Below are 57,671 nucleotides of genomic sequence, written 5' to 3'. Positions count from 1 at the left end.
CAAGTCCTTTGCGTAGCTGATCGTGAGCACAGCCGGAAAGTTGGGGTAGTCGCCGGCATGATGAACGGCATTCGTGAATTGAATCGCATGGGCCAAGCTGACGATCGCATTGCGAGCAAGCGTCACCCCGGGCGGGGTATCCGCGAGCTTCGGTTTCACAGTACGTGTCAGCAGCGATGCCAAGGAATGTTGCGCCTCGACATTGGAGCCCGTGTGGATATCCAGCGCTTCTGCTATGTCGACCGCAAGATTGTGAAGGTCTTTGTGACTGCACTCCCACCATTGGCTGAACAGTCGCGATACAAGATACTCACCACTTGCGCTACCTCCCGGCCGGAAGTCGTCAGGTGCGACACGACGTCTCTTGTCCTCTGACTGGGAGATCAGGTGTATCAAATCGACAGGGCCCTTGCTTCCGCCAAGGCGTGCACGCAACTTCGCAGCGGCTGTCGGGGCGCGCCCATAGACAGAGGCAAGCCTTGCACATAGAGCAGATTCGAGCGCATGCAACGAAGCGTTGATAGAGGCGACAGGGATATCCGGCGATGCGAATGAAATGTCGATAGAGTCCGTAACGTTCTTGATCGTGACCGTCAACAGCTCGCAGGGCCATTGCGGAAACCAGTCTGGCAAGGTAACCGGTGAAGAAAGCTGGGGGACGCCAAGTGACCGTTTTGACACCAGGACCAGCGAGAACTTCTCATCTCGAGTAATGGCTGTTCGCTTTTCCTCGCCGAACCACTCGACGTTGTCCGAAATGGTCTTCGCTAGGTCGTCGATGATCCCATTCGCATCATCGAAGGCTCCTTTCGGGACTGCGGCAATGAGGATGGGTAGGTCCGACAGCAGAGCCGAGAGCTGGGACACGAGTTCTGAGCGCGATGCTGCCTCGTCAAGCCAATACGCGGCCACGGCAACGTCGCGTTGCACGTGAAGGTTCCTGAGGTAGTCTGCGATAACTTGAACGTTCATAATGATTCGTTGTCTATGGGTGCGTCACCTGCGGGTCGCTGAAGCGATCCTGGCCAAGATGGGAATCTTGGCCGCGACCTGATCATCCTCGACCTCCACGAAGTTGCTTCGAGCCGCACTGGCGATGAAGGACTCGCATGTGAAGCTCGACAATCCAGCTAGCTCCAACGTGGCGGTGAGCGATGCCTCGATGTCGGCGCGATTCGCAGCCAGCTTCCCGCCTGCGCCGGAGGTGCCGAGCAAAGTCAAGAGGTGATAAGCAGTATGGACCCAGGGCGCCTCCTTGGCGCCGTCGTCAGAAAGTGCCTCGGCGGCGGCTGACCTGAAATACTCGAAGTGTTTGCTCAACGCAATCGACTTGGGATCGAGTCTCTCACCCATAAACTCGTCGAACATTGCCCTGGTCAGCATGACGTCGCTCGGAACGACGCTTTTGCTGATCAGCCAGTCCACCAGCTCTCGCAAAAGGTTCACCGTCAAGAACGGGTGCCCGCCGGTCTCCTCGAAGGCCCGATTCGCGAACGATGCGTCGTACTTCAGTGTATTTGAAAATACCTTCTCCAGTAGATCCCAGAACTCGCCCTGCGTCGCATCTTTCGAATGAGAGAAGAGCGGATACGACTCCTGCTGCACGTACGCGCTCAACTGGTTCTGATCCATGAAGATAAAATGCGCGTTTGGCTGCTGACCGAGAAAGATCAACAAGTTCTCAGTGGCGAACTCCACAAGCTGGTCGAGAAGTGGCTGCACAACCAAGTGGCGTGCATCCTCGTTCCGCCGCCCAGCGGCACGAAGAAGGCCAAACAGCCGGTCGTACTCATCGAGAATCAGAATGGAGCCTTGGCTCGGAGCAACACCCATTGGAGCGGCCTGAGCGACGAGCTTGCGTACGAAGTCTTTCGGAAGCGGGACCAATTCAGAGAGCGCATCGCGCACAGCCTCAAAGAGCACGCGACTCGCCTGGTCCAGGCCGGTCATCTCACACCGCTGAAAGACGGCGCTCTTCCCTTGGATGGCGTTTGCTAGTTCGGTGACCCCCGTGGTTTTTCCACTGCGCCTGACACTGCACCAAAGAAGAACACCAGTGCGGTTGGAAATGGTCGATTCGAGGGCACGGATGCTCTGACGCTGCACACGGAAGAAGGTGAGAAGGGTGGGGTTCTCTAGAGGGAAGCGCTCTGCGACGTTGGTACGCAGTGGAGCGCCCCTCGGTATCAAGACCTTGGTTTCGTGGAACCGCTGCCGCAATCGAGTAAGCAAAAAACCACTGTTGGCTTCTGCAAGCGGCACGACGAGCTCTGCGATGGTTCCAGGCACAAACTTTCCGCCCCAATAGTCTCGCGCGGGCCTGTTAGTTAAGCACGCAATGTAGCCATGCTTGGCCCGTTGCTCGATCTGCGAGCGTGCGGTGATACCATCTCCACCGATGACCGCCACTTCGAGTGGCTTCGTATCGCTGGAATCTGCCGGTGGACGAAGCGTCACGTCTAGGACTCGATCGTACAAGTTCATCGAGGTGAACAGCACCACTATTGGATCGACACTGCTCATCTGGGACGCTTCATCCAGAGCGCATGTCAAGCGATGCAACGGCTCGCCGAGAATGGGCGATAGCGTATCGAGCCCGAGGCGCTGATCGACTGCCTTGAGATCCTGCCCCTCCAGGAGTGGAAGTACATGCGCCCAGGACTTGACTGTCCGTCGCAGCATCTCAATCGCGGAACTGGATCCCAAAGTGGCTTCAGAGAAGCCAAGCAAGATTGCCGACAGAAGCCGAGAGGTTGCGCGCCTCAGGACTCTGCAGTCTTGCGGGGCACTTAGTCGGGCTGACTGGTCGGCATACAGCTCAACGGGCAAGACTAGAAAGGAACGGAGCCCGCCGAGTGCCTTCCCTTCAGCCGAGTCCGCAACGGCCCAGGGCTGGGACATAACGAAGGTATAGCCCTTCGTGAAGATCTCTCTGGCGTGTTTACGCGCGTGGTCGCGCAGAAGATCAAATGCGGCATCTGCGGCCTTGTCGGCCCGGATCAGATCAACAACGTCGGCAAGGATGCCGCGCAGTTCGTCCCGGTAATACGTTGACCACTGGAAAATGTGCCAGCGGCTCAGCTCATCAAAGCGATCACTGACCGTCGACTCGAACTCTTTGATGCCTCCTTGTGCGGACTTCGTCTTCGCTACCGGGACGGCGTCGCGCGCATCGCTCGTGCCAAGACGTTGCTCCAGCGCTTGGCCGAGGTCGCGCTTCCGTTTCGGGAGAAAGCGCACAATGATTTCGCTCAGCGACGGTTGGAGGCGCTGGATGTCGACCTTGCTTCCATGCTGGATAAGTGCAAGGAGAGTGTCGAATGCTCGACTAACCTCATTGCGTGAGATTAGATCCTCGCATTCCGCCAGAATGGCTTCGATTGGCTTACTCATAGAAGCGCACTAAACACGTAGTGATGATGCTCGTTTAATTTTGACCCAATAATCCACTCGGGTCTGCGCGCTGAATTCTGCCCCACATTTGCGGCAGATTACAGGGAACATCAAAAAGCTTTCGGCCGAACGTCCGCCTCCGTAGATTACGACGGTCCGCTTCGGGTCGGAGGAGTCCGTGGCGCAGTTGGGGCGGTCACTCACAGTGGGAGGCAGCGTCGTGGCATCCCGAGAGTCAGCTGACCGCCCCATGGCTGCCGCCCGTAGCGGTGCCGGCCGTGAGACCAAGTGACCGCTTGATGGCGATTGCCGTGAGTCCACCCGCTGACCGCCCCCGACTCCTCACGCTGCAGAGAAGACCTTCCCGTCACATCTACAGACACCCAACCCAAGCCCCAAGCCCCAACCCCACCGAGCGGCCAAGGCGTCGCCCTTCCGCCTTTAATCCGCCGCGCACTTACAGCCCTAAAGCGGCTTCGCTGTCCAGCCCAACCGGAATGCCTTCCACCCCGATTCGCCAAGGCATGTCGATCACGCCGCACATGCCGTGGCACCGTCACACGATGAGGTTGGTTGCCAAGATTGCTTCGAGCAGCCTTGTGCCATCAGACCGCCGCTGACGCCCCTTCCCCCTCCTGATGCAAGCTCCCCCGCGCCGCCGCCTTGACCGACTCGGTCAGCCGGCGGGCGGGGTCGGATTCGCGGGCCCAGTGGTGCCAGTAGAGGTGGACGTCGACCGTTGCATCGGGCAGGACCTCGACCAGGCTGGGGCGGTCGGTCAGGTGCTGTTCGGGGACCATGCCCCAGCCCAGGCCGAGTTCGATGGCGCGTTCGAAGGCGTCGACCGCTGGGGCGTGGTGGCGTGGGTAGTGCGGCTGGCGCAGGCCCAGGTGCTGGGCCAGGAAGGTGTCCTGCAGGGCGTCCTTGCGGTTGAAGATGACGGCCGGCTCGGCCAGCAGGCGGTGGGGTGACAGGCGGCCGGTTGGCGTGCGGCAGCGCGCGGCCACCTCGGGCGAGGCGACGCAGCGGTAGCGCAAGGCGCCCAGGGGCTCGGCCACGCAGCCGCGGATGGCGCGGGCCAGCGTTGTCACGCAGCCGACCACGTCGCCGCTCTTGAGGGCATCGTGGGTGTGGTCCTGGTCGTCGATGACGATCTCCATCAGCAGCCGGTGACGCTGCAGCAGCGGTGCCACGCCGGGCAGGAACCAACTGGCGACGGAGTCGGCGTTGATCGCCACGCCCAGGCTCTGCCAGGCGGCTGCGCCGCGTGCCCGTCCACCGGGCAGGCCGGCCAGCAGGTCGGCTTCCATCAGCCGGACCTGCTTGACGTGGGCCAGCAGTGCCTGCCCGGCCGCTGTCGCCCTGACCGTCTTGCCACGCACGACCAGGCGCTGGCCGAGGCCGGATTCCAGCGACTTGATGCGCAGCGAGACGGCGGCCAGCGTCAGGTCAAGCGCCTGCGCGGCCGGGCCGAAGCCGCCGTGTTCCAGGACCGCGACAAAGGCTTGCAGCTGGCGGGCGTCGAGCATGGTTGTTCAAGGAAATATTGAGTGAATGCATTTTGATTGAACTTCCTTCAAACAAGGCCCTGCCCTGGCCACACTCGCGCTCACAGCGACCGCTGTTGCCACCGTTGCCCGGAGCCCTGCCGCCATGCCCCCGATCCGCCCTGCCGATGCGCCGCTGACCGTCTTCGGTCCCGACTTCCCGTTTGCCTACGACGACTGGCTGCGTCACCCGGCCGGGCTGGCGTCCTTGCCGCCAGCGGCCTATGGCACGGAGGTCGGCATCGTCGGTGCCGGCATCGCCGGGCTGGTGGCCGCGCATGAGCTGATGAAGCTCGGGCTCAAGCCGGTCGTCTACGAGGCCTCGCGCATGGGCGGCCGGCTGCGCTCGCAAGCCTTTGAAGGCGGCGGCGGGGTCGTCGCCGAGCTGGGGGGCATGCGCTTCCCGGCGTCCAGCACGGCCTTCTTCCACTACGTCGACCAGCTCGGCCTGCAGCGCCGGCCCTTCCCCAACCCGCTGACGCCGGCCGCCGGGAGCACCGTCATCGACCTGGCCGGGCAGAGCCACTACGCCCGTGGCCTGGACGATCTGCCGCCGCTGTTCCAGGAGGTGGCGCACGCCTGGGACGAGGCCTTGTCCGAACTCGGCTTCGGCGAGCTGCAGACCGCTCTGCGCCAGCGCGACGTGGCGCAGCTCAAGGCGCTGTGGAACCGGCTCGTGCCGTTGTGGGACGACCGCACCTTCTACGACTTCGTGGCGCAGTCGCGCGCGTTCTCGCGGCTGTCCTTCCGGCACCGCGAGGTCTTCGGCCAGGTCGGCTTTGGCACCGGCGGCTGGGACTCGGACTTCCCGAACACGATGCTGGAGATCCTGCGGGTCGTGCTGACCGGCTGCGACGAGAACCAGCACCTGATCGAGGGCGGCGTGCAGCAGGTGCCGATGGGCCTGTGGCAGCACGCGCCGGAGGACATCGCGCACTGGCCGCGCGGCACCTCGCTGGCCAGCCTGCATGGCGGCGCGAGCCGGCCGGGCGTGACGGCGATCGCGCGTGCGGCCGATGGCCGTCTGGCCGTGACCGACACCTGGGGCACCCGGCGCGAGCATGCCGCCGTGCTGGTCACCTGCCAGAGCTGGCTGCTGACGACCCAGATCGAGGTCGAGGAAAACCTGTTCTCGCAGGCCCTGTGGATGGCGCTGGACCGCACCCGCTACATGCAGTCGAGCAAGACCTTTGTGATGGTCGACCGGCCGTTCTGGAAGGACCGCGACCCGCGCACCGGCCGCGACGTGATGAGCATGACGCTGACCGACCGCCTGACGCGCGGCACCTACCTGTTCGACCACGGCCCCGACCGGCCGGCCGTGATCTGCCTGTCCTACGCCTGGATGAGCGACGCGCTGAAGATGCTGCCGCACGGGCCGGAAAAGCGCGTGCAGCTGGCGCTGGCGGCGCTCGCCAAGATCTACCCGGATGTGGACATCGCCAGCCACATCGTCGGCGACCCGATCACCGTGTCCTGGGAGGCCGACCCCTACTTCCTGGGCGCCTTCAAGGGCGCGCTGCCGGGCCACTACCGCTACAACCACCGCATGCACGGGCACTTCATGCAGGACGGCCTGCCGGCGGCCGAACGCGGCATCTTCATCGCGGGCGACGACGTGTCCTTCACGCCGGCCTGGGTCGAAGGCGCGGTGCAGACCTCGCTCAACGCGGTCTGGGGCATCGTGCATCAGCTGGGCGGGCATTGCCCGGCCGACAACCCGGGGCCGGGCGATCTCTACCCAACGCTGGGCCCGGTCGCCCTGCCCGATTGAGGAAGCGGCCATGAACGATCTGAACCTCGCCATCTGGCAGACGGCCTATGCCGCGACACCCGCCGCAGCCCTGCAAGGTCTGGACGCCACCGCCGCCCAGGCCCGTGCGGCGGGTGCGGACCTGCTGCTGTGCCCGGAGATGAGCCTGACCGGCTATGCCATCGGCGCGGACGCGGTGCGCCGCGTCGCCGAAGCGGTCGACGGGCCCTTGGCGCAGGCGGCAGCCGCCGTGGCGCGGCGACATGGCCTGGCGCTGGTCGTCGGCATGGCCGAGACCCATCCGGACGGGCAAAAGCCTTACAACACCGCGCTCGCCTTCGGCCCGGACGGCGCGCGGCTGGGCCACTACCGCAAGACCCATCTGTTTGGTGAACGGGACCGCGCCCAGTTCAGCGCCGGGGATGTCGCCTCGCAGGTGTTCGACTGGCGCGGCTGGCGGCTCGGGCTGCTGATCTGCTACGACGTCGAGTTCCCGGAGACGGTGCGCCTGCTGGCGCTGCAGGGCGTCGACGCGGTGCTGGTGCCGACCGCCAACATGACGGGCTTTGACGAGGTCCCGCACCGGTTGGTGTCGGCGCGCGCCTGCGAGAACCGCGTCATGCTGGCCTATGCCAACGCCTGCGGCGTCGAAGGCCCGCTGTCCTACGGCGGCCTGTCCACCGTGGCCGATGCCAGCGGCGCGGTGCTGCGGCAGGCGCATCGAGGCGAAGACCTGTTCACGGTCGGGCTGTCGCGCACGAGCCTGGAACAGGCGCGACGGCACGATCCGCTGGCCGACCGCCGGCCCGATCTCTATCAGCCGCTGTCGCTGCGGCCGGGCATCACCAGCCGGTAGCTGACGCTGCGCCCGCCGCCGTCGCGCGCGATGACGCCACGCGCCAGCAGGTCATTCAGGTCGCGCAAGGCGGTGTCGGGCGAGCAGCGGGCCAGCGCAGCCCACTTGCGGTTGTTCAAGGCCCCTTCGAAGCCGTCCAGCAGGCGGGCCAGCACCCGCAACTGGCGCTCGTTGAAGGCCACATGTGACCAGCCCTGCCAGAAGCGGCTGCGGGCCAGCACCTCGTCGAGCGTGCGATCGGCCTCGTCGACCGCCTGGCGCAAGGCCTGCAGGAACCAGTGCAGCCAAGCGGTCACGTCGAGGTCGCCGCGCTGGGTGCGTTCCAGGATGGCGTAGTAGCCAGCGCGCTGCTGCTGGATCTGCGCCGACAGGCTGTAGACCCGCTGGGCCATGCCGTCGGCCCGCGACAACAGCAAATCGCCGATGGCCCGCGCGATGCGGCCGTTGCCGTCGTCATAGGGGTGCAAGGTGACGAACCACAGGTGGGCGATGCCGGCACGCAGCAGCGCGGGCAGGTCGTGCAGGGCGCTCGACGTCACCGGCGCGTCGACCCAGTCGAGCAGGCGGGCGATCTCAGCCGGCAGGCGCTCGGCGCTCGGCGCCTCGAAGTGCACCCGTGGCGCGTGCAGCGGGCCCGACACCACCTGCATCGGGCCGTTGGCGTCATCCCGGAAGTCGCCCACCCGGGTGCGCCCGAAGCCGCTGCGCCCAGTGGGGAACAAGGCCGCATGCCAGCCGTGCAGGCGATCGAGCGTGAGCGGCTGATCGGCGTGCGTCGTGGCGTCCAGCACCATGTCAACGACCCCGTCGACGTGGCGGTCGGCCGGGGCCAGCGCGCCGATGTCCACGCCCAGGCGACGGGCGATCGACGAACGCACCGACTCGGGCGGCAGGTCCTCGCCCTCGATGGCGCTGGTCTGGATGACGTCGTCGGTCAGGGCACCCAGGCTGACCCGCTGGCGCAGGTCCAGCCCGACGCCGTCAAGCCGGCCCTGAAGCCGGCCGTGGGCGCTGCTGACCGCCAGCAAAGGTTCGATCAAGGGCGCGTAGTCAAGGCGCCACGCCGGCCAGTCGGGCCGTTGCCAGATGAAGGTGCCGTTTTCGCCGCGCCGCATGCAGCGATTGTGGCTGAGAAGACCGGAGAGTCCTGGCAATCACCGCATGATTAGCGGTGAATGGCGGGCGGAATCGCCGCAGGCTCCGCAGACGCCGCAGACGCCTCAGTCGTCGTTGGCCGCGTCGTCCATGCCGCCGACCAGACCGCCGCGGCGTGGGTTGCGCGACTGCACCGCGCCGGCATAGGCCAGGCGCAGCAGTTCCTCGGCCTGACGGCCGTGGTCGGGGTAGAGGCTGACGCCGGTGCCGATGCCCAGCACGGCCTGCTGGCCGGTGACGACGTAGGGCTCGCTCATGCTCTGGGCCAGCTTGGCGGCGACCCGTTCGCCGTCCTGCGGACGTTCCATGCTGGGCAGGACCGCCGCGAAGGCGTCGCTGCCGACGACGGCGACGACGTCGCTCGAACGCAGTCCCGCACGCAAGCGCACGGCGGCCTTGCGCTTGAGCAGCTGTGCGGCCTGCGGGCCCAGCCGGGCCTGGACCGCGTCCAGCCCATCGAGGCGGAAGACCAGCAGCGCCATGGGCACCGGTTCGCGCTCGCGCAGCGCGCAGAGCTGGTTCAGGAGTTCGACCAGCAAGGCCCGGTTGGGCAGGCCGGTGCCCAGGTCGATCGACCAGGCACGGCGCACTTCGAGGTCCTGAGCCTTGCGGTCGATGGCCTGGTAGACGGCACGCTTCAGGCGCGGACCTTGTGCATCGTCGAGCGACAGCACGTCCTGCACACCCATCTGGATCAGGCGCCGAGCTAGGTCACGGTCGGGCGCGGGCCAGGCCACCAGCACGGCCGAGGCCGCAGCGGCCTGCGACAGGCCGCTCCAGGCCAGCAAGGCCTGCGCCTGCTGGCGGTTCGGGCATCCCAGCACGATGGCCGGCGGCGTGTGCAGCTGAAGCTGGGCGCTCAGGGCGTCCAGGCTGTCGATGGCTTCCCAGGTCAATCCGTCGGACGGATCTCCAGGCAGGACGCCACCCAAGCCCAGGTGGCAGACGGAGACCCGTTCGGTACGCGAGTTGGACATGACGAAAAAAAGACCACCTGGAAAAACAAGGTTCTTCGATGTTACTGAGGCCACACGCGCCCACCGAGACCCACAGGCCTGAGTCGTGCCCGACTACACGAACATGTCGGTCAATCCCCCAAATCAATGCACCAACGCTGTGCAGCGAGGGTCGAGAACGGGAAATCTTGAGGTTTGACAAGCCATTCGGACGCTGAAGATCAGGAACTTCATCACTATGGGGGAATCCCCTTCTGCCGAATCCACTTTAACCTGCGGTTCAGCCACTCAAACAAGTAGTTGCCATGAAAGCCCTGCTGCTCAGCCACACCAGCGACCTGCAAGTGCTTCTCCAGCATGAGTTGCGTCGCCGCCGGACCGATGCCGAGATCGCCCGGACCCACACACTCGCCAGTGCCCTGCCCTATCTGCGGCAGGAACCCGAGATCGACCATGTCGTGCTGGATCTGGGCCTGTGCGGCTGGTCCCGCATGAGCACACTGGTCACGACCTTGCGGCCCTGCCTCGGGCATCGGCGCCTGGTCTTGCTGGTCGACACCGTCGAGGACGTCATGCGCGTGCGCGCCCAGGGCGTGACGGTGGATGCCTGCCTGCCGCGCTCGGCCGGTCTGGGTCCGCTGGCCGATCTGCTGCTGCAGACCGATGCGACCCTGCCCACGCTGACGGCCACGCGCTGGGCCTACCGCGACCGCGAGGCGGTCGAGCAGGCCCTGACCGGCGCCGCTCCGGTCGGCCGCACCGGCGTGCGGGTTGCGGGTGATGGCGCGAGTTCGGCCAAGGTCTATTCGGGCATGTTCAACCGGCAGGCCTGGTAGTAGGTACGCGGGTAGGCGGGTCAGCGGGTAAGCAGCTAGAGCGGCTGCGGGCCGACACGCTCAGGCCCGCCGCACCACCACGAATCTCCGCGGGAAGCGGAACAGCCGTTGCCCGTCGACGCGCGCTGGGTAGGCCGCGTCGATGCGTTCGCGGTAGGCCGCCAGGTAGGCCGCGCGCTCGCCGTCATCGGCCAGCGCATCCAGGAAAGGCCGCAAGCCGGTCGCACGTACCCAATCGACGATGGCATCCGCATCGGCCATGACCTGTTCGTAACGGGTCTCCCAGATGTCGACCTCGGCGGCGAGCGGCGCCAGCAGGTCGTAATAGTCGGCGGGCTCCAGCACATGGTTCATGGCTTGGGCCGCCACGCCCAGCCGGCCGGCCCAGGGACCGGGCAGCTCGCGCATCCAGCGGTGGCTGGGCTCGTCGCGGTTGGCGGGCATCTGCAGGGCCAGCACGCCGCCCGGTCGGACCTGTGCCAGCAGCTGCGGCAGCAAGCGGCGGTGGTCCGGCACCCACTGGAAGACCGCATTGGCGAACAGCACATCGACCGGTCGCCCGGCCGGCGCGCGCCAGGTCGACACGTCGGCCTCGACCCAGTCCAGCGCCGGCAAGGCCTGCCGAGCCGCCTTGAGCATCGCCGCTGAGTTGTCGACGCCGGTGATGCGGGCGCCGGGCCAGCGCGCGGCCAGCAGCGCGGTCGAATTGCCGGGGCCGCAGCCGAGGTCGACCACCTCGGCGACGGCGACCGCCGGGTCAGGCCGGACCCGCGCCAGCAGGTCCACGGCCGCGCGTGTGCGCTGGTCGCCAAAGCGCAGGTAGAGGGTGTCGTTCCAGTCCGTCATGGGCCGGGATTCTGACGGGCGCTCCCTAGAATCCGCCGCCATGCAGCTGCCCACCCTCGTCCCCGGAAAACGCTACACGCTCCCGCGCACCATCGGCTCGTCCGACGCGCTGCTGCTGGCGCGTCATGCACAGGCCCGCAAGGCGGCCGGCGAGCTGGTCGCCATCGTCGTGGCCGAACCCGCCGACGCGCAGCGCCTGCCCGACGAGCTGGCCTTCTTCGCACCCGAGCTGGTGGTGGCCGTCTTCCCCGACTGGGAGACCCTGCCCTACGACAGCTTCAGCCCCCACCAGGACCTGATCTCCGAGCGCCTGGCCACCCTCTGGCGGGTGCTGCAGCGGCGCAAGGCGGCCGATCCGCTGGACGTCGTGATCCTGCCGGCGACGACCGCGCTGACGCGGCTGGCGCCACCGTCCTTCCTGGCCGCCTACACCTTCCACTTCAAGCAGAAGCAGAAGCTCGACGAACAGGGCCTGCGCTCGCAACTGACGCTGGCGGGCTACCAGCATGTCAGCCAGGTCGTCTCGCCCGGCGAATACGCCGTGCGCGGCGGGCTGATCGACCTCTACCCGATGGGCTCGCTGGTGCCCTACCGGGTCGACCTGTTCGACAACGAGGTCGACTCGATCCGCGTCTTCGACCCGGACAGCCAGCGCAGCCTCTACCCCGTGCCGGAGGTGCGCCTGTTGCCCGGCCGTGAGTTCCCGATGGACGACGCGGCGCGCACCGCCTTCCGCTCGCGCTGGCGCGAGAAGATGGACGGCGACCCAAGCCGCGCCCGCATCTACAAGGACATGGCCCAGGGCATCACCACCTCGGGCATCGAGTACTACCTGCCGCTGTTCTTCGACGAGCCGGCGACCTTCTTCGACTACCTCGGCGAGCAGGCCTCGCTGGTGCTGCACGGCGAGGTCGACGAGGCCCTGGAGCGCTTCTGGACCGAGACCCGCGAGCGCCACCGCTTCCTACAGCACGACCCGGAACGGCCGGTGCTGCCGCCCGAGGAGCTGTTCCTGCGCGGCGAAGGTTTCTTCACCCGCTGCAACGACTTCGCCCAACTGGCGGTGCGCGGCCTGGGCCCTGTCGACTGGGCCCGGCCGCTGCCCGACCTGAGCGTGCAGCGCGGCGCGCCCGACCCGCTGCGCCGGCTCGAAGACCAGCTGGCCCGGCTGCGCGAGACCGGCCAGCGCCTGCTGGTGGTGGCCGAGAGCGCCGGCCGGCGCGAGAGCCTGCTGGAGCTGCTGCGTGACCACCGGTTGGAGCCGCCCCCGGTCGACACGCTGGCCGCCTTCATCGCCAGCGACCACGCCTATGCGATCACCACGGCGGCGATGGCCTCGGGCTTTTTCTGGACCGATGCGACGGCCGACTTCGGCATCCAGTTGGTCACCGAGACCGAGCTGTTCGACACCACACCAACGGTGCGCCGGCGCCGCAAGCAGGAGGCCACCAGCGACGTCGACGCGCTGATCAAGGACCTCTCCGAGCTGAAGGTCGGCGACCCGGTGGTGCACGCCAACCACGGCATCGGCCGCTACCGAGGGCTGGTCAACATCGACCTGGCGGGCGACGGCGCGAGCAACGAGTTCCTGTTCCTCGAATACGCCGACCAGGCGACCTTGTATGTGCCGGTGGCGCAGCTGCAGCTGATCAGCCGCTACACGGGCGTCAGCGCGGACGAGGCGCCGCTGCACCGGCTCGGCTCGGGCCAATGGGAGAAGGCCCGCCGCAAGGCCGCCGAACAGGTCCGCGACGCGGCGGCCGAGCTGCTCAACCTCTACGCCCGCCGGGCCGCGCGCGAGGGCCATCCTTTCCGCTACAGCCCGCAGGACTACGAGGCCTTCGCGACCAGCTTCGGCTTCGAGGAGACGCCAGACCAGGCCGCCGCGATCCATGCCGTCATCCAGGACATGATCAGCCCGCGCCCGATGGACCGGCTGGTCTGCGGCGACGTCGGCTTTGGCAAGACCGAGGTGGCCTTGCGCGCCGCCTTCGTGGCGGTCACCGGCGGCAAGCAGGTGGCCTTGCTGGCACCCACCACGCTGCTGGCCGAGCAGCACTTCCAGACGATTGCCGACCGCTTTGCGCCCTGGCCGGTCAAGGTCGCCGAGATGAGCCGCTTCCGCTCGCCCAAGGAGGTCAAGGCGGCGATGGAGGGCCTGGCCGCCGGCACCATCGACATCGTGGTCGGCACGCACAAGCTGCTGAGCCCGGAGACGAAGTTCAAGAACCTGGGCCTGCTGATCATCGACGAGGAGCACCGTTTCGGCGTGCGCCACAAGGAGCAGATGAAGGCCATGCGCGCCGAGGTCGACGTGCTGACGCTGACCGCCACGCCGATCCCGCGCACACTGGGCATGGCGCTCGAAGGGTTGCGTGACCTGAGCGTGATCGCCACCGCGCCGCAGCGCCGCCTGGCCATCAAGACCTTTGTGCGCAACGAGACCACCGGCACGATCCGCGAGGCCGTGCTGCGCGAATTGAAGCGCGGCGGGCAGGTCTACTTCCTGCACAACGAGGTCGACACGATCGAGAACCGGCGCCAGAAGCTGGAGGAACTGCTGCCCGAAGCCCGCATCGGCGTGGCCCACGGCCAGATGCCCGAACGCGAGCTGGAACGGGTGATGCGCGACTTCGTCGCCCAGCGCCACAACCTGCTGCTGTGCTCGACCATCATCGAGACCGGCATCGACGTGCCCAGCGCCAACACCATCGTCATCAGCCGGGCCGACAAGTTCGGCCTGGCGCAGCTGCACCAGCTGCGCGGCCGGGTGGGCCGCAGCCACCACCAGGCCTATGCCTACCTGATGGTCCCGGACATCGAGGGCCTGACCAAGCAGGCCCAGCAGCGGCTGGACGCGATCCAGAGCATGGAAGAACTGGGCTCGGGCTTCTACCTGGCGATGCACGACCTGGAGATCCGCGGCGCCGGCGAGGTGCTGGGCGACAACCAGAGCGGCAACATGATGGAGGTCGGCTTCCAGCTCTACAACGAGATGCTGGCCGAGGCGGTGCGCGCACTGAAGAACGGGCAAGAGCCGGATCTGCTGTCGCCGACCGGCTTCTTCGGCGGCACGACCGAGGTCAACCTGCACGCACCCGCGCTGCTGCCCGAGGCCTATTGCCCGGACGTGCAGATGCGCCTGAGCCTGTACAAGCGCCTGGCCAGCACCGACCGCGCCGACAAGATCGACGCGATGCTCGAAGAGCTGGTCGACCGCTTCGGCAAGCTGCCGGCGCAGGCCCAGACCCTGTTCGACCTGCACCGGCTGCGCATCCAGGCCAAGGTCTGGGGCGTGCAGAAGATCGAGGCCGGCCCCGGCGTGATCGCCATCCACTTCCGCCCCAACCCGCCGATCGACCCGATGAAGATCATCGAGCTGGTGCAGAAGAACCGCCACATCAAGCTGGCCGGCAACGACAAGCTGCGCATCGAACGCGCCTGGCCCGACCCGAAGGACAGGGCACAGGCGGTGCGCGAGGTCTTCCGGCTGCTCGGCACGCCGCTGGCCGCATCGCCTGCACGACCCGCGCCGACGGCGCCCCGCACCGTGCGCTGACGGGCGCGGCACCGCAGGAGCCCAGATGCCGGGCATTTCCGGCCTTCATCGGCGCATGGTGCGGCCTCGTCTGCAAGCAACATGCGCGTCAGCGTCGGCCCAGCAGTACCCCCCCGGAAACCGGCGCTTCCGTGGAGACATCTCGATGATCGAACTGCTGCGCCGCTACAGCCAGGCCAACCGTGTCCTGGCCGGCTTTGCCCTGATGACCCTGATGCTGGTCGGCCTCGCGCTCGCCGCTGCCGTGCCCTTGCGAGAACGAGGCGCCGACGATGCCGCGCTGGCCCTGGTCGTCGCTGCCGTCCTGCTCGGCGGCATCGGCATGACGCTCGGCTGGTTCATCCGCGCCAGCATCAAGGCACCGGTCGAGGACACCGCGATGGCCGTCATGCGCATCGCCAAGGGCGACCTGGTCAGCCGCATCGACTCGCCCGGGCGCGACGAGCTGTCGTGGCTGCGTGCCGAACTCAACAACATGCGCAAGCGCCTGTCGGAGACGGTCGGCGGCGTGCGCATGTCGGTCGACAGCGTGGCCTCGGCGTCCGAGCAGATCGCGCTGGGCAACAACGACCTGTCGACCCGCACCGAGAACCAGGCCGCCGCGCTGCAGCAGACCGCCAGCACGATGGACGAGCTGGCCTCGACCGTGCGCAGCCATGCCCAGAGCGCCCAGGACGCCCGCCGCGAGATGGACGGCGCCCGCGATGTCGCCACCAAGGGTGGCGAACTGGTCGGGCAGGTGGTGCAGCGCATGCAGGACATCCACCAGAGCGCCAACCGGATCAACGAGATCATCGGCGTGATCGACGGCATCGCCTTCCAGACCAACATCCTCGCGCTCAATGCCGCCGTCGAAGCGGCCCGGGCGGGCGAACAGGGTCGCGGGTTTGCGGTCGTTGCCGGCGAGGTCCGCGCGCTGGCCCAGCGCAGCGCCACCGCCGCCCGCGAGATCAAGACGCTGATCGGCGATTCGACCGAAAAGGTCGACGCCGGCCAGCGCCTGGTGCAGCAAGCCGGTGACAACATGCAGGACCTGCTCGACCGGGTCGGGCGTGTCGGCGGCCTGATCAGCTCGATGGCCGACGCCGGCAGCGAACAGAGCCGCGCCATCGATCAGGTCCACCAGGCCATTTCGCAGATCGACAGCGTGACGCAGCAGAACGCCGCGCTGGTCGAAGAGGTGTCGGCCGCCGCCCAGTCCCTCAAGGGCCAGTCCGGCCAGCTGCTCGAAGCTGTGGGTGTGTTCAAGACCCAGGGTTGACCCGCATCGGGGAGAATCCCGGGTTTGCCGGGGACACGCGCCCCGCGCCATGTCTCCCGCCTTGCCTGCCCTCCCCGACCATGCCCGAACCGACGTTCCCGATCGCCCCCGGCCTCACCGTGCGCGGCTTCACCCCACCGCTGCGCCTGGCCGACTTCAAGCTGATCGCGTTCGACATGGACTCGACGCTGATCAACATCGAATGCATCGACGAGATCGCCGATGCCGCCGGCCGCAAGCCGGAGGTCGCCGCCATCACCGCCGCTGCGATGCGCGGTGAGATCGCCGACTACAAGGACAGCCTGCGCCAGCGTGTCGCCCTGCTCAAGGGCGTACCGGCCCGTGCGCTGGACGAGGTCTACGAGCAACGCCTGCAGCTCAACCCTGGCGCCGAGGCGCTGGTGCGGGCCTGCCAGGCTGCCGGGCTGAAGACGCTGCTGGTCTCCGGCGGCTTCACCTATTTCACCGATCGCCTGCAGCAGCGCCTGGGCCTGGACTGGACCCGCAGCAACCTGCTCGAAATCGTCGACGGCCAGCTGACCGGCCGGCTGGTCGACCAGGCCTGGGGCGACATCTGCGACGGCGAGGAAAAGCGCCGCACGGTGCTGGCCACCTGCGCCGCGATGGGCATCGAGCCGCATCAGGCGATCGCGATGGGCGACGGTGCCAACGACCTGCCGATGATGTCGGTGGTCGGTCTGTCGGTTGCCCACCATGCCAAGCCGGCCGTGCGCGAGCAGGCCATGGTGGCGATTGAGGACGGCGGCCTGGACCGGCTGCTGGACGTCGTCCGGCCCTGAGACGGCGCCCGGACGCCCTGGCGGCTCAGACCATCAGTTCGAGCTGGCTGCCCAGCTCGTCGCACCAGACGTCGAAATCGGCCTCGCGCGCACCCAGGGCGATCAGCGCCTGTTGACCGCCGCGCTGCCACTCACCGTGCCGGTTGCGCCCCTCGCGGCGCTGCAGGTAGCGGTCGGCCACCAAGGCCAGGGCGACCAGATGGGCGACCCGGCTGCGCCCGGGCTGCGTGAAGACCCGGTAGTCGTGGTGCCAGGCAACGGCCTCGACGATCTCGTCGCTGACGCCCCAGCTCTGCGCCAGCGCGGCGCCCACGGCCGCGTGATCGGTGCTGTGGCGGGCGCGTTCGACGTCGGTGAACGGCCGATGACCCAGGTTGGCCTCGGCCAGCGTGACGCGGTAGCTCGGGTTGAAGAAACGCTGCAGCAGCACCGGGATGCCGACGTCGCAGAACAGCCCGAAGGTGTGTGCCAGATCGGCCTCGACCACACCGAGCTGGCGCGCCAGCCAGGCCATGGCGAGGCTGCGGCGGTGGGCCACGTCCCAGAACCGTTCGAAGGTGCTGGACGGCACCGGCAGGACCTTGCGCAGCACCAGCGCGCTCAGGATGGCAATGCAGCGCTTGCTGCCCAGTTGCTCGAAGGCACGCCGCAAGGTGCCGGCTCCGGCGCGGGTGCCCGGTCCGCGCGCGTTGGCCACCTTGAGCAGCGCGGCGGCGATGGCCACGTCGAAGGAGGCCAGCTGCACCAGCATGTCCAGCCGCGGCTGGTCATGCGTCAGCTCGTCGTGCAGGCGTTCGAGCAGCTGCGGACGCGGCGGAATGCCGATGTCGCGCACCAGCGTGGCGAGTTGCTGCGTGTCTATCAGGGGATCGGCAAGGACGAAGGGGGACATGCGCGGCCAGGTTGGACCGGCCCCCGAAACGTCCGCTGGCCGGTCTCCCTGTTGTCGGCCGATCAGCCCCGGACTTGAGCGCCGGCTGCTTTCAGGCCGGCGCCCGGGGCATCACGACGACGCCATCGACATCGGCGCACAACCACTCGCCCGGACGCACCGTGACGCCCTGCACCTGCACGGGCACATCGACCTCGCCGGCGACGCGGCGCTCGGTCGGCAGGGGCATGCGCGCCAGCGCCAGGATGCCGACATCGCAGGCGGCCAGCTCGGCGACATCGCGCACACAGCCGTCGACCAGCACGCCGGCCCAGCCATTGCGGGCCGCCGCCGCGCCGATGTTGCCGCCCACCAGCGCCCGGCGCAGCGAGCCACCCCCGTCGACCACCAGCACGCGCCCCAGGCCGGGGCCTTCGAGCAGTTGCTTGACGGTGGTGTTGTCCTCGAAGCACTTCACCGTCACCACAAGCCCGGCAAACGCGGTCCGCCCACCAAAGCTGCGCCAGACCGGCGGCAGCACGCGGAAGTCGCCGCTGCGATCGGCCTTGTGGACGTCGCAGAGGTCGCAGGTTGCCGGCATGGCGGGGATGGACGGGCTGGCAGAGGTCATGGCGGGCAAGGGCCGGAGCGGCCGGGCAAGGTCGATCGCGCCAGCTTAGAAGCCCCGCGCGACGCGTGCCTTACAGCCCGGCGCTGGTCAGGCTCTGCAGGAACTGCGGGACGTTCTGGTAGCCGATCACCCGGGCGGCGCTGCGTTCCTGACCCTGGGCGTCGAAGAACAGGATGCCGGGCGGGCCGAACAGGGAAAAGCGCTTGAGCAGTTCGCGGTCGGCCGCGTCATTGGCCGTCACATCGGCCTGCAGCAGCAGCGCACCTGCCAGCTTGGCCTGCACCTGCGGGTCGGGGAAGGTGAACTGCTCGAACTCCTTGCAGGACACGCACCAGTCGGCATAGAAGTCCAGCATCACCGGCTGGCCAGCGGTCTTCAGGATCTGGTCGAGTTCTGCCGAGGTCTTGACCCGGCGGTAGGCCGCCAGCCCGGCGTCGTGGGGCACCTTGGCCGTCACGCCGCTGGCACCCGCGGCCGAGGCCGGCCCCGCGCCGCCGGCCAGATGGCCCAGCGGCTGCAAGACCGAACGGCCACCCGACAGCAGGCCGATCCACTGCGCCGCGCCGACCAGCGCGAGCACGAGGGCCAGGCCCTTGGCGCTGCGAGCGAGCATCGAGGCGGAGTCCGACAGCCGGTCCAGCAGGCCCAGCAGCACCGCCGAGACGATCAGCAGCAGGCCCCAGGCGGCCATCGCGACCCAGGTCGGGATCACAGGCGTGAGCATCCAGATCGCCACGGCCAGCATGGTGATGCCGAAGAAGCGCTTGACGCCGTCCATCCAGGCACCGGCGCGCGGCAACAGCGAACCGGCCGACGCTCCCACCAGCAGCAGCGGCACGCTCATGCCGCAGGCCAGCGCGAACAGCGCGACCGCGCCGATCAGCACGTCGCGGGTCTGCGAGATGTAGAGCAGCGCGCCGGCCAGCGGTGCGGCCACGCAGGGGCCGACGATCAGCGCGGAGATGCCGCCCATCACGAACACACCCAGGTGATGGCCGCCGCCGCCCAGGTTGCCGGACCAGGCGGTCAGGCGGGTCTGCAAGGACGCCGGCATCTGCAGCTCATAGGCACCGAACATCGACAGCGACAGGATCACCAGCAGCGCGGCGAAGGCGCCCAGCACCGCCGGCGTCTGCAGCGTCGCGGCCAGACCCTCGCCCGCCAGCCCGGCCAGCACGCCAAACAGCGTGTAGACCAGTGCCAAGCCCAGCGCATAGCTGATCGACAGCATCAGCCCCCGCGAGCGCGAGGTGGCAGCACCCTGCCCCACGATGATGGACGAGAGGATCGGCACCATCGGCAGCACACACGGCGTGAAGGACAGCAGCAGGCCCGCCAGCGCGAACACCGCGACGACGCTCCACAGGCTGCCCGAGCGCAGCGCGCGCGAGACCGCATCGTCCGAGCCGGCGGCAGGCGCCGGCTGCACGGCCGCCACGGCGGTGATCGCCTGCGCGGTCGCGGCCACAGGCGTCCAGGCCGCACCAGCCTCGTCGCCCAGGACCTCGACCGAGCGGATCGCACCGCCGTCGGTCTTGACCTTCAGCACCTGCTCGCGCGGCGGATAACACAGGCCCGCATCGGCGCAGCCCTGGCTGGTCACCGTCAGCTTGAACTCGGCCGGTGCCGAGGTGACCGGCACCCGGTAGACCAGCTCGCGGCGGTAGGTCTCGACGTCCTTCTGGAAGGTCTCGTCGAACTTGACCTTGCCCGGCGGGATGACCGGCGCGCCCAGCTGCACGCCGTCGGGCGCGGCAACGACCGCCAGCCGCTCGCGGTACATGTAGTAGTCGTCGACGATCTCGTAGCGCACCTCGATCTGGGCGCCGTCCGGGCTGCGCGCCGACAGCTTGAAGGCCTGGTCGGGTTCGAGGAACTCAGCCGCGCGCAGCGGCGCGACGGCGCACAAGAGGACAAACGCCGTGAACAGCCCGCCGACCAGGCGGACCAGCGACGTCCAACGGTGCGCCGACGGGCGACGCAGCGAGACGGAAAGGGACTTGGATGACATCCGGAAATTGTCGCCCGCTTCAGATCCGAATGCTTTGACTCAGGCTGATGCCGGTGCGCGGGATGCGGCCCCGCGTGCGGTATGTCGCCCGACCAGCGCCGAGGCGACCACCGCCGCGACCAGGGCCAGTGCCGAACCGAGCAGCACGCCAGCCGGCTGACCGCGGTCGAGCAGCCAGCCGAAGATCGGCGCGGCGACCGAAAACCCCAGGTCCAGGCCGGAATACACCAGGCCGTAGACACGACCGGACGCGCCCGGTGGCGCGGCGCGCCGGATCAGCATGTCGCGCGACGGTCCGGCCAGCCCTGTGCCGATGCCCGCTGCGGCCACCAGCGCCAGCGCCAGCCAGCCCGGCACCCAGGGCATCGCAGCCAGCACCAGAAAGCTGCCGGCCAGCATCAGCGCCCGGGCGATCAACGGCTCCAGGCGTTCGGCGCGGGCCAGCAGGAAGCCACCGGCGACCATGCCCAGCGCGCCGCAGACCATGTAGGCGCTGACGACCCAGGCCGACCAGCGCAGCGGCACGCCATGCAGCAGTTGCAGAGCAGGACTGGCGAAGCTCTGGATCGCCGCCAGCGCGCTGGTCGTGAAAAACAGGAAGGAGAAACACAGCCAGACCGAGGGCAGGCGCAAAAAGCCGAAGGTGGACGCGCTGGCCCCTTCCGCCTGGGCACTCGCATGGGCACTCGCCTGGGCACCCGCCTGGCCACCCGCCGGGACAGCGCCCTGCGCCGGCTCGACCGAGCGGCGCAGGGCGGCGCGGTCGTCCAGGTCATCGCGCCGCCACCAGACGATGGCCAGCACCAGCAGCGCCACCATGGCCACCGCCGCGTAGGTCCAGCGCAGCGAGCCGGTCAGCGCGAACAACTCGGTCGAGAAGATCGGCGACAGCGCCCAGCCCAGGTTGCCGCTGATGCCGTGGACCGAATAGGCGTGTCCCAGACGGGGCGTCGACACCCGCCGATTCAGGATCGTGAAATCGACCGGGTGGAACGGCGCATTGCCCAGTCCGGCCATGGCCGAGGCGAGCAGCAACCCGCCATAACCCTCGGCACCGGCCGCCAGCAGCGCGGCGGCGACAAAACAGGCGAGTGCGCCCATCAGTGCCGGCCGGGCACCGATGCGGTCGACCAGGAAACCCGACAAGGCCTGACCCACGCCGGATATCACGAAAAACACCGTGACGAGCAGGCCGAGCTGGGAATAACTCAAGCCGAATTCGCGCATGAAATGCGGAAACAGCGGCGGCAGCAGCAGGTGGAAGAAGTGCGAGGTGCCGTGCACCAGGCCGACCAGGCCGATCGTCCGGGCGTCCCGGCGCAGGATGGCAGCGGGGTTGCCAAGGGCGTCGGCGGCAGCGATGGAAGTCATCCCAGCATGATAAAGAGCATGGTCCCTGGCACGCCCCGCCGGCCCGTGACACAGCGCCGCGTGTGCGCCCTTGTGGCGAGGCCCCGACCTGTTGCCAACTGTTTCTCACCGCCGTTTGCGGCCGTAACCCATCCGACTAAAGTAGGGGCTGGCCGACGCGTCGATGATGCGTTTGCACCGATCCAGAACACGATACCCCGCCGGTTTACCGACCGGCAGCGCAGCCGCGACGACGAGGAATTCATGCTGAAAAGCCTGTTTGGAGATTTGACCCCGCTGCGCGAGCCGGCCGAGCGGCGTGAGTCGCCACCCGACTTTGTGGCCACCGCGATACTCGAATCGGTGGCGGGCGAGGTCAATGACCGCGGCCAGATCGTCGACCGCAACCTGCGCGACCTCTTCGTCACCGGCTCGCCGGCCCAGGCGATGCGGGCCCACTTCGCGGGCAGCCGCGAGGAACATGGCGCCGACCAGCGCATCATCAGCCTGCACGACCCGGCCCAGATGTGGGCGGCGGCGGTCATCAAGGCCCTGGCCGACGCCAGCGGCCAGCCGGTCGAACGCCTGCACCTGCGCGACCAGACGACGCTGGGCACGCTGGCCATGATCGAGCGCACGACCCTGCCGCGCCGGGCTGGCGACACGCTCAAGGTCTACCACGCCGATGTGCGCGGTCAGGGCGCCGATGTCAGCGCCATCCCCTATGCGCTGATGGAACGCTCGGACCTGACCGCTGTGATCGTCGGCCCGCTGCCGCCGTCGGCGATCGACGAGATGCTCACGCAGCTGCGCACCGCCATCGCCAGCGACACCTGGCATTGCCCGCACCTGCTGTTCTTGCTGCCGGTCGGTGCGTCCTGGATCGCCAACAAGATCGAGGCCTTGAGCTGGCCGGCCGGCATGCAGGTGCAGACGCTGGCCGAGCCGCTGACCAGCGCCAGCGCGGTCTGGAACAAGCTGCTGGCGCACTGGAACCAGATCAAGGGCAGCCACGGCGCAGCGGCGGGTCCTGCCACCCAGGCCCGCGTGGCGCCGGGCGGACCGGGGTCCAGCCATGCGGCCATGGCGCGTGCCGAAGCGGGTCCGAGCGGCTTTGGCCTGGCCTCGGCCTTTGCGCCGACCTATCCGCCTTCGCTGAGCCCGGCACCGCACAACGAGAGCGTGCACACCAACAACACGACGACGGTGCTGGTGGCCTCGCCGGCCTATCCGTCGGCCGCGTCGGCCTATCCCAGCACAGGCGCCGGCGACGCCGCCGGCGGCCATGAAGCCACACGCCGCGCCCCCGATGCGCAGCGCGCGGCCAGCGTGCTCCATGAGCTGATGCTGTTGGATGGCCTGATCTTCGCGGCGCTGGTCGACATCAATTCCGGTCAGGTCGTCGCCAGCGAAGGTCGCGGCCCGGACATCGACCGCGCCGCCGTCGCCGCCAGCGAGGTGCTGCGGGTCCACCGCCGCACGCTGCGCCAGCTTGGCCATGCGCGGGTCAACGATCCGGTCGACGAGGTGCTGGTGACAGCCGGCAGCCGCTACCACATCCTGCGCACGCTGCAGGCGCATCCGGACTTCTTCATCCTCGCCGTGCTCGACAAGCTGCGCAGCAACCTGGCCATGACCCGCTTCCGCATCATGGAAGCGCAACAGGTGCTGAACTGAGCGTGAGCCGCCCCGGTCCGGGCCTGCTGGCCCAACCCACGACACCATCGACGCCCCCGACCGGCGAGCTCCCGCGCGTGCGCCTGCTCAAGCGCGAGCTGCGCACCACTGAAAAGGCGCCCGACGCGCCGGCGCTGGCGCGGATCTTTGGCAAGACGGCGGCCACCGCTCTGAGCTGGCTGGTGATCTGGGACGCCTCACGCAGCTGGCCGGCGTTGGCCATGGTGGATCTGGCCGAGGCCGGCACCGGCGCGATCACCGAGCTGTCGATGCGCCGCGAAGGCCAGTTGGCCCCTTTGCTGCACGCCGAACACGTCGAACTGACGCTCGACGGCCAGGCGCTGGGCGTGCTGCTGCTGCGCACCCTGCCGCACCACACGGCGTCTCTCAAGCTGGCCCTGTCGCTGATGCGCCAGGCCGACCGGCTGGTGGTGATGGCCGGGGGCAGCGCCGACCACGACTGGCTGCGCGTGCTCGAACACGCCTTGCCGGCGTCCGGTTGGCAGGGCCCGGTCTGGCAAGTGGCCGTGCCGGTGGAGGCGTCGACCCGGGCGGCCCGGCTGCGTCGCCACACCTGGCCGGCGGGCGTGCGGGTGCAGGCCTTCGACTGGCCCCGGGCCGGTCGCAAGCACTGGAACCTGGACCTGCTGCGACGTGTCTTGCTGGAGCCGATCGGCGTGACCTTCCCCAACACCCCGACCGGCGCCCCTGCCGGTCCCGACCTGGAGTCCCGCGTGGCCCGACCGAAACCCCTGCGCACGGCCCCGCATGCCGAGTCGAGCAAGGTACAGCCCCGCGTCGACCTGCCGCCGCTGGGTCCGCCCGACCGGCTGCACAAGTCGGCCTGCGAACAGCTGATCGCCGTGCCCGGTGTGCGGGCTTGCGCCGTGTTGCGGCTGGCCGACGCGGCCTTGCTGGCGCAGCAGGGTGATGCGGACTGGCTGGCCGCCGGTGCGGCCGAGACCGGGCGTGTCGCCCGTGGCTGGCGTCAGAGCAACGCGGCCACCGAGACATCGCCCGACACCCTCAGCTGGACCCATGCCCAGCGCCAGCACCTGCTGCTGCGCCTGCCTGAGGATGGCCGCGACCTGGCCTTGCTCGCCCTCAGCGACCCGGCCACGACCGACACCGCCGAGCTGCGCTGGATGGCCACCGTCGCCCGCAACGCCCTGGCCTGAGAGCCCAAGGGGCTCGGGGGCTGGGCTAGCATCCCCGCCCGTTCTTCAGCCCTGCACCTGCGGCCCCTGCGCCGCCCCGCCATGACCACCGCCACCCCGCAGCAGTCCGCCCAGTACGACTATGACCAGCAGGACGCCAGCGGCGCCACCTGCACCGCCCACGCCTGGGCCAAGGTGCCCGCGCCGCTGACGCCCGCGCAGCGGCGGGATCTGAAGGCCCGCGCCGCCGAGCTGATCAAGGCCCGTGGCGCCGTGCTGGTCGCCCACTACTACGTCGACGGTGACCTGCAGGACCTGGCGGTGGAGACCGGCGGCTGCGTCTCCGACTCGCTGGAGATGGCCCGCTTCGGCCGCGACCATGCGGCGCAGACGCTGGTCGTCGCGGGCGTGCGCTTCATGGGCGAGAGCGCCAAGATCCTGTCGCCTGCCAAGCGGGTGCTGATGCCCGACCTGGACGCCACCTGCTCGCTCGACCTGGGTTGCCCGAGCGACGCCTTCAACGCTTTCTGCGATGCCCACCCGGACCGCACCGTGGTGGTCTACGCCAACACCAGCGCGGCCGTGAAGGCCCGCGCCGACTGGATGGTCACCAGCAGCTGCGCCCTGCCCATCGTGCGCCACCTGCATGCCCAGGGCCGCAAGATCCTGTGGGCGCCGGATCGCCACCTGGGCGGCTACATCCAGCGCGAGACCGGCGCCGACATGCTGATGTGGAACGGCGCCTGCATCGTGCACGACGAGTTCAAGGGCCTGGAGCTGGAGCTGCTGCGCCGCGAACACCCGGGCGCGAAGATCCTGGTGCACCCCGAGTCGCCGCAGCACGTGGTCGAACAGGCCGACGTGGTCGGCTCGACCGCGCAGCTGCTCAAGGCGGTGATCGAGCTGGACGCGCGCGAGTTCATCGTCGCCACCGACAACGGCATGTTCCACCGCATGCGCCAGGCCGCGCCGGGCAAGGTGCTGATTGAGGCGCCGACCGCCGGCAATGGCGCGACGTGCAAGAGCTGCGCACACTGCCCGTGGATGGCGATGAACGCCCTGCAGGGTGTGATCGACTGCCTCGAACACGGCCACGGCGAGATCCAGGTCGACGAGCCGGTGCGCACGCAGGCCGAAGGCTGCATCCGCCGCATGCTCGACTTCGTCGCCGCGCAACCGTCGGCCGTCGCCGCGCCGATGTCGACCCGCATGGGCGCAGCCTGAGCAGGCTGTCACGGCGCCACGGCCGACCTTGCGGGTTTGTTCAAGTTCGGTGAGCGCTGGCCGATAAGGCCGTCAGACCGACCTCAGCGGAACCGCCTGCCATGACGCCCGACTTCAGCTCCGTGCACAACCACTACGAACGCCCGGTGTTCGACGCCGTCGCGCGCATGGCATCGAACTACCCCTACCTGAGCGCCGAACAGCTGCCCGACGTGGCCTGCGTGGCGCTCAACCGGCTGGGGGCGCGCTACATCCGCCACACCGTCGACCTGGCCTTCTACCTGACCGAGAAGGAGCGCCTGTCGATGGAACAGACCATCAGCGACGCGGTCAGCTTTGCTTTCGAATTTGTGCAGGCCCGCATCGCGATGCGGGCGCGGCGCTGAGCGAAGGCCAGCGATCCGCTGGGCGCCATCGCGCCGGAATCAACCGGCGTCGATCGTGCGCCGGCGCGCCTCGCGCACCAGGATGGTGGGGAAGCTGACCGGCAGCGTGTCCGGGAAGTCGCGGCTGAAGTGCAGGCCGCGGCTCTCGTGGCGCATCAGCGCCGACCGCACGATCAGCTCGGCACAGTCGACCAGGTTGCGCAGCTCCAGCAGGTCGCGGTTGACGCGGAAGTTCTTGTAGTAGTCGTCGATCTCGCTGCGCAGGAACTCGATGCGGTGCAATGCCCGCTCCAGCCGGCGGGTGGTGCGCACGATGCCGACGTAGTTCCACATCAGCAGGCGCAGTTCGTCCCAGTTGTGCGAGATGACGACCTGCTCGTCGGCGTCCTCGACCTTGCTTTCGTCCCAGGCCGGCACCGACGGGTGCCGCTCGGAGGGCCGCGCCAGGATGGACTCGGCACAGGTCCGCCCCAGCACCACACATTCCAGCAGCGAGTTGCTGGCCAGCCGGTTGGCACCGTGCAGGCCGGTGTAGGTCGTCTCGCCAACGGCGTAGAGGCCCGGCAGGTCGGTGCGGCCGAACAGGTCGGTGACGACGCCGCCGCAGGTGTAGTGGGCCGCCGGCACCACCGGGATGGGCTGCACGGCGATGTCGATGCCCAGCGCCAGGCAACGGGCGTGGATGGTCGGGAAGTGCTCGCGCAGGAAGGCTTCGCCGAGGTGGGTCGCGTCCAGCCAGACATGGTCCAGGCCGTGGCGCTTCATCTCGAAGTCGATCGCCCGGGCCACCACGTCGCGCGGCGCGAGTTCGGCGCGTTCGTCGTGCTGTGGCATGAAGCGGGTGCCGTCGGGCAGGCGCAGCAGGCCGCCCTCGCCGCGCAGCGCCTCGGTGATCAGGAAGCTGCGGTCCTGCGGGTGGTAGAGGCAGGTCGGGTGGAACTGGATGAATTCCATGTTGCCGACCCGGCAGCCGGCCCGCCACGCCATGGCGATGCCGTCGCCGGTGGAGGTGTCCGGGTTGGTCGTGTAGCGGTAGACCTTGCCGGCGCCGCCACTGGCCAGCACGACCGCCTCGGCCGGCAGGGTCTCGACCCGGCGGGTGTCGATGTCCAGCGCGTAGACGCCGTAGCAGCGCGGCGCCTCGTTGCGGCGCACATGGCGCGAGGTGATCAGGTCGACCGCCATCCACCGTGCCCGCAGCGAAATGCGTGGATGCTGGCGGACCTCGGCGAGCAGCGCCTCGTGGATGGCCTTGCCGGTCGCGTCCGCCGCGTGGGCGATCCGGCGCACGGCATGGCCGCCCTCGCGCGTCAGGTGCAGGCCCAGCGGGCCTTCCGGGTCGGCCGAGAACGGCACGCCCCGGTCGACCAGCCAGCTCACCGCCTCGGCGCTGCGCTCGGCGATGAAGCGGGCGGTGTGCTCGTCGACCAGACCGGCGCCGGCCTCCTGGGTGTCGCGCACATGGCTGTCGACGCTGTCGTCGTCGCCCAGCACGCCGACGATGCCACCCTGCGCCCAGGCGGTGGCCGATTCCTCCAGGCTGCGTTTGGCCAGCACGACCACGTCGCGGCCCTCCTGGGCCAGGTGCAGGGCGACGGTCAGGCCGGCCAGACCGGCGCCGATGATGACAACGGGCAGGCCTGCGGAAACGGTGTTGGAGCTCATGAAGCGGCTTTTGCGCGACACCTGCGGGCGGCTCGGAGCTGGCCGCTTGGGTTCATCGCTGTCGGTGGGGGCTGGATGATAGGATGACCGAATGTAAACAAATGCTGCAGCGATGGTCGCCTCAGACGACCGTTGCGCGCCCTGCGGCAGTTCCCAGCGCAAGGTCCGACTGGACCGGAGGCCCGGCATGAATCGTCCGCTCGAACTGCCCTCGCGTCGCCGCGCTGATCCCGGCATGGATTCCCGTCCGATGGGCCTGTCGACCTTCGACACCGTGCGCGACAACGGTCCCGAAAGCCAGATCCACACGCTGATCGCGCCCAACCCAGGCGACTACCTCGGCGAACGGCCGGACATCGGTCGCGCGGTCGGCAACCAGACCCGCGAGCTGTTCGTGTCCTGCGAGGTCGGTGACGCGCTGCAGCAGCAGTTTGACCACCTGCAGCCGTCCTACATCGCCCTGCACGACCTCGCCTGCCACGCCGCCAGCCACCTGCTGCAGGCGGTCGCGGCGGCGGCCGGTCGACCGGTTCAACGCCTCGTGATCCGCCGTCAGGGTTACGGCACGACGCTGGCGAGCCTGGAATTTGTCGACTGCCCCGCCAGCCAGCAGGGCGTCGTGCGCATCTACAGCACCGACGCCGACACCGACACCCAATCGCGCACGGCCTTGACCCGCGTGCTGCTGAGCCGCGCCACCTTGGCGGTGGTGATGATGGGCGACCTGCCCAGCCACGCCGTGCCGGAACAGTTGCAGCCGCTGCGTGAGCTGCTGTTCAGCCCGGCCTGGGAGTGCCCGCACCTGCAGCTGATGCCGCTGGCGCCGGCAACGGCCATCGCGCTGAAGTCGGTCGCTGGTGGCCTGACCGCCGGTGCCGGCGTGCAGACCCGGCTGGCGCCCATGGTCAGCCGCCCGGCCGAAGCCTGGGCCTACCTGAGCGCGACCTGGAACCACATCCAGTCGCAGCAACACCCGGACGGTCAGGGCCTGGCCCTGCTGGACACGCTGGCGCCGTCGCGCGAGGTCCGCCTGGCGATGCCCGACACCCGCAGCGGCAGCGCCCGGCCCAAGCCGATGGAGCGCTTCGTGCACGAGGTCAGCGCCCTACCCGGCGTGCGTGACATCTGCCTGTTCGAGGTCTCGACCAGCCGCGTGCTGGCCCATGCCGGCCTGCATCCCAAGTCGACCGAGCTGGCGCGCCGCGGCACCTTGCTGCTGGCGGCCGCCGCCAGCAACCGCAAGCAGCTCGACATCGACGGCCCCACCGACGAACTGCTGCTGATGGGTGGCCTGCACGCCCAGGGCCTGCGCATGCTGCACAGCCACCCGGGCATCGCGATGCACGTGATCTTCACGCCCACCCAGACCGACTGGCCGCAGCTGCGCCCGAAACTCATGGCGCTGGATGCCGCGCTGCCCCGGGGACCAGTGATCTAGTGCCCCTCGCCCGGCGGGTACGCCGGGCGATCCCCCAAGGGGATGGCCGGCCGGCTTGGGGCGGCCCGGCGCTCGGCCGGCTGGGATGGTGCCCCTCGCCCGGCGGGTACGCCGGGCGATCCCCCGAGGGGATGGCCGGCCGGCTTGGGGCGGCCCGGCGCTCGGCCGGCTGGGTCAATGCACGGTGCGCCCGAACTCGAAGCTGCCGTCGGCGGCCAGGTTGACTGGCACGACGTCCTTCGGGCCGAAGCGGCCTTCGAGGATCAGTCGGGCGACCGGGTTCTCGATGCGCTGCTGGATGGCGCGCTTGAGCGGGCGGGCGCCAAACAGCGGATCGAAGCCGACCTTGGCGAGTTCGGCCAGCGCCTCGGGCGTGACCTCCAGCGCCATGTCCATCTTGGCCAGACGGCCTTCGAGCGCCTTGAGCTGGATCTTGGCGATCGCCTCGATGTGGGTCTGGTCGAGCGCGTGGAAGACCACCGTCTCGTCGATCCGGTTGAGGAACTCGGGTCGGAAGTGCAGCTTGACCTCATCCCAGACCGCCTCGCGGATCAGCTCGGTGTCCTGACCGGCCATCTGCATGATCAGCTGCGAGCCCAGGTTGCTGGTCATCACGATCACCGCGTTCTTGAAGTCGACCGTGCGGCCCTGGCCGTCCGTCAGCCGGCCATCGTCAAGCACCTGCAGCAGCACGTTGAAGACGTCCGGGTGGGCCTTTTCGACCTCGTCGAGCAGGATGACGCTGTAGGGCTTGCGCCGCACCGCTTCGGTCAGGTAGCCGCCCTCGTCGTAGCCGACGTAGCCGGGCGGCGCGCCGATCAGGCGCGAGACCGAGTGCTTCTCCATGAACTCGCTCATGTCGATGCGGATCATGTGCTCCTCGCTGTCGAACAGGAATCCCGCCAGCGCCTTGCACAGCTCGGTCTTGCCCACGCCAGTCGGGCCCAGGAAGAGGAAGCTGCCGAGCGGCCGGTTCGGGTCCGACAGGCCAGCGCGCGAGCGCCGGATCGCGTTGGCGACCGCGACGATGGCCTCTTCCTGCCCGACCACGCGCTCGTGCAGCCGGCCCTCCATCTTCAGCAGCTTGTCGCGCTCGCCCTGCATCAGCTTGGACACCGGGATGCCGGTGGCGCGCGAGACCACCTCGGCGATCTCCTCGGCGCCGACCATGGTGCGCAGCAGCTGCGGCCGGCCGGTGCCCTTCTTGTTGGCCTCGGCGTCCTGCGACGCCTTCAGGCGCTTCTCGATCTCGGGCAGGCGGCCGTACTGCAGCTCGGCGACCTGGTTGAACAGGCCCTTGCGGGTCAGGTCCTCGATCTGCGAGCGGATGCGGTCACGCTCGGCCAGCAGGTCCTCGCTGCCCAGCGCGGCGGCCTTCTCGGCCTTCCAGATCTCGTCGAGGTCGTTGAGCTCGCGCTGCAGCTTGAGCATCTCGTCCTCGATCAGGTCGAAGCGCTTGACCGAGGCCTCGTCCTTTTCCTTGCGCACCGCCTCGCGCTCGATCTTCAGCTGGATCAGCCGACGGTCGAGCTTGTCCATCGCCTCGGGCTTGCTGTCCTTCTCGATCTTGATCTTGGCCGCTGCCTCGTCGATCAGGTCGATCGCCTTGTCGGGCAGGAAGCGGTCGGTGATGTAGCGGTGGCTCAGCTCGGCGGCGGCAACGATGGCCGGGTCGGTGATCTCCACGCCATGGTGGACCTCGTACTTCTCCTGCAAGCCGCGCAGGATGGCCACCGTCGCTTCAACGCTGGGCTCGTCGACCAGCACCTTCTGGAAGCGGCGCTCCAACGCGGCGTCCTTCTCGACATGCTTGCGGTACTCGTCGAGCGTGGTCGCGCCGATGCAGTGCAGCTCGCCGCGCGCCAGGGCCGGCTTGAGCATGTTGCCGGCGTCGATCGCGCCCTCGGCCTTGCCCGCGCCGACCATGGTGTGAAGCTCGTCGATGAACAGGATGATGCGGCCCTCGTCGAGCGCGACTTCCTTGAGCACCGCCTTGAGCCTTTCCTCGAACTCGCCGCGGTACTTGGCACCGGCCAGCAAGCCGGCCATGTCCAGCACCAGCACGCGCTTGTTCTTCAGCGACTCGGGCACCTCGCCGTTGACGATGCGCTGGGCCAGCCCTTCGACGATGGCGGTCTTGCCCACGCCCGGCTCGCCGATCAGCACGGGGTTGTTCTTGCTGCGCCGCTGCAGCACCTGGATGGCGCGGCGGATCTCGTCGTCGCGGCCGATGACCGGGTCGAGCTTGCCCATGCGGGCCCGCTCGGTCAGGTCGAGCGTGTACTTCTTGAGCGCCTCGCGCTGACCTTCGGCATCGGCCGTGTCGACCTTCTGCCCGCCCCGCACGGCGTCGATGGCCGCTTCCAGCGATTTGCGCGTCAGGCCATGGCCACGCACCACGCCGCCGATGTCGTTGCGGGCGTCCGCCAGCGCGAGCAGGAACATCTCGCTGGCGATGAAGGGATCGCCGCGCTGGCCGGCTTCCTTGTCGGTCGCCTGCAGCAGCTGCATCAGGTCACGGCCGGGCTGGATCGGGCCGCCGCCCTGCACGCTGGGCAGGCCCTTGACGAGGGTGTCCATCGCGGTCTTGAGCGCGGCCACGTCGGCACCGGCCCGTTCGAGCAGGGCACGCGGGCCGTCCGGCTGGGCCAGCATCGCGGCCAGCAGGTGGGCGGGTTCGATGTAGGGGTTGTCGCGGGCAACGGCCAGGCTCTGGGCGTCGGCGAGCGACTGCTGAAAGGCGGTGGTGAGCTTGTCGAGACGCATGGGTTGGTCCTCCGGATGCAGGACGACATGAGGCGAGCCCGGTCCATTTCAAGCCTGCCCGCCAGCCCACTGATCCCCGGATCGCCGGCATCGACGGGCGCTTGCGCTGCGTCAAGCCGGTGCGGATCAACCCCGCAGCGCCAGGAACTTCAGGCCGCCGGCCAGATCGCCCGCGCCAGCGCGAAGCCGCCCGCCGCCGCCGCCAGCGAGGCCACGACATGCGCCAGCGTGTGCGCCAGCGCCCAGCCATATCGACCGGCCTGCAGCAGCGCCAGCGACTCGGACGAGAAACTCGAGAAGGTCGTGAAGCCGCCCAGCAGGCCAGTCACCAGCAGCAGGCGCAAGAGCGGATCGGGCCAGCGCTGCAACGCCACCATGGCCACGCCGATCAGCAAGCCGCCAACCACGTTGACCAGCCAGGTGCCCAGCGGAAAGCCCTTGAAGACCGGGTTGAACAAGACACCCACCTGCCAGCGCGCCAGCGCGCCCAGCGCCGAGCCGGCCGCAACCGCGCCGGCTTGCAGCAGCATCGAGGCGCTCAAGCGCCCTCGCCCGCCACCGCGTTGCGGGTCGACAGGCCCCAGCGCTGCGCCGCCGCGTCGTCACTGACGCGGGCGTCGACCCAGCGGGCGCCTTCGGGTGTCGTTTCCTTCTTCCAAAACGGCGCCTCGGACTTGAGGTAGTCCATCAGGAATTCGCAGGCCTGGAAGGACTGGCCGCGGTGCGCCGAGCTGACGGCCACCAGCACGATCTGGTCGAGCGCCTGCAGGAGGCCGACGCGGTGGATGACCCGCGCGGCGCGGATGTCGAAGCGGCGCAGGGCCTCGTCGATCATGGCCTCGATGGCGCGCTCGGTCATGCCGGGGTAGTGCTCCAGCTCCATCGTGCTGATGCCGCGCACGCCAGCGCCGTCGTCGCGGTCGCGAACGGTGCCGACAAAGGACGTGACCGCGCCGACGCCACCGTCACCGGCGCGCAGCGCGGCAACCTCGGCAGCCAGGTCGAAGTCGGCGGTCTGGATCGAGACGCGGGGCATCGTGGCCATGGCGGGCTCCGGGGCAGTGGGTCAGCCGCCAGTGACGGGCGGGAAGAAGGCCAGTTCGGCGCCATCGGCCAGCGCGGCGCTCTCGGCCACCATGGCCTGGTTCAGCGCCGCGCGCACGGCCCGGCCGCGGGCCAGCGCGCTGGCGTGGGCGCCGCCGCGTGCGATCAGCAGGTCACGCACCTCGGCGACGGTGGCCGGGCCGGCCAGTTCGAGCGTCTCGCCGGGGCCGAGGGCCTCGCGCAGGGCGGCAAAGTAGCGCAGCTGGATCTTCATGGTCTGCAGGCGACTCATTCGGTGAAGGGGATGAAGCGCACGGTGTCGCCGGCGGCGATGGTCTGGCCACCCGGGTTGTCAACCAGGCCGTCGGCCCAGTGGGCCGAGGTCAGCACGCCGGAGCTCTGGTTGGGGAACAGGTCCAGCCCACCCCGATCGTTGACGCGCACACGCAGGAACTCGCGCCGCTTGTCGGCACGCGGCCAGTCGAAGTCGGCACGCAACGGAAGGGCCTTGGGCGCGAGGTCGGTCGCGCCCTGCAGGCGCCGGATCACCGGTCGCACCATCAGCAAACAGGTGACGAAGCTGGACACCGGATTGCCCGGCAGGCCGATGAACCAGGCCCCGAGGTGGCGCTCCGGATCCGGCGCATCGATGGCGCGGCGCACGCTGCCAAAGGCCAGCGGCTTGCCGGGCTTCATCGCGATCTGCCACAGGTGCAGCCGGCCTTCGGCTTCCACGGCCGGCCGGATGTGGTCTTCCTCGCCGACCGAGACGCCGCCGGAGGTGAGGATCAGGTCGTGCGACTGCGCGGCTTCCCGCAGGGCGGCACGCGTGTCGGCCAGCCGGTCCGGCACGATGCCGAGGTCGGTGACCTCGCAGCCCAGGCCTTCGAGCAAGGCCCGCAGCGTGTAGCGGTTGGAGTTGTAGATGGCACCGGGCCGCAGCGGCTCGCCGGGCATGACGAGCTCGTCGCCGGTCGAGAACAGCGCGACACGCGGGCGCGGCGCGACGCCCAGGCTGGCCGCGCCAACGGACGCCGCCAGGCCCAGCGCCGCCGCGTTCAGCCGCGTGCCCGCGTGCAGCACGGTGCTGCCCACGCGCACGTCCTCGCCCTGACGGCGGATCCACTGACCGGCTTCGGGACGGGCCTGGATCACCACATGGCCGAGCCCGCCGGCCGCATCCGGTTCGTGGCGGGTCTGTTCCTGCATCACCACCGCATCGGCGCCGGGCGGGATCTGCGCGCCGGTGAAGATGCGCGCGGCGGTGCCCGGCTTCAGGGGCTGGCCCACCACGCCAGCGGGGATGCGCTGATCAACTCGCAGGCGCGTCTCGTCACCCACGATGTCGGCGACACGCAGCGCGTAGCCGTCCATCGAGGTGTTGTCGGCCGGCGGCACGTCAAGCAAGGAGATGACGTCCTCGGCCAGGATGCGGTCGCGGGCCTGGAAGGTGGAGACCCGCTCCCCGCGTGTCGCGGGCAAGGGCGACACGGTGCTCAGCAGTCGTTCAAGCGCGTCGTCCAGCGGCAGCAGGGGCGAGGCGGGGCGGCGGGCAGGTTCAGTCGACATGGGGGACGTGGACGGTGGCGTCGTAGGCGTGGCGTCGCGGATCTTGCAACAGGAAGTCGACGATCTGCGCGGGGCTGTCCAGATCCAGCACCGGCAGCCCGGTCGGCTCGGGCAGCGCCGCGCCGGCCTTGACCGCCAGCGCGATGACATGCGGATCGCCCTGCGCATACAGCGCGACAGCGCCGGGCGTCGCGCGCCAGACCTCGATCTTGGGCAGGCTGGCGTGCTTGAAGCCTTCGACCAGCACCCAGTGCCCGGGCCCGAGGTCGACCAGCTCGGCCAGCATCTGGTGGACATCCAGCGCCTCGGGCGACGCGAACTCGCGCACCTTGGCCAGCCGGTGGTCGTTGGCGATGACGACCTCGAAGGCACCGGCCTGGCGATGCCGCCAGCTGTCCTTGCCCGGCACGTCGATGTCGAACCGCTTGTGCGCGTGTTTGACCACCGAGACACGCAGGCCGCGGGCGCGGAACGCAGCGATCAGGCCTTCGGCCAGGGTCGTCTTGCCCGAGCCGGACACACCACAGAGACCGACAACGTGCATGAGACGAATCCGGGAAGCGAAGCAGGATCGGGCGCAGGTCGACACCCGCGCCCGGGGGTCACAAGCTGACGTGCGCCTCGATGTAGCGCTGCACCGTGGCCGTGTCGGCCGGCACGATCTGAAAGCGCTTGGGACGCGACTCCAGATCCGCCAGATGGGCCGGCCGAGGCGCGTGCACGTCCTCGCCCAGCGCCTCGGTGATCGTGGCTTCGAACTTGGCCGGCAAGGCCGTCTCCAGCACGATCATCGGGATGCCGTCCTGGCGACGCTCGCGCGCCACCTTCAGGCCGTCGGCCGTGTGGGTGTCGACCAGCACGCCATGACCCTGCCAGGTCGCCTGGATGGTCGCCAGCCGGTCGGCATGGGTGCTGCGCCCGGCCACGAAGCCGTAGCTGGCCACCCGCGCGAACTCGTCGGCCGACAGCGTGAATGCGCCCTCGGTCGACAAGGCCGCCCCGAACAGCGCCTGCGTGCGCGCACCGTCACGACCCAGCAGGTCGAAGACAAAACGCTCGAAGTTGCTGGCCTTGGAGATGTCCATCGACGGGCTCGACGTCTCCCAGGTCTCGGCGCTGGCGCGCACCCGGTAGGTGCCGGTGCGGAAGAACTCCTCCAGCACGTTGTTCTCGTTGGTCGCGACCACCAGCTGCGCGATCGGCAGGCCCATCATCCGGGCGACATGGCCGGCGCAGACGTTGCCGAAGTTGCCCGAAGGCACCGTGAAGCTGACCACCTGGTCGTTCGTCGAGGTGGCCTGGAAGTAGCCGGCAAAGTAGTACACGACCTGGGCCAGCAGGCGGGCCCAGTTGATCGAGTTGACCGTGCCGATGCGGTACTTGCGCTTGAAGGCCAGGTCGTTGGAGACCGCCTTGACGATGTCCTGACAGTCGTCGAACACGCCCTCGACCGCGAGGTTGTGGATGTTGGCGTCCTGCAGGCTGAACATCTGCGCCTGCTGGAAGGGGCTCATGCGGCCGTGCGGGCTGAGCATGAAGACGTTGACGCCCTTCTTGCCGCGCATCGCATGTTCGGCCGCGCTGCCGGTGTCGCCCGAGGTGGCGCCCAGGATGTTGAGGCTCTCGCCGCGTCGGGCCAGTTCGTACTCGAACAGGTGGCCCAGCAACTGCATGGCCATGTCCTTGAAGGCCAGCGTCGGGCCGTTGGACAGGGCTTCGAGCATCAACCCGGATTCCAGCGGCTTGAGCGGCACGATCGCCGCCGTGCCGAACACCTCGGCGGTGTAGGTCTTGCGCACCAGCGTGCGCAGGTCCTCGGCCGGGATGTCGTCGATGTAGAGCGACAGGATCTCGAAGGCCAGGTCGGCGTAGGACAAGCCGCGCCAAGCGGCCAGCGTCGCCGCGTCGACCGTCGGGTAGGCGACGGGCAGGTAGAGCCCGCCGTCCGGTGCCAGGCCTTCGAGCAGGATCTCGGAGAAGCCGCGCGGGGTCTGGTCGCCGCGGGTGCTGATGTACTTCATCGACGGCCTCAGGCGAGTTCTTCCTTGCGCAGGCTGACGATGGGCGCAAGCACCGTCGGCAAGGCCTGCATCTGCGTCAGCGCCGCACGCATGCGGCCTTCGACGGTCTCGTGCGTCAGGATGATGACGTCGGTGGAGTGCTCGCCCTCGGCCGATTCGCGCTGCAGCACCGCATCGATCGAGATGTCGGACTCGGCCAGGATGCGCGTGATGGCGGCCAGCACGCCCTTCTGGTCGGCCACCCGAAGGCGCAGATAGAAGGAGGTCACGACCTGGTCGATCGACACGATCGGCGTGGCATGCAGCTCGTCGGGCTGGAAGGCCAGGTGGGGCACGCGTTGCTCGGGGTCGGCGGTGTGCAGACGGGTGATGTCGACCAGATCGGCGATCACGGCCGATGCGGTCGGCTCGCTGCCGGCGCCCTTGCCGTAGTACAGCGTGGTGCCCACGGCATCGCCCTGCACCATCACCGCGTTCATCGCACCTTCGACGTTGGCGATCAGGCGCTTGCTGGGCACCAGCGTCGGGTGCACACGCAGCTCGATGCCGGCGGCCTGGCGGCGAGCGATGCCCAGCAGCTTGATGCGGTAGCCGAGCTGCTCGGCGTAGCGGATGTCCGCGCCCTGGAGCTTGGTGATGCCCTCGACGTGCGCCTTGTCGAACTGCACCGGGATGCCGAAGGCCAGCGCGCTCATCAGCGTGGCCTTGTGGGCCGCATCGACCCCTTCGATGTCGAAGGTCGGATCGGCTTCCGCATAGCCCAGGCGCTGCGCCTCCTTGAGCACGACCTCGAAGTCGAGGCCCTTGTCGCGCATCTCGCTGAGGATGAAGTTGGTGGTGCCGTTGATGATGCCGGCGACCCACTGGATCTGGTTGGCGGTGAGGCCCTCACGCAGGGCCTTGATGATGGGGATGCCACCGGCCACGGCGGCCTCGAAGGCAACCATCACGCCACGCTCGCGTGCGGCGGCGAAGATCTCCGAGCCGTGCACGGCCAGCAGCGCCTTGTTGGCGGTGACCACGTGCTTGCCAGCGGCGATCGCCTCCAGCGCCAGCGTGCGGGCGATGCCGTAGCCGCCGATCAGCTCGATGACGATGTCGATGTCCGGGTTGGCAATGACCTGGCGCGCATCGGCCACGACCTGGGCACGATCGCCGACGACCTCGCGGGCGCGCTCGACGTTGAGGTCGGCCACCATCGTGATCTCGATGCCCCGGCCCGCGCGGCGGCGGATCTCTTCCTGGTTGCGGGTCAGCACGTTGAAGGTGCCACTGCCGACGGTACCGATGCCGAGCAGGCCGACTTGAATGGGTTTCATGGAAGCGGGACGCAGAGCGCCAGGTTCAGGGGTCTAGGGGAACGGGAAAGCGGGCGAGGACGGACGACGTCGCAGCGGCTCAGCGACCGTGGCGGCGCCGGTAGCCGTCGAGAAAACGTGCGATGCGCATGACCGCATCGGTCAGGTCGTCCGAGTTGGGCAGGAAGACCAGCCGGAAGTGGTCCGGGGTCGGCCAGTTGAAGCCGGTGCCCTGCACGATCAGGACCTTCTCCTCGGCCAGCAGCTCGTAAGCGAAGGCCTGGTCGTCCTCGATCGGGTAGAGCTTGGGGTCCAGGCGCGGGAACATGTAGAGCGCACCCTTGGGCTTGACGCAGCTGACGCCGGGGATGTCGGTCAGCAGCTTGTGCGCCAGATCCCGCTGGCGGCACAGCCGGCCGGTCGGCGCGACGAGGTCCTTGATGCTCTGGTAGCCACCCAACGCGGTCTGGATCGCCAGCTGCCCGGGCGTGTTGGCACACAAGCGCATGGAGGCCAGCATCGTCAGGCCCTCGATGTAGTCGCGGGCATGGCGCTTGTCGCCCGAGACCACCATCCAGCCGGCCCGGTAGCCACAGGAGCGGTAGTTCTTGCTCAGGCCGTTGAAGGTCAGCGTCAGAACGTCATCGCACAGCGAGGCGATGCTGGTGTGCGAGTTGCCGTCGTAGAGCGTCTTGTCGTAGATCTCGTCGGCAAAGATGATCAGCTGATGCTGGCGCGCGACCTCGATCAGTTCAAGCAGCAGGCTGTCCGGGTAGAGCGCACCGGTCGGGTTGTTCGGGTTGATGACCACGATCGCCTTGGTGCGCGACGTGATCTTGGCCTTGATGTCGGCGATGTCGGGGTACCACTCGCTCTGCTCGTCGCACTGGTAGTGCACCGGACGGCCACCGGACAGCGCCACGACGGCGGTGTAGAGCGGGTAGTCGGGCGAGGGGATCAGCACCTCGTCGCCATCGTCGAGCAAGGCGTTCATGCTCATGGCGATCAGCTCGGAGGCGCCGTTGCCGAGGTAGACATCGTCCACCGTCACGCCCTTGACGCCCTTCTCCTGCGTGTAGTGCACGACCGACTTGCGCGGCGCGAACAGGCCCTTGCTGTCGGTGTAGCCGGCCGAATGCGGCATGTTGCGGATCATGTCCTGCACGATCTCGTCGGGCGGCTCCAGCCCGAACACGGCGAGGTTGCCGATGTTGAGCTTGATGATCTTGTGGCCTTCTTCCTCCATCTGGCGGGCCTTCTCCAGCACCGGGCCACGGATGTCGTAGCACACGTTGGCGAGCTTGCTGGACTTGGCGACGGGCTTGAGCACAAGGTCTCCTGATGGATGGCCACGACCGGCAACCACGGACCCTTCCGAGCGCTGCCTGGGGCACAAAGCATAGAATTTTAGCCCCAGCCCAAGGGCTCACCAGGCCGTGCCAGCACCGTGAAGTTCCAACCCGAACGCCTCGAAGGCGTCAACGCCATCCAGGCCAGCACCGCCACCCAGTTGACGGTCAACCAGCAGGTCTGGACCACCAGCGTGATGGTGCCGTGGCAGGGAGAGATCGTCGCCTTCCCATGTGCCCGCGCCGAGGACTTGCAGGTCTCGCACTTTGAGGGGCTGCTGGCCTTGCAGCCCGAGGTCGTGATCGTCGGCACCGGCACGCGCCACCAGTTCGTCTCGCCGCGCCTGAGCCACCCGCTGCTGACCCGTCACATCGGCGTCGAGAGCATGGACACCGCCGCCGCCTGCCGCACCTACAACATCCTGGTCGGCGAAGGTCGCCGCGCCGTGGCGGTGCTGCTGCTTGATTGATCCGATCAGCACGTGCATCGCACGCATCGGGCCGCTGCGCCAGCCCCCGATCAGGCTGTTGAGCAAGCCGATGAGCAAGGGCGATCAGTCCAGGCGTTTTATAATCACGGGATTGCACTCGACCGAGTGCTTCTCCTGATAGAACGCTGCATGACGCCTGCTCTCAACAAAGCCCTGCCGGACATCGACGCCAACGCCACGGGAGGCGTCAAGTTCACGTCGCAAGCCTTCCTGGGCAAGGCAGTGGTGCTGTACTTCTACCCGAAGGACAACACGCCGGGTTGTACCACCGAAGCGATGCAGTTCCGCGACCAGCATCAGGACTTCAAGGACGCCGGCGCGGTGGTCTTTGGCGTCTCGCGGGACAACATGGCCTCGCACGACAAGTTCAAGCAGAACCTGGAACTGCCCTTCGAGCTGATCGCCGACACCGAAGAGAAGCTCTGCCACATGTTCGGCGTGGTCAAGAACAAGATCATGTACGGCAAGAAGGTCAAGGGCATCGAACGCTCGACCTTCCTGATCGATGCCGAAGGCGTGCTGCGCGCCGAGTGGCGTGGGATCAAGGTCGCTGGCCACGTCGAGGAAGTCCTCAAGGCCGTGCGCGAACTCAACATCACCACCGCCTGAACGCCTGCAAGGGCGTGAAGGCGGTCACGAGTGCCGCCACGACGCCCGTGCATAATGAATTCATGCCTGCGACGACCAGATCGCACCCCCTGATGAAGCCGCCCAGCTTGCTGTGCGGCTTTTTTGTTGCCGCGACCGCCGACCGTCCCGCCGGCCGACGTGGCCTGTCCTCAGCCCGCGAAGCCTGAACTCGATGCCTCTGCCTCAACCTCCCGCCAAACGCGGCGCTGTCCTCGATCCCGCCAAGTACGACAAGCCGGCCCTCGGCCGCAGCGCCAAGCGCAGCGCGCCGGCCGTCCAGGAAGACCTCGTCGACGACGTCGATGAGTTGGTCGCCACCAGCCCCGTCCTCGCGGCCATCCCGCCCGTGCCGGCGGTGACGACCGTGGCGCTCAAGTCCCGCAAGGCCAAGGCGCCGGCCGCCGTCGCCACACCGGAGGTGACGCCGCCCCAGCCCGTTGCCAAGGTGGCGCGTCCCGCGAAGGCACCGGCGACCGCCAAGGCCGGCTCGCCCGCCGTGGTCCAGCCGCCTGCCCAGCCCGCCGCGCCCACCCCGGTGGCGACGCGCTCGCGCAAGCCGCGCGGCACCGGGCCGGCCAAGCTGTTCGTGCTCGACACCAATGTGCTGATGCATGACCCGATGTCGATCTTCCGCTTCGAGGAACACGACATCTACCTGCCGATGATCACGCTCGAAGAGCTTGACGGCCACAAGAAGGGCATGAGCGAGGTCTCGCGCAACGTGCGCCAGGTCAGCCGCGAACTCGACGCCCTGGCCGCCAGCCTGGACGACAACGGCAAGCTCGACGCCGCCAGCGGCATCTCGCTGGCCAAGACCGGGCACCGCGAGGCCGGTGGCAAGCTCTACTTCCAGACCACCTTCCTGGACATCAAGCTGCCCGACGGCCTGCCCCAGGGCAAGGCCGACAACCAGATCCTCGGCGTGGTGCAAAGCCTGCGCAACGCCATGCCCGGTCGCGAGGTCGTGCTGGTGTCCAAGGACATCAACATGCGCATCAAGGCGCGTGCGCTCGGCCTGCCCGCAGAGGACTACTTCAACGACAAGACCCTCGAAGACGGTGACCTGCTCTACACCGGCGTCATGGCCCTGCCGTCGGACTTCTGGGAGCGCCACGGCAAGACCATGGAGAGCTGGCAGCAAGGCGGCTCGACCTACTACCGCATCAGCGGCCCGCTGGTCCCCGCGCTGATGGTCAACCAGTTCGTCTACCTCGAGACCCCGGGCAATGCCGCGCTCTATGCCAAGGTCACCGAGATCACCGGCAAGTCGGCGGTGTTGAAGACGCTCAAGGACTACACCCACGCCAAGCACAGCGTCTGGGGCGTGATGGCCCGCAACCGAGAGCAGAACTTCGCGCTGAACCTGCTGCTGGACCCGGACTGCGACTTCATCACGCTGACCGGCACCGCCGGCACCGGCAAGACGCTGATGACGCTGGCCTCGGGCCTGGCGCAGGTGCTCGACGACCGGCGCTACTCCGAGATCATCGTCACCCGCGTGACCGTGCCGGTCGGCGAGGACATCGGCTTCCTGCCCGGCAACGAGGAGGAAAAGATGGGGCCGTGGATGGGCGCGCTCGACGACAACCTCGAGGTGCTGGCGCGGGGCGACAGCGCCGCCGGCGAATGGGGTCGTGCGGCCACCAACGACCTGGTGCGCAGCAAGATCAAGATCAAGAGCCTGAACTTCATGCGCGGGCGGACCTTCCTCAACAAGTTCGTCATCATCGATGAGGCCCAGAACCTGACGCCCAAGCAGATGAAGACGTTGGTCACGCGCGCCGGTCCGGGCACCAAGATCGTCTGCCTAGGCAACCTCGCGCAGATCGACACGCCCTACCTGACCGAAGGCTCGTCGGGCCTGACCTTCGCGGTCGACCGCTTCAAGGGCTGGCCGCACGCCGGCCACATCACGCTGGCGCGCGGCGAGCGTTCGCGGCTGGCGGACTTCGCCTCCGACGTGCTCTGACGGGCCTGCCGCCCACCCCCGCAAGACCGGCTCCGGCCGGTCTTGCTGTTTCTGGAAGTCCGCCATGACGCCGACCCAGGACCTCGTGGTCCTCATCTTCTCGCTGGTCTATCTGGGCATGATCCTGGGCGGACTGCCCTTGCTGCAGCTCGACCGCACCGGCGTCGCGCTGCTCGGCGCCATCGCGCTGATCGGCCTGGATGCCGTGTCGATGCAAGAAGCCGCGCAAGCCGTGCACATCCCCACGGTGATCCTGCTGTTCGCCTTCATGGTCGTGTCGGCCCAGATGCGACTGGGCGGCTTCTACGACTGGGCGACGCGGGCACTGGCCGCCCTGCCCTTGCCGCCCCAGGCGCTGTTGGCCGCGCTGATCGCGGTCAGTGCCGTCCTGTCGGCGGTGTTCAGCAACGACATCGTCTGCCTGGCCGTCGCGCCGGTGCTGGTCGACGCCGCCCGGCGACGCGGCCTGAACCCGCTGCCGCTGCTGCTGGCGCTGGCCTGCGCGTCCAACATCGGCTCGGCCGCGACGCTGATCGGCAACCCGCAGAACATGCTGATCGGCGAGACCCTGAAGCTCGACTTCGCCCGCCACCTGCGCGACGCCGCACTGCCGGTGCTGCTGGCCCTGGCGCTGACCTGGGCGATCGTGGCGCGACTGTTCCGTGGCCGCTGGCTGGGTCCGGTCGAGGCCTCTGCGCAGGCGCCCGAGATCATGCTCGACCGCTGGCAGACCGCCAAGGGCCTGGCGGTGGCGTTGGGCATCGTCGCCTGCTTCTTGCTGACCGACTGGCCGCGCGAAGTCGTCGCACTGACCGGCGCCGGCCTGCTGCTGCTCAGCCGCAAGCTGCACTCGCGCGACATGCTGGGCCTGGTCGACCACGAGCTGCTGCTGCTCTTCATCGGCTTGTTCATCGTCAATCACGCCTTCGCGGCCACCGGCCTGCCGCAGCAGGCGGTCGACGCGCTGGCGCAAGCCGGCATCGCACTCGGTGATCCAGCGCCACTGGCGCTGACCACCTTCGGCCTGTCCAACCTGGTCTCCAACGTGCCCGCCGTGATGCTGCTGCTGCCCCATGCGACACATGCGCTGGCAGGGCTGACGCTGACGCTGGTCAGCACCCTGGCCGGCAACCTGCTGATCGTTGGCAGCATCGCCAACATCATCGTGGTCGACGCCGCCCAGCGCCGGGGCGTGACCCTCGACTGGCGCACCCACGCCCGGGTCGGCGTGCCGGTGACGCTGGGGTCGATGGCGATCTGCGCCGCCTGGCTGGCCTCGTTGGCCTGATCACAGCCGCGGCAAGGCCGCCCACAGTGCCCGCGTCACGGCATGGCGCTGGCCCTGCACCGGGTTGAGGACCTGCGCGACCGGGCCGGATTCGACGATCCGGCCGGCGTCCATCACCGCGACCTCGTCGGCGATGGCCTCGACCAGCGCCAGGTGGTGGGTGATGAAGACCAGCGCCACGCCCGTGTCGCGCTGCAACCGGGCCAGCAGGCTCAGCACCTGAGCCTGCGTGATCAGGTCCAGCGCCGAGGTCGGCTCGTCGCAGATCAGCACACGCGGCTCGCAGGCCAGCGCACGGGCGAAGGCCAGACGCTGGCGTTGGCCGCCCGAATAGGCATGCGGGTGACGGCCCAGGTCCAGCCCGGCGAGGCCGACCTGCTCGATCAGGTGGGCGATGCGCGCGGCGCGGCGGGCCACGTCCCACTCCGGCCGCAGCGAGGCCAGCGTCTCGGCCAGCATGTCGCCGACACGCTGGCGCGGGTCCAGCGAGGCGAGCGGATCCTGGAAGACCAGCTGGATGTCGCGGCGGGCCGCGCGCAAGGCCCGGCCGGCGAGCGGCAACAGCGCCGTCTCGCCCAGCCGCACCGAGCCGCTCGCCACCGCGTCCTCGGGCAGCAACCGGGCCAGCGCCAGCGCGACGCTGGACTTGCCGCAGCCGCTGGCCCCCACCAGCGCCAGCGTGCGCCCGGCCGCGACCGAGAAGCCGATGCCGTCGACCGCCACCTGCCCACCCCGCGCCACGCCCCAGCGCCGCCTGCCGGGGTAGTCAACGCGAAGGTTTTCGACCCGGAGCACGGGCGGGTCTGCGGACGACGGACCGTGCGTCCGTTCGGCGCCCCAGCCTGCCCCACCTGGCACCGCGTCGAGCAGCTCGCGCAGCAGTGGCAAGGCGGGTGCGCCGTCACGACCCAGCAGCAAGGTGGGCGGTCCGACCGCCACCAGCCGCCCTTGGTCCAGCAGCGCGATGCGGTCGGCGCGGGCGGCGGCCACCGCCAGGTCGTGCGTGATCAGCAGCAGGCCGAGCCGGCGTTCGGCTTGCAGGCGGTCGATCAGGTCCAGCACCTGGGCCTGGGTCACCACATCCAGCGCGGACGTGGCCTCGTCGGCAATCAGCAGATCGGGCTCGCCGGCCAGCGCGATGGCCAGCATGGCGCGTTGCTGCTGGCCGCCGGACAGCTCGAAGGCGTGGCGGTCCAGCGCCGACGCCGGCAGGCCCACCTCGGCCAGCCAGCGCAAGGCCTTGTCCCGGGCCGCCGCACCGCGCAGCAGCGTATGGGCCTGCAGCGACTCCTGCAACTGGCGGCCGATGGTCAGCACCGGGTTGAGGCTGGCGCCCGGGTCCTGGAAGACGATGCCGATGCGAGCGCCGCGCACCGCTCGCAGCTCGGCCTCGCCCAGGTCGGGCAGGTTCTGCGGCTCGACGTGTTGACCGGCCCGGGCGGCCAGCCGCACGTCGCCGGATGCGATCCAGGCGTTGTCCGGCAGGAGCCGCAGGATCGCCGCCGCCGTCAGGCTCTTGCCGCTGCCGGACGGCCCGACCAGCGCGACCGTCTCGCCGCGTCGCCATGCCAGCGTCAGGCCGTGCAGGACGCGGCGTGTGCCCAGCTCGTCGTCCTGCAGGTCGACACACAGCTCGTCGATGTCGAGCAAGGCCCTGCTCATGGACGCCCCCCGCCGAGCGCCGCGCGGGGGTCGAAGGCGAGCCGGATCGCGTCGGCCAGCACGTTCAGCGCCAGCACCAGCACGACCATGAAGACAAAGGCCGCGCCGACCGAGCCGTAGACGACCGGCTCGCGCAGCAGCTCGCTGCGGGCCAGGTTGATCATGCTGCCGAAGCTCTGCAGCGCCGGGTCGACGCCGACGCCGACATAGGTCAGCACGGCCTCGTAGAGCACCAGCATGGACAGGTCCAGCGCCGCCTGGATCAGCACCAGATGGGCGACGTGGGGAGCGAGGTGGCGCCAGACGATGCGGGCGTCCGACAGCCCCGAGCCCCGCGCGGCGCGGATGAAGTCCAGCGAGCGCAGCCGCAGCGTTTCGGCCCGCACCAGCCGGCACAGGCCCGCCCAGCCACCCAGGCCGAGGATCAGACACAGCAGCAGCAGCTTGGCATCGGCCCGTTCCAGCGCCGAGGCAAACGCCTGCGGCCGCGCATCGATGGCCGCCTGCGCCAGCAGCACGCCGGCCGCGATCAGCAGCACGTTGGGGATGGCGGCCAGCACGGCGGTCACGCCCTGCACCGCCGCATCCACCGCGCCGCGATACCAGCCCGCCAGCAGACCCAGCGCGAGGGCCGGCGGCACGGTGGCAAGGCTCGCCAGCAGGCCGATCACGAGGGCGGTGCGCACGCTCTTGAGCGCCTGCACCAGCACGTCCTGCCCGATGCGGTCGGTGCCCAGCACATGCCAGGCGCCCGCCCAGGCCACGACGCTGCCGGCCAGCGTGGCCAGCACGGCGACGGCGATGGCGGCCTCGCGGGCGGGGCCGCGCAGCCGGTCCGGGCGTTGGCGCGACACGGCGGTGATCCCGGCCAGCGCGAGCAGCAGGCCGGTCAGGCCGCCCGACACGCCACGCACGACGAGATCGCGCCCCCGCTCGGCCGCCGGGTCGATCAGATGCGCGCCGCCATGCGCCAGGCGCTGCGGCTCGCGCGTCACCACGCCGTGGCGCACGACGCTTTCGCGGGTCAGCGTCCAGGCGTCCAGCGGATGGGAATAGCCCGATTCGCGCATCGCCAGCGGCCGGGCCAGCAGCAGGTCCAGCAGCGATTCGGTCTGCGTGGCCTGCACCGTCGGCGCACCGGCGGCCGAGGGCAAGGCGCGTCGGAAGTGCACGCTGTCGAGCATCGCCAGCGTGCCCATCGCCGCCAGCACGACCAGCGCTGCGGGCGCGCCCGGCGTGGCCAGCACGCGCCGCCAGGCCCGCCGCTGCAAGGGATCGCGCCGCAGCCGCCCGGCGACCAGCACGCCGCCGATCAACAAGGCCCAGAGCAGCAGGTCGGTCCACAGCAGCACCGGCCGGGCCTGCGCCAGCACAATCCAGATCGGCGCGTCCAGCGTGTTCATCGGCCCGCCTCCGTGCCCGCCAGGCGGATGCGTGGATCGGCCCACCACAGCGCGGCGTCGACCAGCAGCATGGCGGCCACGTACAGCGCCGCGCCGAGCACGACCATGGTCCGCACGACCGCGAAGTCCTGCGCCGCGATCGCCTCGATCGCATAGGCGCCCAGGCCCGGCAGGCCGAAGAAGCTCTCGAAGACCAGGCTGCCCAGGAAGACCTGCGGCAGCACCAGGCCGGCGCTGGTCAGCACCGGCACGGCCGCGTTGCGCAGCACATGTCGGCCCAGCACGGCGGACTCGCCCAGGCCCCGGGCGCGGGCGGCGCGCACATGCGGCTTGCCGGCCTCTTCCAGCAGCATCGCGCGGTAGAGCCGCACATCGCCAGCCAGACGGGTCAGCAGCGCCAGACCGAGCGGCAGGGCCAGGAAGCGCCAGGACGCCCAGCCGTCCGCCCAGCCCGAGACGGGTGCCAGCCGCAGCAGGTGCGAGAACAGCGCCTGCCCGGCGACGATGTAGAACAGGCTGGAGACCGACAGCATCAGCAAGGTCAGCGCCCCGCCCCAGCGCTCCAGCGCACTGCCGCGCACGGCAACCAGCGCCAGCGCGATCAGCAGGCTGGCCAGCCCCTGCAGCACAAACAGCGGCAAGGCGAGTTGCACGCTGACCGCCATGCGGCGGGCGACCTCGCGGCCGATGTCGCCGCCGCTCTCGCTGTCGGCGCGGCCGAAGTCCAGCTGCAGCAAGGAGGCGCTGCGCTGCCAGAAGATGGTCTGCGTCAGCGCGGCAGCCCCGTGTTCATCGCCATTCCAGAGCAAGGGCCGGTCATAGCCACGTTCGCGTTTCCAGTGCGTGACCTGTTCGGCCGTGACGCGCTTGCCGCCCAGTGCCAGCCGCGCCATGTCATCGGGCGTGTTGACACCGAAGAACAGCAAGAAGGTCAGCACATGCACGCCCACCAGGACCAGCGCAGCGTCACGCAAGCGCCGGAACAGGAAAGCCAGCATCGGGCGCAGGCTCATGGCCTGAGCCTCCTCGGGTCACGGCCGGACGCCATCGCGCGGCGCCGCAACAGGCGCCGCCACAGCAGCACGGCCCCCGCCAGCGACAGCGCCAGGACCGCCAGCGGCACCTGCCAGCGCGGCGCATTCCACTGCGCCAGCAGGCGGGCGCGCTGCGCCGTGTCCAGCCGCAGGTAGCGCAGCTGGTCCTTGGTCAGCACCGGCACGCCCGCGTTGCGCACCCACGGCTGCCAGGCCGCCCGGCCGGGCGAGACATAGCCCCAGGCCCAGGGCGTGTCGCGCTGGAGGATGGCGACCGCCTGGTCGATCAGCGCCTGCCGCGTCGGGCCGTCCGGCAGCAGCTGGATGCGGCGGAACAGCGCGTCATGGTCCGCATCGGCGTAGTTCGACAGGTTCTCGCCGTCGCTGCGGCTCTTGCCGTTCGGGCCATGCAGCAGGAAGAGGAAGTTCTCGGCATCCGGATAGTCCGCGCCCCAGCCGGAGAAATAGAGCTGGTGACGGCCCTTGCGCACCTTGTCCTGGAACTGGTTGTTGTCGGTCGCACGCAGGTCCAGCGTGATGCCGATGGCGGCGAAGCGGCCGGTCAGCCAGGCGATCTCGGCGCGCAGCTCGGGCGTCATCGCGCGGTAGAAGTCGAGGTGCAGGACCAGCGGCTGGCCGTTCGCCGCATCGCGCCCGTCCGGGTAGCCGGCTTCGCGCAAAAGCGCCCGGGCCTCGTCCAGGCTGCGGCGTACGGCATGGCCGCCGCCGGGCTCGGCCGGCGCGTCGACCCAGCGGTGTGTCACCGGGTTGACGCCCTCGCGTGTGCCCAGCCGCGAACCGGCGATGCCAGCCGGCAAGGGCCCCATGGCCTCGCGCCCACCCTTGGCCGGGAAGATGCGGGCGTGTTCGCCCCAGTCCAGCGCGATCGCCACCGCCTGGCGCAGGGCCCGGTTGCGGCGCTGACGCTCGGGTGTGTCGCCCTGGCCAACGATGGGGTCGAGCATGTTGAAGCCCAGGTACCAGATGACCAGGTCGTCGGCCTCGGGCAATTGCAGGCCACGTTCGCTCAGGCGCTCGCGGGTCGCGTCGTCGTCGCGCATGTCCAGCGCGTAGTCCGAGCCGCGGTCGGTGCGTTCGACCTCGGGCGCATCCAGCCAGCCCTGCAGGAACTTGGTCTTGAGCGTGGCGGCCTCGCGCTCGATGCGGAACTCCACACGGTCGATGAAGGGCAAGGGCTGGCCGCAATCGGCCAGCAGGCCGCGTTCGGCATCGCCGGGCATGCCCTCGCAGGGATAGGTCTCGTGGCGGAAGTGGGGGTTGCGCACCAGCACATGGCGGCGGTCCTGTTCGTAGACCGCCAGCATGTAGGGCCCCGTGCCGACCGGCCAGCGGTCCAGCGTCAGACCTCGGCGGGCGCGGCCGGGCTCGGCGTGGAAGGCCTCGACCTCCCACGGCACCGGCGCGACAAAGGTCGTCGCCAGCCAGTAGCGGAAGGCCGGGTAGCGGCCCTTCAGGCGGATGCGCAGGGTGTGCGCGTCGGGCGCCGTCACGCCCGCCAGCGGCCAGCGGCGGAAGTCCAGCCACGGCAGGTCGGGCGCGTCGGCGCTCAGGCCGGCGCGCAGGCGCTGATCTTCGGCGCGGACCTGGGCGGCGTAGTCGGCCATGCCCACCACATGCTCGGCCAGCAGGCTGTAGATCGGCGCGGGCAGGCGCGGCGTGGCGTGGCGCTGGAAGGCCAGCACGAAGTCGGCGGCGACCAGTTCGCGCGTGTCCAGATGCGGGAAGGCCAGCGGCGCGTCGGGCTCGTCGGCCAGCCGTTCTGCATGCGCGCCGTGGTAGCGCCAACGCCCCTGTGCATCACGCGCGAAGGCCGGGTGCGGCTGGTAGCGCACGCCCGGCCGGATCGCGATCTCGTAGACGCTCTCGGCCACCCGCTCATCGGGCGCATCGGCCGGCAGCGTGCGGCCTTGCGCATCCTTCAGCACCGGCTCGGGCACCGCCAGCGCCAGGCGCGGGATCAGCGTGTACGGCCGCTTGAGGTAGTGGTAGGCGAGCAGCGGCTCGTAGATGCTGTGGGTGTAGGGCGTGTCCTGGTTCCAGTAGGACGCGACCGGGTCGAGGTGGCGCGGCGAGCGTTCGGTGAAGGCGGTGTAGAGCGTGTTGGCCTCGGCCGCGCCGGGCGGATAGGGGCTGTTGCCGCAGCCGCCGAGCCCCGCCAACAGGGTCAGCAACAGGACCAGCGGCCAGCCCCGCATCACACGCGCGCCTCAGCCCCAGGCGACCAGGGCATCGCGGCCCTGCACCACCAGATCCGCCTTGAGGCCCGAGGGCAAGGTGACCTTGGTGCGGCCGTGGCCAACCGGCAGGCCGGTCAGCACCGGCACCGCGCAGACGCTGCGCAGGTGTTCGACCATGGCCTTGAGGTTGTAGCCCCGGTCCAGCGGGCTCTTCTTCCAGCCGCTGAAGTCGCCCAGCAAGATCGCCTTCTGCGCCCCCAGCACACCCGCCTGCTGCAGCTGCAGCAGCATGCGTTCGACCCGGTAGGGATGCTCGTTGACGTCTTCCAGGAACAGGATGCCGCCGCGCACCCGGGGCCAGTGCGGCGTGCCCAGCAGGCTGGTCAGCACGCACAGGTTGCCGCCCCAGAGCCGGCCGCTCACGGCCAGGCCGTCGTGGCCTTCCGGCACGCGAAAGCCGATCGCCTCCAGCTCGCCGCTGACGGCCTCGTGGAAGCAGTCGGGCGTGACCTCGTCCAGCCCGCCGTCGGCATCGCTGGCACCGAAGTCGGCACAGGCCAGCGGGCCATGCCAGGTCACCGCGTTCGGGCTGTTGCCGATGTGGGCCAGCAGGCCGGCTTGCAGGGCGGTCTGGTCGCTGTGACCGACCCAGTGCGTGCCACGTTCGACCGCCTGCGCGATGAGTGTCCAGTCGATCCGGTCGAGCAGCCGCGTCAGGCCGTAGCCGCCCCGGCTGGCCAGTGCGACATGCGGGGCGGCCGTGGCGACGCGGTGCAGCGCGGCCAGGCGCGTGTCGTCGTCACCGGCAAAGCGCTGGTGGCGCGCCAGCGCGGCCTCGTCGATGCTGACGCGGTAGCCGGCCTGCCCCAGCCGCTTGGCTGCGCGCTTGAGCACGGCGGCCTGCGCCACCACGCCGGAGGGGCTGTAGACATGCAGCTCGCCCAGGTCGGGACGGGAAGACGGGGACGTGGCTGCGGACATGCAAGGGCTTTCAGGATTCAAGAAACGGACGAGGCCGCTGACGCGCGGCCTCGGCGGGGACGGACACGGTGGTCAGCCCGGGCTCATGCCCGCGTGCCAGGCCCGCGGTCCTTGTCGGGCCCCAGGGCATCGAGGCCCGCGAAGGCGCTGAGCCCGCCCAGCTGCGTCAGGGTCGCCTCGGCCACATCGGGCAGCGGCATCGGTTCGAGCGGCGCGAGCTGGGTGACCGGCAGCGAGGGGTCCTCGATCACCTCGGGCAGCGTGAAGGTCAGCGTGTCGTTCTCGCGCGTGCTGTGGGGCGGACCGGGCGGATGGCCGCCGTAGTCGACATCCGCGCTGGCAGGCTGCAGCGGCGTCGCCGCCGGGTGGCCGACGATGGGCGCATGCACCAGGCCGACCGGGGCATCGGCCTCGGGCTCACGGTCGTGTGACGTGCCGGTCATGCCCTCGGCCACACGCGCCAGGCGCTCGGCCTTCTGCTGGGCCCGGCGCTCGGCGAAGAAGTCGCGCAGCACCCGGCCGCAAGGCTCTTCCAGCACGCCACCGACCACGGCGGTGTGGTGGTTGAGCTGGTTCAGGCCGAACAGGTCGACCACCGATCCGGCCGCGCCGGTCTTCGGGTCGCGGGCACCGAAGACCACCCGCTTGAAGCGCGCGTGCAGCAGCGCCATCGCGCACATCGGACACGGTTCGAGCGTCACATAGAGCTCGCAATCCGGCAGCCGGTAGTTCTCGACCAGCGCGGCCGCGTGGCGCAAGGCCACCAGTTCGGCGTGGGCGGTCGGATCGTGTGTCGTGATCGGCCGGTTGTAGCCCGTGGCCAGCACCTTCGGGCCATCGGCGGTGTGCTGCACGATGACCGCCCCGACCGGCACCTCGCCCGCCAGGTGGGCGTTCAGCGCCTGGTCCAGCGCCAGGCGCATCAGGTGTTCGTCGACCGGCGTGATGCTGGCCGGCGAGGGGAAATGGTCGATGCCGGTGCCCAGTTCGGGCAAGGCACCCGGCTCGTCGGCAAGGGCTGCGCGGGGGTCGCGGTTGGAAGGTTCGGACATCGCGGGAGGGGTCGTCGGTCGTCGGCATGATCGCCGTGTGCGCCGCCGCTCACGGCATGGCGCAGGCCAGCCGGCATTGTCACCGCCGGGCGGGCGGCTGCAACCGGCCGTGCGCCGTGCGCTGGACTCAGGCCTTGGGCTTGACCTTGGCCACAGGCGCCTTCGTCACCCAGCATTCGGACAGCGACTGGCTGCGCGCCGCCGCTTCGACCTGCTCGACAAACCGGTCGGCCAGCGCCGCATCCAGCCGCATGGGGCGGAACTGACCATCGCCACACAGCCAACGCACCATGCCCGGATCGGCCTTGAGCAGATCGGTGACGTTGCGCAGCGCCTCCTCCTTGCGGCCGGTCTGCATCAGCAGCAGCGACAGGTTGTAGGCCGGCCAGGGCCGCACGACCTGATCAGGCCGGCCTTGCGCCAGTTCGATCGCACGGCGCAGATGCTGTTCGGATGCGGCCAGCGCCCGAGGCACCTCCGCACCCGGCGCAGCGCCCTTGGCCTCTGCCGTCAGGAACAGGGCCTGACGCAGCTGCGCATAGCCCAGGATGCCGTGTGCCTCGCTGCTGTCGGGGAAACGCTGCGTGTATTCCTCCAAGGCGGCCAGGGCCTCGGGGTACTGCCGGTTGATCAGGAAGCGCGTGCCCACCTGGAACAGCTCGAAGGAGTCGACCGTCTGCTTCAGGCGGGCATCGGCCTGTTCAAGCAGGACCTGCCGCTCCGCAAGCTTCACATCCATCTCGGCCAGACGAGCCTCCAGCGGCGCCAGCCGCGTGGCGCTGTAGACCAGCGCACCGATCAGGCAGGCAGCGCCCAGCAGGACCATGCCCAGCGAGGTCTTCGACGAACGCTGCAGCTCGCTCAGCGTCGACGCGATCTGGGCGTCATCCATGTTTGCTCAGGTTGCTGATCAGGCTCTCCACCAAGGTGAAGGCCCGGTTGAAGAAATGGCTGATGCGGGCCGACGACGCCGTCACCAGACCGGTGCTGCCGAACACCGCGACCAGGCTGGTCGTGTCGGCCTTCTCGGTCGTGACGATCATGTAGCCCGCTGCTAGCAGCATCACGAAGGACACCCCGGTCAGCACCAGATAGACGATGCGTTCGACCTGGAACAGGCGCAGCAGCCGATCCAGCGCGTCCATCGCCGTCTCGACCAGTTGCCGGTTCTGGTCCGCCACCGAAGCGCCGGTGCTGCCGGCCGTGCCTGCCGTGCCCGCCGGGCCTGTGTTGTTCTCCGCCATCGCTGACTCCCTCCGACCACGCCATGTGGCTGTCGCCAGAGTGTGCGGCGAGGCGCCGGTGATGCCCACCGGCCGGTTTCACATCGACCGGATTAGGCTCGACTTGTTCACAACCGGCACGCCACGACGCGCTCGGGCCGATCAGCGCAAGCCGCCCACATAACGCCCCAGCAGCCCCTGCGCCGGCCGCAGGGGTGCGTCCGCTCCCGCGTTGGCATCCAGCGGCATCGGGCCGCTGTTGGCGGCCTGCGCCGTGCGGGTCGGCGTCTGCGTCTGCGTCTGCGTCTGCGTTGACGTTGGCGGAAAAAGGGCGGCCTGCAGCTTGAGCGCCCAGCCCTGCAACTCGGGGTGATCGCGTTCGGCCAGCGCGATGCGGATGACCTCGCGCGCATAGGTCGCGTCGCGCACCAGCCATTCCACATCGGTCACCCGACCGATCTTGCGGCGCATCGCCACATGCAGATGCGCGGCGATGCCGAGCTTGTCGCTCTCGCTCAGGCGTGCCGGGGTGGGGTCGTTGATCAGGGCCATGTTGCTTGCCGTCCTTGTCGTGCTGCTGCGGGTCACTCGACCCGTTCGCCGTGCTGGCTCAGGTCCAGCCCGGCGTGTTCCTGTCGCGCATTGACCCGCAGACCCAGCGTCGCGCCGATCAGCCACAGGATCGCGGCCGTTGCCACCGCGCTGTAGAGCGCGACGGCCCCCACGGCAGTCGCCTGCGCGAGCAGCGAGCCGCTGACGCCGCCGATGCGCGGATCGGCCAGCACGCCGGTCAGCAAGGCCCCCAGCAGGCCCGCCACGCCATGCACGCCGAACACGTCCAGGCTGTCGTCCGCCCCCAGCATCCGTTTCAGGCCCGTGGCGCCCCAGTAGCAGGCGACACCCGCCAGCGCACCGATCAGTGCCGCCGAGGCCGGCGTCACATAGCCCGAGGCCGGCGTCACCGCCACCAGCCCGCCGATCGCGCCACTGCACAGGCCCAGCAGCGTCGGCGTGCCCCGCACCAGCCATTCCGCCGCCATCCAGGCCAGCGTGCCGGCGGCGGCGGCCATCTGCGTGTTCAGGATCGCGATGCCCGCCCGCCCATCGGCGGCCATCGCCGAGCCGCCGTTGAAGCCCATCCAGCCGACCCACAGCAGGCCCGCGCCGGTCAGCGTCCAGCCCAGGTTGGCCGGCATCAGCGGCACCTCGCCATAGCCCAGCCGCCGCCCCAGGATCGCGGCCGCCACCAGCCCGGCCACACCCGCGTTGACATGCACGACGGTGCCCCCGGCAAAGTCCAGCGCCCCCAGCGCCCCGAGCCATCCACCGGGCCCCCAGACCCAGTGCGCCACCGGCGCATAAACCACCAGCGACCACAGGCCCATGAACCACAACAGGGCGGCAAAGCGCATGCGTTCAGCAAACGCGCCCACGATCAGGGCAGGCGTGATCACCGCGAAGCTCAGCTGATACATCACGAACACCGACTCCGGCACCGTCGGCGCCAGCGCATGAACACTGGCCTGCCCCTGCGCCAGATCCATCGCCAGCGTCCCCAGCCACACGGCCCCGAAGTCCCCCAACCAGCCATTGCCCGGCCGGAACGCCAGGCTGTAGCCCACCGCACACCACAGCAACGAGACCAGCGCACACGTCGCCAGCACCTGCGCCATCGTCGCCAACAGGTTCTTCTTGCGCACCATGCCGGCATAGAACAGCGCCAGACCGGGCAAGGTCATCAACAGCACCAGCACGGTGGCAACCAGCATCCAGGCGGTGTTGCCAGTGTCGAGGGTGGGCATGGGGCGGGCGAGCGGGAGTGGAGGGCTGGCCGGATGTTGCAAATTGCGGGCCGGCCTGCCGATCTCTGAACCGCGAGGGGCCCTCCGGCCTTCGATCTGTGATCTCGCCAGGCGCAACCGACACACGCCAATCCGCAAGGAAGATTGCATGCCCGGAGCAAGTGGTGTTTGATGCCGACCGCACAAACATCCCCCAGGAAACACCATGCAAAGCATCCCGATCTCAGCCGTGTTCATCGGCATCTTTGCCCTGCTGCAGATTCCACTCACCGTGATGGTGGGCTTGCGGCGCGCGATCACCGGTATCCAGTTCTTCGACGGCGGTGACCAGACGCTCTTGCGTCGCATGCGGGCGCACGGCAACTACACGGAAACCGTCCCCATCGTGCTGCTGGCGATGGCGGCCTCGGAAGCCACCGGCGCGCCTGCGTGGATGTTGTGGGCTGGCGGCGCCTCGTTGCTGATCGGCAGACTCATGCACGCCGCCATCCTGGTCCTCAAGGGCTGGGGCCTGCCCCGGGCGCTGGGGATGATCCTCACCTTCGTCCCCATGCTGGGTTTTGGCGCCTGGTGTCTGTCACGCGCCTGGCTGGCACATTGACGCCTGCGGGACATGCCGCACATCGCCACGCAAGGCTCACGGCGCAGGCATGTGGACGCAGCACCCGGGTTCAGAAGCTGTCGAGCGGACTGCGCACCCCGCGCCCGCCCCGGTTCAGCACATGTGTGTAGATCATGGTCGTGCGCACGTCCGCATGGCCCAGCAGTTCCTGCACCGTGCGGATGTCGTAGCCGGCCTGCAGCAGATGCGTCGCAAAGGAATGGCGCAGCACATGCGGCGACACCGGCTTGTCCACCCCCGCCCGCCGGGCGGCCAGCGACACCGCGCGCTGCACCGACTGCTCATGCAGGTGATGTCGCCGCTCGACACCGCTGCGCGGATCCGTGCTGGTTGCAGGACTCGGGAACACCCACTGCCAGCCCCAGACCCTGGGCGCGGCCGGATATTTCACCGCCAAGGCATCGGGCAGCCACACCCCCGGCAGACCCGCCGCCAGGTCCCGCTCGTGTTGCACCTTGGCGCTGACCAGTTGCTGCTGCAAAGGACCGATCAGGTTCTCCGGCAGGACGGTCACCCGGTCCTTGCCACCCTTGCCATCGCGCACCACGCATTCCCGGCGCGTGAACTCCACATCCTTGACCCGCAGCCGCAAGCCTTCGAGCAAGCGCATGCCGGTGCCATACAGCAAAGCCGCCACCAACCACTGCGCACCGCTCAGCTCATTGAGCAGCCGCTCGACCTCACGAGGCGTCAACACGACCGGCAGATGCCGCGAAGGCTTGGCGATCACCACCTCGTCCAGCCACGGCAGATCGACGCCGAGCACCTCCCGATACAAGAACAACAAGGCGGCCCGCGCCTGCGACTGTGTCGACGCACTGACGTTGCGCTCCGACGCCAGATGCGTCAGGAAGGCCGTCACCTCCGGTCCTCCTAAATCTTGTGGATGACGCAGCCCATGAAAATGAATATAGCGCCGAGCCCAGCCGACATACACCTCCTCGGTGCGCAGGGCATATTGCCGGACACGGATCGCCTGCCGAAGCAGCGTCAGCAGCTTCGGTTTAGTCGTCACCGCCGAGGTGCTCGGGTTATCGCTCATGGACGTCCTAGGAGCTTCAATGCAGACGGACCAATTTAGGCGGCCTATTCACCGTCCCCCATCACCTTGAAGAGGGCCCCAAAGGGGGCTGTTCACCTGGGACCGAGGGCGCTAGCATCCGCGCGTGGGCGACACCGGGACTGCGCGTTAGGCTGCAGAGCAATCCCTACACCATGTCCCCTAAACGACGTTGAGCATCATGAATTCCGTTCGGCGCTCTTGCCCACAATGCGGCCGACTCGCTCTCGGCGAAACACTCGTTGCGAACGCCGGCCTTTGCCTCTCATGCAGTAAGAGGAATTCGCCGACCTATCCGCTGAGTCCCGAGCTTGCAGCGCGAGCCGTCCCCGTGCCAAGCGGCGCGGCCGCAGCTGAACTTAAGGCCGCCCGACTGCTGCGACTCCAGGAGCCGCTTCGCGCGCTACTTCAAGCGGAACTGGCTCTTGGAAACGTCGTTGTTGAAACTGCCGAGGAGTGGCCACAGCCGGGAAGCATCTTTGTCATGCTCGGGAAGCCATTCCTGGCGAAACCGGCCGCGTTGCCAACGGGCGTCGTTCTTCGCGAAATCAATGACCCGCACTATTGGAAGGCCGAGTATGTCCATGAGAGTTCAGTCCATGTCTTGGCCTGCCGCTTCTAGGTGGCGCTCTCTGATGCCCAACCCATCATTGCAGCGGACGCCTTCGGCGTCCGCTGAATTCAGACGTTAGGCCACTCGCCCATTCATGCCCGAACCGCGTCAATCATGAAAACCGAGCCGCTCACGCTGTTCACCGATGCTGCCCAACTTCACACGCTGGCGCGTCCGGCCTCGGTTTCTTGCCGCCGCGTGTCGCTCTGGCCGTTCCAAACGTT

Annotated in this window: 46 protein-coding genes and 1 pseudogene (1 of these 47 running past the window's edge); 16 read left to right on the top strand and 31 right to left on the bottom strand. The window is 69.0% G+C overall.

The genetic code is table 11. The features are described 5' to 3' along the window. The 3 genes from EV685_RS05655 to argP form a co-directional block, all read right to left on the bottom strand. Positions 1-930, bottom strand: partial view of a hypothetical protein gene (locus EV685_RS05655; protein ID WP_130481048.1) — the 5' portion only. 48 nt of this gene lie to the left of the window's left edge; only the first 930 of its 978 coding nucleotides appear in the window; it begins with the start codon at positions 928-930; its stop codon lies beyond the left edge, outside the window. A gap of 66 nt (positions 931-996) precedes the next feature. Beyond that, positions 997-3,393: a hypothetical protein gene (locus EV685_RS05650; RefSeq protein WP_130481047.1), complete on the bottom strand. Its 2,397-nt coding sequence runs from the start codon at positions 3,391-3,393 to the stop codon at positions 997-999. 605 nt (positions 3,394-3,998) lie between these two features. After that, entirely contained in the window at positions 3,999-4,922 is a 924-nt protein-coding gene (gene argP / locus EV685_RS05645) for an HTH-type transcriptional regulator ArgP (protein ID WP_130481046.1), read from the bottom strand. 124 nt (positions 4,923-5,046) lie between these two features. On the opposite strand from argP, the gene EV685_RS05640 reads away from it, so the two are divergent. Together EV685_RS05640 and EV685_RS05635 are read left to right on the top strand one after the other, a co-directional pair. Then, the gene (locus EV685_RS05640) at positions 5,047-6,714 is read left to right on the top strand and encodes a flavin monoamine oxidase family protein (protein WP_130481045.1); all 1,668 of its coding nucleotides are present in this window, start codon (positions 5,047-5,049) and stop codon (positions 6,712-6,714) included. 10 nt (positions 6,715-6,724) lie between these two features. Next, on the top strand, positions 6,725-7,549 hold the full coding sequence (locus tag EV685_RS05635) for a carbon-nitrogen hydrolase family protein (protein ID WP_130481044.1): 825 nt from the start codon (positions 6,725-6,727) through the stop codon (positions 7,547-7,549). Here the strand turns inward: EV685_RS05635 and EV685_RS05630 are convergent. Together EV685_RS05630 and EV685_RS05625 are read right to left on the bottom strand one after the other, a co-directional pair. After that, a complete protein-coding gene (locus EV685_RS05630; protein ID WP_130481043.1) occupies positions 7,510-8,664 on the bottom strand; it encodes a Fic family protein in 1,155 nt (384 codons plus the stop codon). The two genes, EV685_RS05635 and EV685_RS05630, sit on opposite strands and share 40 nt — an antisense overlap. A gap of 105 nt (positions 8,665-8,769) precedes the next feature. Then, entirely contained in the window at positions 8,770-9,681 is a 912-nt protein-coding gene (locus tag EV685_RS05625) for a GGDEF domain-containing protein (RefSeq protein WP_130481042.1), read from the bottom strand. 284 nt (positions 9,682-9,965) lie between these two features. Here EV685_RS05625 and EV685_RS05620 point away from each other — a divergent pair, with 284 nt between their 5' ends. Further along, entirely contained in the window at positions 9,966-10,496 is a 531-nt protein-coding gene (locus tag EV685_RS05620) for a hypothetical protein (protein ID WP_130481041.1), read from the top strand. Between the two features lie 60 nt (positions 10,497-10,556). On the opposite strand, the gene tam is transcribed toward EV685_RS05620, so the two are convergent. Further along, a complete protein-coding gene (gene tam, locus EV685_RS05615; protein WP_130481040.1) occupies positions 10,557-11,342 on the bottom strand; it encodes a trans-aconitate 2-methyltransferase in 786 nt (261 codons plus the stop codon). Positions 11,343-11,382: 40 nt separating this feature from the next. Between tam and mfd the strand changes: the two genes are divergently transcribed. From mfd to serB, 3 genes are all read left to right on the top strand, one after another. Beyond that, a complete protein-coding gene (gene mfd, locus EV685_RS05610; RefSeq protein WP_130481039.1) occupies positions 11,383-14,901 on the top strand; it encodes a transcription-repair coupling factor in 3,519 nt (1,172 codons plus the stop codon). Between the two features lie 145 nt (positions 14,902-15,046). Beyond that, a complete protein-coding gene (locus EV685_RS05605) occupies positions 15,047-16,162 on the top strand; it encodes a methyl-accepting chemotaxis protein (protein WP_130481038.1) in 1,116 nt (371 codons plus the stop codon). Positions 16,163-16,242: 80 nt separating this feature from the next. After that, positions 16,243-16,962, top strand: a complete 720-nt coding sequence (serB, locus tag EV685_RS05600) for a phosphoserine phosphatase SerB (RefSeq protein WP_130481037.1) — start codon at positions 16,243-16,245, stop codon at positions 16,960-16,962. Between the two features lie 25 nt (positions 16,963-16,987). Here the strand turns inward: serB and EV685_RS05595 are convergent, their stop codons facing one another. The 4 genes from EV685_RS05595 to EV685_RS05580 all read right to left on the bottom strand — a co-directional run bounded on the left by EV685_RS05595 (position 16,988) and on the right by EV685_RS05580 (position 21,846). After that, on the bottom strand, positions 16,988-17,854 hold the full coding sequence (locus tag EV685_RS05595; RefSeq protein ID WP_130481036.1) for an HDOD domain-containing protein: 867 nt from the start codon (positions 17,852-17,854) through the stop codon (positions 16,988-16,990). Positions 17,855-17,945: 91 nt separating this feature from the next. Next, positions 17,946-18,464 (bottom strand): ribonuclease E activity regulator RraA, encoded by a 519-nt coding sequence (gene rraA, locus EV685_RS05590; protein WP_130481035.1) that lies wholly within the window; start codon positions 18,462-18,464, stop codon positions 17,946-17,948. 70 nt (positions 18,465-18,534) lie between these two features. Next, positions 18,535-20,475 carry a protein-disulfide reductase DsbD gene (dsbD, locus tag EV685_RS05585; protein ID WP_130481034.1) on the bottom strand — a complete coding sequence of 647 codons (1,941 nt, stop codon included), beginning with the start codon at positions 20,473-20,475 and terminating at the stop codon, positions 18,535-18,537. Between the two features lie 39 nt (positions 20,476-20,514). Continuing rightward, on the bottom strand, positions 20,515-21,846 hold the full coding sequence (locus EV685_RS05580; protein WP_130481033.1) for an MFS transporter: 1,332 nt from the start codon (positions 21,844-21,846) through the stop codon (positions 20,515-20,517). Positions 21,847-22,089: 243 nt separating this feature from the next. On the opposite strand from EV685_RS05580, the gene EV685_RS05575 reads away from it, so the two are divergent. The 4 genes from EV685_RS05575 (at position 22,090) to EV685_RS05560 (ending at position 26,269) form a co-directional block, all read left to right on the top strand. Then, on the top strand, positions 22,090-23,502 hold the full coding sequence (locus tag EV685_RS05575; protein ID WP_130481032.1) for a roadblock/LC7 domain-containing protein: 1,413 nt from the start codon (positions 22,090-22,092) through the stop codon (positions 23,500-23,502). A 2-nt stretch (positions 23,503-23,504) separates the two neighbouring features. Next, a complete protein-coding gene (locus tag EV685_RS05570; RefSeq protein ID WP_130481031.1) occupies positions 23,505-24,680 on the top strand; it encodes a hypothetical protein in 1,176 nt (391 codons plus the stop codon). A gap of 81 nt (positions 24,681-24,761) precedes the next feature. Next, positions 24,762-25,883: a quinolinate synthase NadA gene (gene nadA, locus EV685_RS05565; protein ID WP_130481030.1), complete on the top strand. Its 1,122-nt coding sequence runs from the start codon at positions 24,762-24,764 to the stop codon at positions 25,881-25,883. Positions 25,884-25,984: 101 nt separating this feature from the next. Continuing rightward, positions 25,985-26,269 carry a late competence development ComFB family protein gene (locus tag EV685_RS05560; protein WP_130481029.1) on the top strand — a complete coding sequence of 95 codons (285 nt, stop codon included), beginning with the start codon at positions 25,985-25,987 and terminating at the stop codon, positions 26,267-26,269. Between the two features lie 39 nt (positions 26,270-26,308). Here the strand turns inward: EV685_RS05560 and nadB are convergent, their stop codons facing one another. Continuing rightward, positions 26,309-27,934 carry an L-aspartate oxidase gene (gene nadB / locus EV685_RS05555; RefSeq protein WP_130481028.1) on the bottom strand — a complete coding sequence of 542 codons (1,626 nt, stop codon included), beginning with the start codon at positions 27,932-27,934 and terminating at the stop codon, positions 26,309-26,311. A 187-nt stretch (positions 27,935-28,121) separates the two neighbouring features. On the opposite strand from nadB, the gene EV685_RS05550 reads away from it, so the two are divergent. Continuing rightward, positions 28,122-29,372, top strand: a complete 1,251-nt coding sequence (locus EV685_RS05550) for a hypothetical protein (RefSeq protein ID WP_130481027.1) — start codon at positions 28,122-28,124, stop codon at positions 29,370-29,372. Between the two features lie 174 nt (positions 29,373-29,546). On the opposite strand, the gene clpB is transcribed toward EV685_RS05550, so the two are convergent. The 9 genes from clpB to EV685_RS05505 form a co-directional block, all read right to left on the bottom strand. Beyond that, entirely contained in the window at positions 29,547-32,138 is a 2,592-nt protein-coding gene (gene clpB / locus EV685_RS05545) for an ATP-dependent chaperone ClpB (protein ID WP_130481026.1), read from the bottom strand. Between the two features lie 149 nt (positions 32,139-32,287). Beyond that, positions 32,288-32,668 carry a fluoride efflux transporter CrcB gene (gene crcB, locus EV685_RS05540; RefSeq protein ID WP_130481025.1) on the bottom strand — a complete coding sequence of 127 codons (381 nt, stop codon included), beginning with the start codon at positions 32,666-32,668 and terminating at the stop codon, positions 32,288-32,290. An 8-nt stretch (positions 32,669-32,676) separates the two neighbouring features. After that, a complete protein-coding gene (locus tag EV685_RS05535) occupies positions 32,677-33,183 on the bottom strand; it encodes a molybdenum cofactor biosynthesis protein MoaE (RefSeq protein WP_130481024.1) in 507 nt (168 codons plus the stop codon). 21 nt (positions 33,184-33,204) lie between these two features. Further along, entirely contained in the window at positions 33,205-33,456 is a 252-nt protein-coding gene (locus tag EV685_RS05530; RefSeq protein ID WP_130481023.1) for a MoaD/ThiS family protein, read from the bottom strand. A 14-nt stretch (positions 33,457-33,470) separates the two neighbouring features. Then, positions 33,471-34,751 carry a molybdopterin molybdotransferase MoeA gene (locus EV685_RS05525; protein WP_242615447.1) on the bottom strand — a complete coding sequence of 427 codons (1,281 nt, stop codon included), beginning with the start codon at positions 34,749-34,751 and terminating at the stop codon, positions 33,471-33,473. Beyond that, the gene (mobB, locus tag EV685_RS05520; protein WP_242615446.1) at positions 34,741-35,295 is read right to left on the bottom strand and encodes a molybdopterin-guanine dinucleotide biosynthesis protein B; all 555 of its coding nucleotides are present in this window, start codon (positions 35,293-35,295) and stop codon (positions 34,741-34,743) included. The genes EV685_RS05525 and mobB overlap by 11 nt, the downstream gene beginning before the upstream one ends. Positions 35,296-35,353: 58 nt before the next feature. Then, on the bottom strand, positions 35,354-36,772 hold the full coding sequence (gene thrC, locus EV685_RS05515; RefSeq protein WP_130481021.1) for a threonine synthase: 1,419 nt from the start codon (positions 36,770-36,772) through the stop codon (positions 35,354-35,356). An 8-nt stretch (positions 36,773-36,780) separates the two neighbouring features. Then, on the bottom strand, positions 36,781-38,091 hold the full coding sequence (locus EV685_RS05510) for a homoserine dehydrogenase (protein WP_130481020.1): 1,311 nt from the start codon (positions 38,089-38,091) through the stop codon (positions 36,781-36,783). Between the two features lie 79 nt (positions 38,092-38,170). Further along, the gene (locus EV685_RS05505; protein WP_130481019.1) at positions 38,171-39,400 is read right to left on the bottom strand and encodes a pyridoxal phosphate-dependent aminotransferase; all 1,230 of its coding nucleotides are present in this window, start codon (positions 39,398-39,400) and stop codon (positions 38,171-38,173) included. A gap of 117 nt (positions 39,401-39,517) precedes the next feature. On the opposite strand from EV685_RS05505, the gene EV685_RS05500 reads away from it, so the two are divergent. The 4 genes from EV685_RS05500 (at position 39,518) to EV685_RS05485 (ending at position 43,797) form a co-directional block, all read left to right on the top strand. Further along, on the top strand, positions 39,518-39,889 hold the full coding sequence (locus EV685_RS05500) for an Mth938-like domain-containing protein (protein WP_130481018.1): 372 nt from the start codon (positions 39,518-39,520) through the stop codon (positions 39,887-39,889). A 150-nt stretch (positions 39,890-40,039) separates the two neighbouring features. Continuing rightward, on the top strand, positions 40,040-40,519 hold the full coding sequence (locus EV685_RS05495) for a peroxiredoxin (protein ID WP_130481017.1): 480 nt from the start codon (positions 40,040-40,042) through the stop codon (positions 40,517-40,519). A 193-nt stretch (positions 40,520-40,712) separates the two neighbouring features. Further along, a complete protein-coding gene (locus EV685_RS05490) occupies positions 40,713-42,509 on the top strand; it encodes a PhoH family protein (RefSeq protein WP_130481016.1) in 1,797 nt (598 codons plus the stop codon). 64 nt (positions 42,510-42,573) lie between these two features. Further along, on the top strand, positions 42,574-43,797 hold the full coding sequence (locus tag EV685_RS05485) for an SLC13 family permease (protein ID WP_130481015.1): 1,224 nt from the start codon (positions 42,574-42,576) through the stop codon (positions 43,795-43,797). On the opposite strand, the gene EV685_RS05480 is transcribed toward EV685_RS05485, so the two are convergent. The 10 genes and pseudogenes from EV685_RS05480 to EV685_RS05435 all read right to left on the bottom strand — a co-directional run bounded on the left by EV685_RS05480 (position 43,798) and on the right by EV685_RS05435 (position 55,152). After that, the gene (locus tag EV685_RS05480; RefSeq protein ID WP_130481014.1) at positions 43,798-45,459 is read right to left on the bottom strand and encodes an ATP-binding cassette domain-containing protein; all 1,662 of its coding nucleotides are present in this window, start codon (positions 45,457-45,459) and stop codon (positions 43,798-43,800) included. After that, a complete protein-coding gene (locus EV685_RS05475) occupies positions 45,456-46,862 on the bottom strand; it encodes an ABC transporter permease (protein WP_130481013.1) in 1,407 nt (468 codons plus the stop codon). Before EV685_RS05475 ends, EV685_RS05480 begins: the two co-directional genes overlap by 4 nt. Continuing rightward, positions 46,859-47,860, bottom strand: coding sequence for an ABC transporter permease (locus tag EV685_RS05470; protein WP_130481678.1), 1,002 nt, complete (start codon positions 47,858-47,860; stop codon positions 46,859-46,861). The genes EV685_RS05475 and EV685_RS05470 overlap by 4 nt, the downstream gene beginning before the upstream one ends. Positions 47,861-47,871: 11 nt before the next feature. Beyond that, a complete protein-coding gene (locus tag EV685_RS05465) occupies positions 47,872-50,112 on the bottom strand; it encodes an ABC transporter substrate-binding protein (RefSeq protein ID WP_130481012.1) in 2,241 nt (746 codons plus the stop codon). 12 nt (positions 50,113-50,124) lie between these two features. Beyond that, complete coding sequence (locus EV685_RS05460; RefSeq protein WP_130481011.1) at positions 50,125-51,075, bottom strand: LD-carboxypeptidase; 951 nt, start codon at positions 51,073-51,075, stop codon at positions 50,125-50,127. 455 nt (positions 51,076-51,530) lie between these two features. Next, positions 51,531-51,998 (bottom strand): annotated as a pseudogene (tadA, locus tag EV685_RS05455) (tRNA adenosine(34) deaminase TadA); the annotation flags it as partial. A 256-nt stretch (positions 51,999-52,254) separates the two neighbouring features. Continuing rightward, positions 52,255-53,019, bottom strand: a complete 765-nt coding sequence (locus EV685_RS05450) for a tetratricopeptide repeat protein (RefSeq protein ID WP_130481010.1) — start codon at positions 53,017-53,019, stop codon at positions 52,255-52,257. After that, positions 53,012-53,371 (bottom strand): hypothetical protein, encoded by a 360-nt coding sequence (locus EV685_RS05445; protein ID WP_130481009.1) that lies wholly within the window; start codon positions 53,369-53,371, stop codon positions 53,012-53,014. Before EV685_RS05445 ends, EV685_RS05450 begins: the two co-directional genes overlap by 8 nt. 141 nt (positions 53,372-53,512) lie before the next feature. Next, positions 53,513-53,902, bottom strand: a complete 390-nt coding sequence (locus EV685_RS05440) for a hypothetical protein (RefSeq protein ID WP_130481008.1) — start codon at positions 53,900-53,902, stop codon at positions 53,513-53,515. Positions 53,903-53,934: 32 nt separating this feature from the next. Then, positions 53,935-55,152: an ammonium transporter gene (locus EV685_RS05435; RefSeq protein WP_130481007.1), complete on the bottom strand. Its 1,218-nt coding sequence runs from the start codon at positions 55,150-55,152 to the stop codon at positions 53,935-53,937. A 229-nt stretch (positions 55,153-55,381) separates the two neighbouring features. On the opposite strand from EV685_RS05435, the gene EV685_RS05430 reads away from it, so the two are divergent. Then, positions 55,382-55,753 carry an MAPEG family protein gene (locus EV685_RS05430; RefSeq protein ID WP_242615445.1) on the top strand — a complete coding sequence of 124 codons (372 nt, stop codon included), beginning with the start codon at positions 55,382-55,384 and terminating at the stop codon, positions 55,751-55,753. A 70-nt stretch (positions 55,754-55,823) separates the two neighbouring features. On the opposite strand, the gene EV685_RS05425 is transcribed toward EV685_RS05430, so the two are convergent. Next, on the bottom strand, positions 55,824-56,816 hold the full coding sequence (locus EV685_RS05425; RefSeq protein ID WP_130481005.1) for an integron integrase: 993 nt from the start codon (positions 56,814-56,816) through the stop codon (positions 55,824-55,826). Positions 56,817-57,671 lie beyond the last annotated feature (855 nt).

The organism is Sphaerotilus mobilis, assembly GCF_004216565.1.
Taxonomy (GTDB): Bacteria; Pseudomonadota; Gammaproteobacteria; order Burkholderiales; family Burkholderiaceae_C; genus Sphaerotilus; species Sphaerotilus mobilis.
The sequence above is the reverse complement of the archived record's forward strand: the minus strand, read 5'-3'. Positions and strand labels throughout refer to the sequence as shown.

Excerpts from the sequence above, each read along its gene's own strand:
- EV685_RS05560 (WP_130481029.1), top strand. The coding sequence starts at position 25,985 with ATGACGCCCGACTTCAGCTCCGTGCACAACCACTACGAACGCCCGGTG.
- serB (WP_130481037.1), top strand. The coding sequence starts at position 16,243 with ATGCCCGAACCGACGTTCCCGATCGCCCCCGGCCTCACCGTGCGCGGC.
- EV685_RS05605 (WP_130481038.1), top strand. The coding sequence starts at position 15,047 with ATGATCGAACTGCTGCGCCGCTACAGCCAGGCCAACCGTGTCCTGGCC.
- EV685_RS05475 (WP_130481013.1), bottom strand. The coding sequence starts at position 46,862 with ATGAACACGCTGGACGCGCCGATCTGGATTGTGCTGGCGCAGGCCCGG.
- EV685_RS05440 (WP_130481008.1), bottom strand. The coding sequence starts at position 53,902 with ATGGCCCTGATCAACGACCCCACCCCGGCACGCCTGAGCGAGAGCGAC.
- mobB (WP_242615446.1), bottom strand. The coding sequence starts at position 35,295 with ATGCACGTTGTCGGTCTCTGTGGTGTGTCCGGCTCGGGCAAGACGACC.
- EV685_RS05525 (WP_242615447.1), bottom strand. The coding sequence starts at position 34,751 with ATGTCGACTGAACCTGCCCGCCGCCCCGCCTCGCCCCTGCTGCCGCTG.
- mfd (WP_130481039.1), top strand. The coding sequence starts at position 11,383 with ATGCAGCTGCCCACCCTCGTCCCCGGAAAACGCTACACGCTCCCGCGC.
- rraA (WP_130481035.1), bottom strand. The coding sequence starts at position 18,464 with ATGACCTCTGCCAGCCCGTCCATCCCCGCCATGCCGGCAACCTGCGAC.
- EV685_RS05425 (WP_130481005.1), bottom strand. The coding sequence starts at position 56,816 with ATGAGCGATAACCCGAGCACCTCGGCGGTGACGACTAAACCGAAGCTG.
- EV685_RS05485 (WP_130481015.1), top strand. The coding sequence starts at position 42,574 with ATGACGCCGACCCAGGACCTCGTGGTCCTCATCTTCTCGCTGGTCTAT.
- EV685_RS05535 (WP_130481024.1), bottom strand. The coding sequence starts at position 33,183 with ATGGCCACGATGCCCCGCGTCTCGATCCAGACCGCCGACTTCGACCTG.
- EV685_RS05465 (WP_130481012.1), bottom strand. The coding sequence starts at position 50,112 with ATGCGGGGCTGGCCGCTGGTCCTGTTGCTGACCCTGTTGGCGGGGCTC.
- EV685_RS05635 (WP_130481044.1), top strand. The coding sequence starts at position 6,725 with ATGAACGATCTGAACCTCGCCATCTGGCAGACGGCCTATGCCGCGACA.
- EV685_RS05625 (WP_130481042.1), bottom strand. The coding sequence starts at position 9,681 with ATGTCCAACTCGCGTACCGAACGGGTCTCCGTCTGCCACCTGGGCTTG.
- EV685_RS05580 (WP_130481033.1), bottom strand. The coding sequence starts at position 21,846 with ATGACTTCCATCGCTGCCGCCGACGCCCTTGGCAACCCCGCTGCCATC.
- clpB (WP_130481026.1), bottom strand. The coding sequence starts at position 32,138 with ATGCGTCTCGACAAGCTCACCACCGCCTTTCAGCAGTCGCTCGCCGAC.
- EV685_RS05435 (WP_130481007.1), bottom strand. The coding sequence starts at position 55,152 with ATGCCCACCCTCGACACTGGCAACACCGCCTGGATGCTGGTTGCCACC.
- EV685_RS05490 (WP_130481016.1), top strand. The coding sequence starts at position 40,713 with ATGCCTCTGCCTCAACCTCCCGCCAAACGCGGCGCTGTCCTCGATCCC.
- EV685_RS05650 (WP_130481047.1), bottom strand. The coding sequence starts at position 3,393 with ATGAGTAAGCCAATCGAAGCCATTCTGGCGGAATGCGAGGATCTAATC.
- EV685_RS05495 (WP_130481017.1), top strand. The coding sequence starts at position 40,040 with ATGACGCCTGCTCTCAACAAAGCCCTGCCGGACATCGACGCCAACGCC.
- argP (WP_130481046.1), bottom strand. The coding sequence starts at position 4,922 with ATGCTCGACGCCCGCCAGCTGCAAGCCTTTGTCGCGGTCCTGGAACAC.
- EV685_RS05445 (WP_130481009.1), bottom strand. The coding sequence starts at position 53,371 with ATGGCGGAGAACAACACAGGCCCGGCGGGCACGGCAGGCACGGCCGGC.
- EV685_RS05620 (WP_130481041.1), top strand. The coding sequence starts at position 9,966 with ATGAAAGCCCTGCTGCTCAGCCACACCAGCGACCTGCAAGTGCTTCTC.
- nadA (WP_130481030.1), top strand. The coding sequence starts at position 24,762 with ATGACCACCGCCACCCCGCAGCAGTCCGCCCAGTACGACTATGACCAG.
- crcB (WP_130481025.1), bottom strand. The coding sequence starts at position 32,668 with ATGCTGCTGCAAGCCGGCGCGGTTGCGGCCGGCTCGGCGCTGGGCGCG.
- EV685_RS05470 (WP_130481678.1), bottom strand. The coding sequence starts at position 47,860 with ATGCTGGCTTTCCTGTTCCGGCGCTTGCGTGACGCTGCGCTGGTCCTG.
- EV685_RS05530 (WP_130481023.1), bottom strand. The coding sequence starts at position 33,456 with ATGAAGATCCAGCTGCGCTACTTTGCCGCCCTGCGCGAGGCCCTCGGC.
- EV685_RS05510 (WP_130481020.1), bottom strand. The coding sequence starts at position 38,091 with ATGAAACCCATTCAAGTCGGCCTGCTCGGCATCGGTACCGTCGGCAGT.
- thrC (WP_130481021.1), bottom strand. The coding sequence starts at position 36,772 with ATGAAGTACATCAGCACCCGCGGCGACCAGACCCCGCGCGGCTTCTCC.
- EV685_RS05575 (WP_130481032.1), top strand. The coding sequence starts at position 22,090 with ATGCTGAAAAGCCTGTTTGGAGATTTGACCCCGCTGCGCGAGCCGGCC.
- EV685_RS05450 (WP_130481010.1), bottom strand. The coding sequence starts at position 53,019 with ATGGATGACGCCCAGATCGCGTCGACGCTGAGCGAGCTGCAGCGTTCG.
- EV685_RS05480 (WP_130481014.1), bottom strand. The coding sequence starts at position 45,459 with ATGAGCAGGGCCTTGCTCGACATCGACGAGCTGTGTGTCGACCTGCAG.
- tam (WP_130481040.1), bottom strand. The coding sequence starts at position 11,342 with ATGACGGACTGGAACGACACCCTCTACCTGCGCTTTGGCGACCAGCGC.
- nadB (WP_130481028.1), bottom strand. The coding sequence starts at position 27,934 with ATGAGCTCCAACACCGTTTCCGCAGGCCTGCCCGTTGTCATCATCGGC.
- EV685_RS05460 (WP_130481011.1), bottom strand. The coding sequence starts at position 51,075 with ATGTCCGCAGCCACGTCCCCGTCTTCCCGTCCCGACCTGGGCGAGCTG.
- EV685_RS05640 (WP_130481045.1), top strand. The coding sequence starts at position 5,047 with ATGCCCCCGATCCGCCCTGCCGATGCGCCGCTGACCGTCTTCGGTCCC.
- EV685_RS05630 (WP_130481043.1), bottom strand. The coding sequence starts at position 8,664 with ATGCGGCGCGGCGAAAACGGCACCTTCATCTGGCAACGGCCCGACTGG.
- EV685_RS05595 (WP_130481036.1), bottom strand. The coding sequence starts at position 17,854 with ATGTCCCCCTTCGTCCTTGCCGATCCCCTGATAGACACGCAGCAACTC.
- EV685_RS05550 (WP_130481027.1), top strand. The coding sequence starts at position 28,122 with ATGAATCGTCCGCTCGAACTGCCCTCGCGTCGCCGCGCTGATCCCGGC.
- dsbD (WP_130481034.1), bottom strand. The coding sequence starts at position 20,475 with ATGTCATCCAAGTCCCTTTCCGTCTCGCTGCGTCGCCCGTCGGCGCAC.